Raw genomic sequence first — 46,967 nt, 5'->3', positions numbered from 1 at the left:
GCGGGGGGGGGGGGGGGGGGGGGGGGTGGGGGGGGGGAGGCCCCGCCCCCCCCCCCCCCCCCCCCCTGCCGCCAGCCGCGCAGGCTACCACGCCCGGATGCCGGACTGAAGCCGCTATCCAACGAAAAAGAGAAAGAACGAAAAAGCCGCCTTCGCCCTACTCCAGACCGAAGAAGCGGCGGGCATTGTCGCCGCAGAGCTGCCAGAGCTCTTCCGGGGACACGCCGCGCGCCTCGGCCATCTGGCGCACGGTAAAGACGGTGAAGGCCGGTTCGTTGCGCTTGCCGCGCCACGGCACCGGGGAAAGATAAGGACTGTCGGTCTCCAGCAGCAGGCGGTCGTCGGGGATGACGGCCACGGCCTCGCGCAGGGCCGCATTGGCCGGATAGCTCACCGGACCGGGGATGGAGATGTGCCAGCCGTTGCGCACGATGCGCCGCGCCAGTGCCGGAGCGCCGCCGAAGCAGTGCCAGAGCAGGGGATAGTCCACAAAGCCGCGCCCTTCCAGCAGGGCAAGCGTCTCCTCTTCGGCGTTGCGGCAATGGATGACCACGGGTCTTTCCAGCTCGCGGGCCAGATCGAGCTGCTGGAGGAAGGCCTGATACTGCAATTCCTTCGGGCAGTCGTCCCAATAAAAATCAAGACCGATCTCCCCCACGGCGCGCAGGCGCGGCTCGTCGGCAAAGGCCCGCCGCATGAGCTCCAGCGCGGCCTTGTCGCACGTCTGTCCTTCGCAGGGATGGATGCCCAGCACGAAAAAGACTTCGGGATGGGCGTCGAACACGCGCTTCTGTTCGGCAAAGGCCGCCGGTTCCAGGAAGATGTTGCCGATGCGGGCCACCCCGCAGGCGGCCGCCCGCGCGAGCACTTCCTCGCGGTCGGCGTCGAACTCGCCGCCGGCAAGGTGGGCATGGCTGTCCACGCCCACGCGCGGCAGGCTCAGGGTCAACGGGTCCGTGCGCTGTACTTTCTTGTGAGACATTCTTTCCTCTCCCTCGGCTTGTGCTGCCCAGTGGTAGCAGGGCGCGGCACGACTGGCAAGCGGGACCGCGACCGCCGGAAAAACAGCGCCGGACGGACATTGCATACGGTGGATATTCGGCGTATGGTGTGCGCGCCGTATGCAGGGCGCGCAACAGGGACATCCTGACCGCGCTCCCGAGACGGCATGGCGTTCCCGGCCCGGCGCTTTTGCCGCGGGCGGACGGGAAACGCACGCGCGGCGGACGGGCCCGGCCCCGTCGTCGTTCGGCATCGGCCGGGAAAAGATTTTGGGAAAGGGTAAGGGGGAAAGGCGGCCCGTTTGCCAAAGGGCCCCTCCCCCGCCCGGACGCCGCGACGGCGGGCCGTCGGCGGCATGGACCTCTCCGCGGAGTGTGGGCATGTCCTTGTTTGTTCTGGCAATAGGTCTTTTGGGCGTTGCGGCCGTCGCGCTCCTGGTGCTGGCCGGATTGCCGCCTTCGATGCGCGTGACGCGACTGGCCAATGTGCTGGGACCGGGCTGCGTCGTGGCGGCCTGTGGTCTGGGGCTGGCCGGCGTCTTCAGCGGGCCGTGGGAACTGATCCTCCAGTTCAGCCTGACCTGGGGGCTGCCGCTGGGCGAGTTCTCCCTCGGGCTTGATCCCCTCACCCGCCTGTTCCTGCTGCCGGTGTTCGGGCTGGGAGCCGTCTGCGCCCTTTCCGGCGGCCTCTCCTTGCGCAAGACCCGGCCGGAGGAGCACAATCTGGCGGCGCACTGGTTCTTCTATGTGCTGCTGGTGGCGGGCATGGCCGTGGTGCTGGCCGCGCGGGATGCGGTGCTTTTCCTCATCGCCTGGGAAGTGATGTCCCTCGCGCCCTTCTTCCTCATCGACTTTGACGACAGCGACCGCAAGGTGCGGGACGCCGCCTGGATCTATCTGGTGGCGGCGCATCTGGGGGCCGTGCTGCTCATCGCCTATTTCGCCCTGCTCTGGCAGGTGGGCGGCAGCACGGATTTCGCGGTGCTGGCCGCGCAGGAACATTCCAGTTACACGTCCGCCCTCTTCCTGCTGGGACTGCTGGGCTTCGGGGCCAAATCCGGCATCGCGCCCATGCATGTCTGGATGCCGGAAGCCTATCCGGCGGCCCCCGGCCATGTGGCGGGCCTCCAGTCCGGGGCCATGATCAACGCGGGCCTCTACGGCATCCTGCGGGGATTCGATTTCCTGGGCCAGCCGGTGGACGCGCCCCTCTGGTGGGGCTGGTGCATCCTGGTGCTGGGGCTGGCCACGGCGCTCATGGGCATCCTCAAGGCGCTGGCGCAGAGTAACCTCAAGCGCCTGCTGGCCTATTCCAGCGTGGAGAATGTGGGAATCATGCTGGTGGGCATCGGCGCGGGCGTGCTGGGCGCGGCCAGCGGTCATCCGTGGATCGCCACGCTGGGCTTTGCGGGTATGCTCTTCCACATGCTCAACCATTCCGCCTTCAAGGGCCTGCTCTTCCTCTGCGCCGGAGAGGTGCAACAGGCCACGGGCACCGTGGCCATGAACCGTCTGGGCGGCCTGCAGAAGCGCCTGCCGCTGGTGGGCGGGCTATTCCTGCTGGGCGCGGCCTCCATCGCCTGCCTGCCCCCCTTCAACGGTTTTGCCGGGGAATTCGTGCTGGCGCTCTCCCTGCTGGACGGCGCGAGCCTGCCCACGGTGGAGCTGCAGCTCGGCCTGCTGCTCTCGCTGGTCATCCTGGGTCTGGTGAGCGGCTTGGCGCTGGCCGCCTACACCAAGGCTTACGGCATCACCTTCCTGGGTGACGCGCGCAGCGAGGCGGCACAACATCCCCATGTGGCGGGCTGGCGCTCGCTCTGGCCGCTCCTCTTCCCGGCGGCGGCCTGCGTGGGCGGCGGCCTGCTGGCCGGACGCTGCTTCGAGCTGGTGGCCCCCACGGCCCAGATCGCGGCCCATCTGCCGCCGCTGGCCGAACTTTCCGGAGCGCGCGCCGTCAATGAGGTGGGGCACATCCTGGACATCATCGCCGCCGTCGGCGGCGCGGTCGTCCTGCTGACGGCCATTCTGCTGCTCGTCCGCTGCCGTCTGCTGCGGCGGCGGCCCGTGGAGTGCCGTGAGACCTGGGGCTGCGGCTACCAGTTCGGCACGCCGCGCATCCAGTATACCGAGGCCTCCTATTCCGAGCCGCTGGGTCGCCTGTTCGGCTCGGTCATGGGCCTCAAGATCACGGAAAAGGGCGGGGGCGGCCTCTTCCCCGGCAGGGCCTCGCTGACCATCTCCGCGCCGGATCGCGTGCGCACCAGCCTGTTCACGCCGCTTTTCGAGGCCGTCGAACGCCTGTGCAATGCGTTGAAGATCGTGCAGCACGGCAAGATCTATCTTTACATCCTGTATATCCTCGTCACCCTTGTGGCCCTGCTCATCTGGGGGATGCACGCATGAGTCCGCTCGTCGCCTACCTTGTCCAGTTCGTGCTGGCGCTGCTGCTGGCTCCGCTGCTGCCGGGCATCATCAACCGCGTCAAGGCCAAGTTCGCCGGACGGCACGGCAAGCCCCTGCTCCAGCTTTATTTCGACATCTTCAAGCTGTTGCGCAAGGGCGAGGTCATCAGCCGCAGCGCCAGCTTCGTGCTCTCGCTCGGCCCGGCGGTCTCCCTGGCCACGGCGCTCTGCGCGCTGGCCCTGCTGCCGCTGGGCGGCGTCACCTCGCCGCTGGCCTTTCAGGGGGATTTCCTGCTGGCCGCCTACCTGCTGGGGCTGGGACGCTTTGCCGTCATCCTCGCGGCGCTGGATACGGGTTCCTCCTTTGAAGGTATGGGCGCGAGCCGCGAGGCCACCTTTTCCGCGCTGGCCGAACCTGTGCTCTTCTGCTGTCTGCTGGCCCTGGCCTGCGTGGGCGGGGCGCTGCATCTGGAAAACCACCTGTCCCTCTCCGGTATGCTGGGCGGACGCCCCGGCACGGAATGGCTGCTGGGCCGCTCCGAACTGCTCTTCGTGCCGGTGGTGCTCTTTGTGCTGCTGCTGGTGGAAAACTGCCGCATCCCGGTGGACGACCCCAACACGCATCTTGAGCTGACCATGATCCACGAAGTCATGATCCTGGATCATTCCGGGCCGAATCTTGCCTTCATCCTGTACGGTTCCGCGCTCAAGCTCTGGTTCTTCGCGGCCCTGCCCGCAGGCATACTGATACCCGACCTCTCTCCCTGGTGGGCGCAGGCCCTCTGCTGGCTGGCGACCATCCTGCTCATGGCCGTGCTGGTGGGCGTGGTGGAGTCGGTCATGGCCCGCCTGCGCATGTATTCCGTCCCCCGCCTGCTGGGCGGCGCGGGCGTGCTGGCCGCTCTGGCCCTGATCCTGACCCAGATCCGCTGACGAGGTTGCCATGACCGGTCTCCTGCAACTGCTGCTCCTTGTGCTGACGTTGAACAACCTCGCTCTGCTGGGCGTGGACCGCCTGCGCAGCCTCATCCGGCTCATCACTCTCCAGGGCGTGCTGCTGGCCGGCGTGCTGCTGGCGCTGGACCACATCCTGCTCGCGCCCGCCGTGCTGATCATCAAGGGGGGCATCCTGCCCTATCTGCTCAACCGCACCCGGCGGCGCATCGGGGCGGAACCGCACCTGCGGCCCCGCTTCGGCTACGGCTGGGCCGTGCTGGCGGGCATGGGGGGACTGCTCTTCTCCTTCTGGCTGGAAGGCCGCCTGCCCATGCCGCCCGGCCTCTTTCCTCCGCTGCTGCTGCCCGCGGCCCTGACCACGCTTTTCTGCGGACTGGTGCTGGTGGTGGGGCGCGTCACCGCGCTTTCGCAGGTCATGGGCTATCTGGTGGCGGAAAACGGCATCTTCCTGCTGGGCATCCCGCTCATGAGCGCCGGGGCCATCTGGTTCGAGCTGACCCTGCTGCTGGACATCTTTGTGGCGGTATTCGTGATGGGCATCGCCATCAATCACATCAGCGACACCTTTGAGTCCATCGACGTCAACCGCTTCCACAATCTCCGGGACTAGTGCCGCCGGACGGAGACTGCCATGCTAGAGGTTCTCTTTCTTTTTCCGCTGTGCGCGGGCCTGCTGACCCTGCTGCTGCCGTCCCGCACCGTACGGCGCGGCCTGCTCCTGCTGGTGGCCGTCACGCATCTTGTCCTGAGCCTGCTCACCCTGCTGGCCGTGGGACGCGGACAGACGCCCTCCGCCTTCTTCGGCCTGATGGAGCCGGACGCCGTGGGCGTGCTCTTCCTGACGCTGGCCAGCACGCTGTTCTGCGCGGCGAGCTGGTACGGCGTGGGCTATCTGCGCGACGAGGCCCTCAAGGGCGAACGTACGGGCTTTCAGGACGGCCATCCCTTCACCAATGCCCCGGAACGCCGCTTCACCGCCTGTCTCTGCTTCTTTCTGGCGGCCATGACGCTGGTCACCACCACCCGCCATCTGGGCGCGCTCTGGATGGGCATAGAAGGCACGACCCTGGCCAGCGCGCCGCTCATCTATTTCCACCGGCATCAGCAATCGCTGGAAGCCACCTGGAAATACCTCATCATCTGCTCCGTGGGCATCGCGCTGGCCCTGATCGGCAACCTGCTGCTGTCCATCGGTTTCTACCGGCCCGGCCTCGTCATGGAAGAGGGACTGGATCAGGTGGGCATCTTCGTGGATATGGCGCGGGAAGTGCGGGCGAGCGGCTTCTACGGCGTGCAGTCGCCCTGGCTCCAGGCGGCCTTCGTCTTTCTGCTGGTGGGCTACGGCACGAAAATGGGGCTCGCTCCCCTGCACAACTGGTTGCCGGACGCCCACAGTCAGGCCCCGTCCCTCGTGTCCGGCCTGCTGTCCGGGGCCCTGCTCAACTGCGCCCTTCTGGGCATCCTGCGCGGCCATCAGATCATGCTGGCGGCTGGGTTGGGCGACTTCAGCGGCGGCCTGCTGGTCTTTTTCGGCATCGTCTCCCTGTTCACGGCGGCCACCTTCATCGTGGGACAGGGGCACTACAAGCGTCTGCTGGCCTATTCCAGCGTGGAGCACATGGGCATCCTTGCCCTCGGCATCGGGCTGGGCGGCTCGGCGGTCTTCGGGGCCATGTTCCATGCGGTGGGACATTCGCTGACCAAGTGTATGCTCTTCCTGCTGGCCGGCAACATCCTGACCCGCTACCATACCCTGTCCAGCTACGACGTACGCGGCCTGCGCTGGACCATGCCCATGACCGGCGCGCTCTGGACGGCGGGCTTCCTGGCTATCGTGGGTTCGCCGCCGTTCGGCCTGTTCGTCAGTGAATTCCTCATCCTCAAGGGCATTCTCAGTCAGGGCCGCTGGCTGGTGGCCACCTGCTATCTGCTGGCGCTGGCCGTCATCTTTGTGGGCATGTCCATCCCGGTGCTGCGTATGGTGCAGGGCACACGCCCGCGCGACATGCAGCGCGCCGAACCGGAAAGCGCTTGCAGCGTCCTGCCGCCGCTCTGCCTGGGCGTGCTGGTGCTCTGCCTCGGCGTCTATACGCCCGTCTGGCTTGAAAACATCCTGCGCCGCGCGGCCGCGCTCATAGGAGGCTAGAACCATGGTCCTTGACTACGAGCAATCCGTTGCCCTGGCCGACGTGCCCGTCATGCCCGTGGAGGGCCTGCGGCGGGAAGTGCTGGAACAGGTCCGCGACGGCGGACGGCTGCTGGCCTTGTTCGGTCTGCCCGACGACGGAGGGACGGGCCTCTGCGCCATCGTCGCCCACAGCGGGGAACGCTCCCTGCGGGTGATGCGCACCGCTCCGCTGACGCGGTACGCCTCCCTGACGCCCGACTGTCCGCAGGCGCATCTTTTCGAGCGCGAACTCTGGGAACAGTGGGACATCCACCCGGAGGGGCATCCGTGGCTCAAGCCCGTGCGCTTCGTGCCGCACGGCTGCCTGACCGCCACGCCCGGCGAGCGGCCCGGCCCGGCCCAGCTCACCCATTACCGCGTGGACGGCGAGGAAGTGCACGAGGTGGCCGTGGGCCCGGTACATGCCGGGGTCATCGAGCCGGGGCATTTCCGTTTCCAGTGTTACGGCGAGAACGTCATGCACCTCGAGATCAGTCTCGGTTTCCAGCACCGGGACGTGGAGCGCCGCCTGCTGGGCGGTCCGCATCCCGCTCATGCGCGCCTCATGGAATGCGTGGCCGGCGATACCAGTATCGGACACGCCACGGCCTTTGCCACCCTGCTGGAACGGCTGGCGGGCGTCACCGTACCGGAGCGCGCCAACCGACTGCGGCGTCTGGGACTGGAGCTGGAACGGCTGGCCAACCATACCGGCGATCTGGGAGCCATCGCCGGGGATACAGGCTTTTTGCCCACCTCGGCCTGGAACGGACGCATACGCGGAGATTTCCTCAATCTGACGGCGGAGATCTGCGGCAATCGCTTCGGGCGCAACTGGGTCTGCCCCGGCGGCGTATCGGCGGATGTGGATGCCGACCTGTGCGCCCGCCTTTTCGATCGTCTGCGCCACTGCTGGCGGGACGTACGGGAAGCGGTGAAGGTCATGTTCGCGTCGGCCAGCGTCATGGACAGGCTGGAGGAGACCGGCGAGATCAGCGCCGATACAGCCCGCACGCTGGGTCTTGTGGGCGTGGCGGCACGAGCCTGCGGTCTGGCCCGCGACGCGCGTTTCGACGCGCCCCTTTCCTGCCTGCCGCTCTGCGAGACGCAGATCCGGGTGGAAAAGGGCGGTGACGTGCTTTCCCGCGCCCGCGTCCGCAGCCGGGAACTGGCCGATTCGGTGGATCTGGCCTGTACCGACATACAAGCGCTTTCCCATTCCGAGGGAGCCATTTGCCAGCCGTTGCCGGACCGCCTGCCCGCCGGGCGGCTGGCCGTGGCGCAGGTGGAAGGCTGGCGCGGGGAGATCTGCCATGTGGGGATCACCGATGCACAGGGGCGGCTGGCCTGCTACAAGATCTACGATCCTTCGTTCCACAATTGGGCCGGACTGGAAGCGGCCCTGCGCGGCCAGCAGATCTCGGACTTCCCCCTGTGCAACAAGAGTTTCAACCTCTCCTACTGCGGCCATGACCTGTAGGAGCTGTCAGGGGGAATGCAGGCTATTTTGGGGGGAAGGTGAACCCCTCGCTCCGCTGTCGATGCCTGTAAGGCTCCTGCGTCGCGCCGGGCATATTACCATAAATTTTACAACTAGTTTACTAAAATAAGAAAAGTCATCCGTACAAACTCCCCTTGCCCTTGAGACGGGCTTGCCTCGCTCCCTGTGCCTTTTCTTGATAAAAGCGCGCTGGGGAAGGGATGGGGCTTGGGGGGAAGGGGAATACGGCTCCGCCGCTTTTGTACAACCTTTTTCAACCCTCACGTTCTTCAAGGCGGTACGCCAATGCTGCATATCATCAAAGAACGCCTGCACCAGAAATACCGCACGCTGGACTACCCCCGCGTGCAGCCGGGATTGCCCGCCCGCTATCCGGGACGCCCGGAGATCCTTGCCGTGTCCTGCGGCGACTGTCACGCCTGCGCGGACGCCTGCCCCACCGGGGCCATCCGCCTGCTCTCGCCGGATGCCCCCGGCCCCGGCGGCGCGGACAGCGGCCCGGCGCTGGACATGGGACGCTGCCTTTTCTGCGGGGCCTGCGCACGGGCCTGCCCGCAGGGAGGCATCCGCTTTACCGGCGACCATCATCTGGCGACCTTTTGCCGGGAGGATCTTATCCTGACCCGCGTGCCCCGTCCGCTGACGCCGCCACGCCGCTCCGGCCGTCTCTTTGCCCGCTCGCTCAAGCTGCGTCAGGTCAGCGCCGGGGGCTGCAATGCCTGTGAGGCGGACATCAACGTGCTGGGCACTCTCGTGTATGACCTCGGCAAGTTCGGCATCGACATGGTGGCCTCGCCCCGCCACGCCGACGGGCTTGCCGTGACCGGGCCGGTCAGCCGCAACATGCGGGAAGGGTTGCTGGCGACCTTCGGCGCGACGCCGCAACCGAGACTGGTGGTGGCCGTGGGCAGTTGCGCCATCTCCGGCGGTCTGTTCCGGGACAATGAGGAATGCGGCAACGGTCTGGAAGAGCTGCTGCCGGTGGATGTCTTCGTGCCGGGCTGTCCGCCCCACCCGTGGAGCATCCTGGACGGCCTTTTGCGGGCCAGGACGGATACGGCCAGCTGGACGGCCTGAACTCCCCGGATGTCGGGAGACTGACACCGCTAAAAGACACGGCGAAATCCGCCCCGAGCTTCCGTCGATCACGGCGTCAGACAAACGTCGGACGAGTCCGACGAAAAACGGCAGGCGCTTTTCGCCGTTGAAAACGGCATGATGCGAGCCGGCGGGCCCAGACCCAGCGGGAATACCACGTTTTTCCCGCGAAACGTCAGGCCGTATGGCTTGGATGGCGCAGCGCTTCTAGAGCGGATTCGCATTGAAATCGTGTCCTATTTCCATGCTGGCGCTGCCCTCACACTACGGAAAAAGCGAGGTTTTTCCGTGTGTTCGGTTACGGGTAGTCGCTCTCGCGACTACCAGAGCAATCCACATTTTCAATGTGGAATTGCTCTAACAGAAAATGCTCTCCTGGATACGAAAAAAGGCTGTGGAGGAAACCTCCGCAGCCTTTTTCTCAGCGAAACCTGTCAGGGCATTCTGAAAAAGCCGTTCTCCCCACGTCTCTATCCGACTCCATCCCGCCGTCATGCGGCATCCTCTCCCTTACGGGGAAAACCTGCCGCCAAGGATGGCTTCGGCAAGGAACGCCCTGCTTAGACGAGGTAATCGCCTCGGTTGAACTTGATCTTTTCCGTGGTGGTCAAGATCTCCAGCTCGTTGAGCAGGGAATCGAAACCGGGATTCTGGCCGCGCAGACTCGACGTGTCCTTACGCAGGTTGGAGACCGTCGTGTCTATGCCCTCGAGCAGGGCATAGGCATCACGCAGGGACGACTCGGCACGGGAGGAACCGAGCGCCTGAGTGTAGGAATCCCAGAGATCCAGCGCGCCGGAAGCCTGGGAAAAAGCTTCCTCGAAAACGGCTTCATCCGGCGTCGACGCGGAAGTTTCTTCCGTGTCGCCCAGCAGCATCCGGCTGATGAGACCGGCACGATTGGCTCCCGGCATGGGGGGCATGGCCGCCGTGCCGGCAGTTTCGCTCATGCCCAGTTCCTGAGCCAAAGCCGCTTCAAATGCGCCATTGTCGCCGCCGGTGCGGCGGATCGCCGCCTGCTCCTGCTGCTGCAGCAACGCTTCGACTGATGTGTTGTTAACCTTCATGGTCGCCTCCAGGGTTGGCGTTCGCCCAAGTTTTCTGCAATAAGCGTTCCAGAGGGAAAAGCGGCGTTTTTTTCCCAGTGCCGGACCGGCAGACGGCAGGACTTGTCTAACGCCGGAAAAGACTCTACTATAAAACCACAAGAAGATGAAGCCGTCACGGCCGGTTCCGGCACGGCCGGGACAGCTCTCCCACGAAAGAGCCGGAATGGGCACTGGAGCATATCATGAAGGAAATCAAGAAGATTCTCTGCGCTGTCGACCTTTCCGACCACAGCAGGTCCGTGGCCGAATACGCCACCATGCTTGCCAAGGGCCTTGGCGCCAGCATCATCGTCGTGTACACGGCCCCCTCGCTGAGCCAGTATGTGGGTTTCCATGTGCCGCCGAATACTATCGAGAACTTCGTGGGCGAGATTGTTTCCGGGGCCGAAAAGTCCATGGAAGCCTTCGTGGCGGAAAATTTCGTGGGTGTGGAAGCCAAGGGCCATGTGCTCATCGGTTATGCCGCTGAAGAGATCCTGAGCCGCGCCGAAGAGGAAAAGGTGGACCTCATCGTCATGGGCACCCACGGCCGCAAGGGCATCGACCGCATCCTGTTCGGCTCCGTGGCCGAAAAGGTGGTCAAGAACGCCTCCATGCCGGTGCTGACCATCCGCCCGACCGACGAAGAAGAATAGTTCTTGCCTTCATGGGCGCGACCTCACGGTCGCGCCCTTTTTTTGTCCGCTTTTTCCGGCTGCATGGGAGCCAAGATGTATACATCCCCCGTTCGAGAGGCCATTCTGGGCCTGAAGGCCTACGTCCCCGGCAAATCCATTGCCGAAATCAAGGAAAAATACGGTCTGACGCAAGTCATCAAGATGGCCAGCAACGAGAACCCGCTGGGGACCTCCCCGCTGGTCTGCGAGGCCGTGCAGCGTGCCGCCGCGTCGAGCTTCCGCTACCCGCAGGGCGGCAACCCGCGCCTGACGGCCGCTCTCGGTCGCTGGCACAAGGTTGCGCCGGAGCGCATCGTGGTCGGGAACGGTTCGGATGAGATCATCGACCTGCTGCTGCGTGTGCTGCTCGTGCCGGGCAAGCATTCGCTGGCCTGCTTCTCGCCGTGTTTCTCCATCTATCCCATACAGGGGCACATCTGCGGGGTCGAGGTGCGCCGTCAGCCGCTGCGCGAGGATTTCAGCTTCGATTTCGAGGCCCTGCTCTCCCTTGTGGACGACAGCACCCGCCTCGTATTCGTGACCACGCCGGACAATCCCTCCGGCTACTGTCCCCCGCGCGCGGAGGTGGAGCATCTGGCCGCCGAACTGGCCCGGCGCGCCCCGGACTGCCTGCTGGTGGTGGACGAGGCGTACATGGACTTCGTGGAGGACGGCGAGGCGGACGAACGCCAGTCCTCCCTGCTGGCCGGGGGCTGCCTGCCGGACAACGTCGCCATCCTGCGCACCTTCTCCAAGAGCTGGGGACTGGCCGGGCTGCGGCTGGGCTATGCCGTCCTGCCCGAAGCGCTGGCCCAGTACTGCTGGCGGGCCAGGCTGCCGTTCTCCGTCAATCTGCTGGCCGAAGAGGCCGGTCTGGCCGCCCTTGAGGACATGGCCTTTCGGGAGGCCACCCTGCGCACGGTACGGGAAGGACGGCAGTACCTCAGCCGTGAGCTTGCCGCTGCAGGCTGCACCGTCTGGCCCAGCGCGGCCAATTTCGTCATGTTCCGCCTGCCGGAAGGAGCGGAAGCCTCGGCCTGCGTGGACGCGCTGCTGCGCGGCGGCCTGATCATCCGCCCGCTCAACAGCTATGACCTGCCGCAACATCTGCGCGTCAGCGTCGGCACGCCCGAAGAGAATGCCCGCTTCATCTCTCTGCTGCGCGACTTTTTGGGAGAGAGCCGATGACCTCCGCTCCGCTGCCCGTGGTGACGCTGGACGGCCCGGCGGGCGTCGGCAAGACGACGCTGGCCCGCCGCATGGCCGAGAGCCTCGGTATCGCCTATCTGGATACCGGGGCCATGTTCCGCTGCCTGGCCCTGCGGCTGGGGGACGGAGCCGACGCGTGGGAAGAGGATCGCCTGCAAACCGCCTGCGCCGCTCACGTCTTTTCGCTGGAAGGCAACGGCTCCGCCACGCGCATCTGCTGCAACGGCGTGCCGGTGCGCGGCGAGATCCGCACCGAGGAGGTCGGTATGCTGGCCGCCCGGCTGGGACAGGTGCCGCTGGTGCGCGCCTACCTGCGCGACGCGCAGCGCCGCCTGGCCGGACAACGGCCGCTGGTGGTGGAAGGGCGCGACATGGGGACGGTGGTCTTTCCCACGGCCCGCTTCAAGTTCTTTCTGGACGCCAGCCCCGAAGTCCGGGCCCTGCGCCGCCTGCGTGATCTGGAAGCGCGCGGACAGTCGGCGGATCTGGCCGAGCTGACGGAGCAGATCCGCAAGCGGGACGCCATGGACAGGAACCGCCCCATTGCCCCGCTGCGAGCCGCGCCGGATGCCGTGGTGGTGGACACCTCCACGCTGGACATCGAAGGCGTGCTGGGGGCCTTGCTGCACGTCGTGAGCGTGCACGGCGGCGCCGCCCTGCTGCACGCCGACGGCGATGGGCAGTAACGCCGTCCGCAAGGTATCGCGTCCGGCCTTCCGTTTGGAACGCTTGGCGTTACAATCCGCACGGCCTGTCGTTTCGCGGGAAAAGCGCGTTTTTTTCCGCTTGTTTTTTGCTGGGCGGCGCTGTGCCGCCGCCTCGACTTTTGCCGTTTTCACAGGCAAAATGTTTTAGAGCAATCCACATTGAAAATGTGGATTGCTCTGGTAGTCGCGGGAGCGACTACCCGCAACCGAACACACGGAAAAACCACGCTTTTTCCGTAGTGTGAGTGAAGCGCCAGCATTGAAATTGGACACGATTTCAATGCGACTCCGCTCTAGCGTCCGACCAGAGGGGGCCCCGGCCATGCCGGGGCCCCCTTTTTCGTGCCAGAAGATCTCGCATGGCAGACCGGGCGAAGCTCTCCCGCCACTGGGCAGAAGGTGCCGGTCCGTCTGGAGCCGGGGCTGTCCCCGTCGTGAGATCCTTCCTCTTTTTTGAAAAAATTCAGCAGGTTCCTATCGGAAAATTTTGCCTCGCGGAAAAAAATGCCCAACAAGAACCCCTCCCAAAACCGCCAAGTGTCAAAAAAATGGACGGCATTTTTTTCCCAAAAAATGACTGTGTTTTTCAGTCCCCCCGGAATAGCGGGATAATTTTCTTTTGGCACGAGACATGCATTTAAAGGGCGTTCGTAGCGAATCAGACGCAATCAGCCTTTTCAGGACGAGGAGCACATGGAAAATCAGCTTGATTACGAGATCAACAAAGAACTGGGCGAATGCTACCTGTTCATGGGAAACTATGACGAAGCGGAGAAATACTACCGCAAGGCGCTGACCGAAAATCCGCAGATTTCCGCTCCTTTCATGGGTCTGGCGACCATCGCCGTGCAGCGCGGCGAACTGGACAACGCGCTGGTGCTCTACAAAAAGGCGGCTTCCGTCGAGCCGGACAGCAAAGCCTACTGCGGCATGGGCCTCGTGCTCATGGAGCAGGGCAAGGCGCAGGAAGCCTTTGACGCCTTCGCCAAATCGCTGGACATGGCCAAGGACGGCATCGTGGCCCTCAACGGCATGGTGCGCACGGCCTATGCCGCCGGTTGCGTGGAAAAGGCTGTCCCCTATCTCCAGGCGGCCATCGAAGCCGATATGCAGGCTGAAGCCATGCGCGTCACGCTGGCCGGCTGCTTCATCTCCCTCGATCGCAAGGATGAAGCGCGCGAGCTCCTGCAGAAAGTGCTGACCGACAACCCCGAAAACGAGAGCGCCCGCTCCCTTCTCGAGACACTGAGCGCCTAGCATCCTCGTGATGCCGAGCGCCGTACATACTCCCCTCCCCACACGATTTCCCGGCCTTTGGATTGGCTGAAGGCCGGGAAATCTCTTTTTTTTTCGGCAGACGGCCCTGCCGCCCCGCGGCTGTCGCCGCCTCCTGCCCAAATCCGCGCTGCGTAGAGAGCGCCCAGACGGCACGGCCGCAGCGCGCAAAGGATCTCCCATGCCCCGCAAAGCCTTTGCCCTGGGGAACCGCTGGCTCATTTTCTATCTTGCCTTTCTCAGCGCCTTTGCTCCCCTTTCCACAGACATGTACCTCCCGGCCCTGCCCAGCATGGCGGCCTCGCTCCATACGACGGACGCTCTGTCCAGCCTGAGCATCAGCTGCTTCCTCCTGCTCTTCGCCCTTTCCATGCTGTTCTGGGGGCCATACAGCGACAAGGCCGGACGGCGGCGCGTGCTGCTGCTCGGGGCCGCGCTCTATGTCGTCTCCAGCGTGGCCATCGCCCTGTCGTCCTCCATCGAGAGCCTGTTGTTCTGGCGGGGCGTACAGGCTGTGGGCAGCGGCGGCATCAGCGCCATGTCCCTGGCCATCGTCAAGGACGTGCTGCGCGGGCCGGTCATGGCGCGGGTCATCACCTGGATACAGACCATCACCATCCTGGCTCCCATGCTGGCGCCGGTCATCGGCGGCCTGTTGCTGACCTTCACCTCCTGGCGCGGCATATTCGTCTGCCTGACGGCCTGCGGCCTGCTGGCCGGGGGCGGCGCGCTGCTGCTGCGGGAAACGCTCCTCGTGCGGACGGAGGGCGGTCTGGGTCGGATGATGGGACGTATCGGCTATGTGCTGCGCCAACGCGGTTTCCGCAGCCTGCTGCTGATCTTTTCCGCCGTCTGTATGCCCTTCATGGCCTTTCTGGCGGTCTCCTCCTACATCTATCAGGGGCTCTTCGGCCTGTCGCCCCAGACCTACAGCCTCTTTTTCGCCATCAATGCCGGCATGAGCCTGCTGGGCCCCCTGTGCTATGGGCGCTGGTTCGCGGACTGGCCCCTGCGCCGTCTCTTCACCGTCTTTCTGGGCCTCATTGTCCTCTCCGGCCTGGGCCTGCTGTGCATGGGCCGCTGGCATCCCGTCATCTTCGCGCTCTGGTGCGCGCCCATCAGCTTCTGCTCCAGCGCCACCCGGCCGCCCTCCACCGTGCTCATGCTCAACCAGCTTTCCACGGATACCGGCACCATGACGGCGCTCATCAACAGCGGCGGCCTGCTCTTCGGCAGCGCCTCCATGTTCCTCTGCGGCCTGTCCTTCTGGCCGGACAGCGTGGCGGCCATGGGCGGCATGGCCTGTCTGGCCGGGCTGGGCACGCTGCTCGGCTGGCTCTGGGTGGACAGCCGCGGCCTTTACCGCAAACATGCCTGATGTCGGATCAGAAAAACATGTGCCGTCCGAAAAAACATTTTTCGGACGGCACACGATGGAGCTTTCTCAGTTGGGAGCGCTTCACGCCTCAAACCTTGCGGTCTGACGTTACGCGGGAAGCGTGGTTTTCCCGCTCGATCTGGGCCGGGCGGCGCTGTGACGCCGCCTCGCCTTTTGCTTTTCAACGGCAAAAGGCTCTAAATATCCACAGGCGCGGGCTTATCCTGCGCGGCCGGCTTCTGCGTCTTGCCGGAAGGAGCGGCGGCCTTGCCCAGCGCATACTTGCGGGCCGTATCCTCCAGAACGGCCTGCCCCACCACCTGCCAGTTCTCGCCCTGCTTGCGCAGCGCCAGCCAGGAGGTCATGCCCGTGGGCGTGGTGACGGAAGCCACGGCGGCCGTCTCGTCGATCTTCACCATCTTCGCCTTCTTGAGCGATTCCGGCACCCACGGACAGTCCGGCGTCTCGGCCTGCCGACAGTCGGCCATAAGTTCGCCCGTGCTGACGCCCCGGTTGAAATGCTGGCGCAGATCGTTCTCCACATCCACGATGCTGTTGAGCATCTTGTCCACTCCGCCGATGCCGAGACGGCGTCCCAGAGAGTCCAGCATGTTGAGTCCCCGGCTTTCCTGCGTCATGTTGCTGATCTCATTGGCGGAAAAGCTTTTCAGATCCACATTGGCCATGAAGGCGGCGCTGTCGTTGGCGCTCAGGGCATCCGCCAGCGCGCCGAGCGTCTTTTCCGGACCGGAGGTCATGCAGGCAGCCAGCACCAGGGCGCTCAGCGCCGGGACCAGGACCCTGGCGCGACGATGAAAGAAGGACATAAGGCACTCCTTGGGTATGCTCCCCTCGTCATGAGGGGAGACGGCTTGTGTGCAGGCTAGCACAGGCCGCAGGGATTGCAAGGCCCGGCAGGGCGCCCGTCCCCGACGGTCCCGGCGGCGGGCGGGGACGGGCGGGGCTTTTTTTCCCCGCCGCTCTCTGCTACAAGGGGGACATGCCGACAGTCCGCCTGTCGCGGACATGGGACGGCACTCAACGGAGGCACAATGAAAGTCATCATCATGTGCGGCGGCAAGGGAACGCGCCTGCGCGAAGAAACGGCCATCAAACCCAAACCCATGGTGGAGATCGGCGGACGCCCGGTGCTCTGGCACATCATGTCCATTTATGCCCGCTTCGGCTACAAGGACTTCATCCTGCCGCTCGGCTACAAGGGCGAAGTCATCAAGCAGTATTTCCATGATTACAATATCCGCAACACGGATTTTACCGTGGACCTCAAGAACGGCGACATCACGGCCCATCCCACGGAGATCGTGGACTGGCGCGTGACCCTCTGCGACACCGGGCAGGAGACCCTCAAGGGCGGACGCCTCAAACGCGTGGCCCGGCATATCGACGGCGACCGTTTCATGGTGACCTACGGGGACGGCGTGGCGGATATCGACCTTGACAAGCTCGTGGAATTCCACAAGCAGTCCGGCACCATCGGCACCTTCACCGGCGTGCGTATGCCTTCCCGTTTCGGCACGGTCCGTACGGACGAGAACGGCAAGATCCTCTCCTGGGAAGAAAAGCCCGTCCTCGACGAATACATCAACTGCGGCTTCTTCGTCTTCAAGCGGGAGTTCCTCGACTACCTCAGCGAGGACGAATCCTGCGACCTGGAAAAGGAGCCTCTGCAACGGCTGGCGGCCGAAGGGCAGCTCTCCATGTATCCGCACCCCGGACAGTGGCAGTGCATGGATACCTTGCGGGATTCCCTCAAGCTCAATGAACTCTGGGATTCGGGCAAGGCGTTCTGGATCTGACGCCGCAGGCGGCCCTGCCGTCCTGTCCCTTCCCCGGACATCTACCGGCCTGCCGTGTGCCACCGCGTGCGGCAGGCCGTCGCGTACGACGCAAAGGATCGACATGTTTGCCAATTGCTACAAGGGGCGCCGGGTCTTCATAACCGGCCACACCGGCTTCAAGGGTTCCTGGCTTGCCGCCTGGCTGATCAGTCTCGGCGCGGAAGTGGCGGGCTTTGCCGATGGCGTGCCCACCACCCCCTCCCACTTTGAAGCCGCCCGCCTTGCCGAACACATGCGGGACTATCGCGGCGACATCCGCGATAGGGACGCCGTCAGCCGCGCCCTGCAAGAATTCCGGCCGGAGGTGGTCTTCCATCTGGCGGCTCAGCCGCTGGTGCGCCTCTCCTACGACAAACCGGCGCTGACCTTTGAAGCCAACATGATGGGCACGCTCAACGTGCTGGAAGGTCTGCGGCAATGTCCGTCCGTGGCCGCCGCGGTCTTCATCACCTCGGACAAATGCTACCGCAATGACGAATGGGTCTGGGGCTATCGCGAGACCGACCACCTCGGCGGCTACGATCCCTATTCCGCCTCCAAGGGCTGCGCGGAGATCATCGCCCATTCCTACTTCCAGAGCTTTTTCGGCAGCGAAGGCCCGGCCTGCGCCACCACACGGGCGGGCAACGTCATCGGCGGCGGGGACTGGGCGCTGGACCGCATCGTGCCGGACTGCGCCCGCGCCTGGGCGGACGGACGGGCGGTGCGCATCCGCAGCCCCTGGGCCACGCGCCCGTGGCAGCTCGTGCTGGAACCGCTTTCCGGTTATCTGTGGCTGGGGGCCCATCTGCTGGGCCTGCGCGAAGGCCCCTTTGCCGTACGCGGTCAGGCCTACAACTTCGGCCCCGCCGCGGATGTCAACAATACCGTGGCCGAAGTGGTGGCGGCCCTCGCGACCCACTGGCCCGGCTTCGTGAGCGAGACCGATCCGCAGGCGCAGGCGGGCGTCAAGGAATGCACCCTGCTCAAGCTCTGCTGCGACAAGGCCCTCGCTCATCTGGGCTGGAAAGCCACCCTTGATTTTGAGGAGACCATCCGCTTCACCGCTGAATGGTACCATCGCTTCTATCGCGGCGAGGGCGGCAAGCAGGCCGGGGCCTCCCTGCTCGACTTCAGCCTCGGACAGATCGCGGCCTATTGCAATGCCGCCGAGCAGCGGCAGCAACTCTGGGCAAGGTAGGTCGGCCATGCCTCCGGTCATCACGCTTTCCACCTCCGCACCGGCCGACGATACCCCGCGCGGCATCGGCATCGACGGCGCCTGGCTGCTGCCGCTGCGCATCATCGATACGCCGGGCGGCGCTGTGCTGCACATGCTCAAGGCGGCTGCGCCCCTGCGCCCCGGCTGTCCCTGCCCGGATGCTCCGGCAGCCGACGAGCGTCTGCATCTGGGAGAAGTCTACTTCTCCGAAGTGCTCCCCGGCCACATCAAGGGATGGAAACGCCACAGCCGCCAGACCCAGCACTTTGCCGTACCCAGTGGACGCATGGCCCTGACGCTCTATGACGACCGGGCCCAGTCGCCCACGCAGGGCGTGCTTTGCCGTCTGGAGCTGGGGCGCCCCGATGCCTATGCCCTGCTGCGCATACCTCCGGGCGTCTGGTACGCCTTTGCCGCCGTGGGGGATGCGCCCGCCCTGCTCTGCAACGGAGCGGACATGCCGCACGACCCTGCCGAAAGCGAGACCGCGCCGCTGGACTCGCCGCACATCCCTTATACCTGGAAATGAAGCCGCCTGCGGCCCTTCCTCAGCCGCAGACTGAGCACTGACGCGGATAAAGCAGAGGGCGGCACAGAGCCGCCCCAAAATGAGCGGAATGACCGCATTTTTTCCGCGAAACACCAGGCCGGATAGTTTGGACCGCAAAGCGTTTCAAACTGAAAATGCTCAAAAAGAACGCCCGTACCGCTGAGGGACGGGCGTTCAACTATATTTGTGCGGAGAGCAGGCGACGCGGTGGCCCGTCAACGCGGTCGTATGGTCTTCTCCGTGGCCGTGACGCCGTTCCCCGCCAGCTTATGGTCATTGCGTACCAGCAAGTAGCGAGCATTCTCCCAGATGACGGGGCCTACTTCCGCTTCCAGGCGCGCACGGTCCTGCGGGCGTTCGCTCAGGAGATAGTCCGGATCCGTGGACAGGGCCACGTCGATATAGGCCGTCGGTGAGGTTTTGAGCGCGGCCTCGATGCGTTCCCACTGATGCAGCGGAGCGATGCCCTTGGCATAATACAACAGGCAGGCATCCTTCCAGCCGTATGTCAGGGGGCGCAACGCATTATAGCGGATGGCCTGATCCTCACCCGGGAAGAAAAGGCTCTCGCCGGGCCGGGTATGCTCGCTGACGGCCTTTACCATCTCCGCCCGCCGCAGCAATGGGCCGTACGCCGCCTCATAGCGCTCCGCATCGAGCCGGTTCCAGTACCAGGCAAGGGCGCTGCGCGCCAGATCCTGCTGGCCGCCGCAGAAAAAGCCGATCACCAGCCCGAGGCAGCACAGACACGCGGCCGTCCGCTGCCAGAAAGGACGTCCCGCCTGCATGGCCACCCGTCGCCACAGGATGTTGGCCCCCAGAAAGATGAGGCACATGGCAAAAAACGGCAGGAAGCGGTGGACCCGCACGAGGTCGAACTCCAGATGCATACGGCCCAGCGCCCGGGAGAGCTCCTGATCCAGCACGAACAGGAGGATCACCACATAGACGCCCGCTACCCAGAGCCAGATATGCTTGCCGAAAAGCTTCTCGCGCGGCGTGCCGTGGCGAAAGATCAGCCATGTGGCCCCCAGCGCCAGAGGGATGACCGGCAACAGGGTGTACTGACGCAGGAACTTGCCCATGCCGTAAAGATATTCGGCATATTCGATGTCAAAACGCGTCCTCAGGATATGATCCATGAACGCCACATCTTCCGGGCCGAGCCTGACGCCCGAGGCGTGCGTGTAGGTCAGGGCATAGGGCGTCATGACGGCAAGGAAGCAGCCGCCCGTGGCCAGCAGACGCGCCAGATGGCGCCAGAGGGGACAGCCCTGCGGACGACTGGCGGCAAAGCCCAGCCACAGGCCCGCCGCCACCGGTAACGCGCTGATGGAATGCACATAGACGAGCCCGCCCAGCGCGGCCATGAAGAGCGGCCACCAGCGCGGCTTGTCCAGGATGGGGAAATAGACGCAAAGGAGCAGAGCATACAGGGCATTGAACAGGCTGCGCGGCGTATAATCGACGTAGCCCGCGCCCCAGTAGGTCCCCCAGGGCGTCCAGTAACACAGGCCCATGAGTATGGTGAAGATGAGCGCCTTCCAGCGTTCCCGGAAAAAGAGGATGCCCAGGAGATAGAAGGCGATGTAATGCAGGAATACGCTCAGGCCGGTCACCTGCAGATAGGCGATGCCGTAATTGCCGTCATCCGACGCCAGCCAGTCCACGAGCTGCACCAGCGGCGTCACATGGGTGAGGTACTGGCTTTCCACGCCGTAGACGAAGTCATGCGCGAATTTTTCGGGATGGCCGTAGGCAGCGGCGATGGAAGCGTACATGGCCGAATCGGTGGAGAGCCATACGCCGTCGATGGAAGCGCCCATCCTGCCGTAATGCAGCAGCACGGCAAAGAGCAGGATCCCCAGCGCCACCGCGAGATCACATCGTGTCGTCTTGTTCATATATCCTCCGCCGCTCTCGCCGGCCGGGCCGTTTCCGTCCAGAAGCCCCGGCTGCTGTTGAGCAGGAGCGCCGCCAGCGCGGCGGGGAGGAAGTGCAGAGCATGTGTATACAACGCGATCCCCAGCGCGGCGCTTTGCTCCACGCCGAACCAGGAAAGACTGAGCACCATGGCCCCTTCAAAGACCCCCAGGCCGCCCGGCGAGGAAGGGATGGCCATGCCCAGACACGTCACGGCAAAGACCGTGAGCATCTGTGCACCGTCGAGGGGCAGCCCCGCCACCAGACGGAGCGATATGACGAAGCTGGCGAAATAACAGCTCCAGATGCACAGGGAAAGCAGGAAACCGCCCACCAGGCGGGGAAGCGAGATGCCGTCTATGAGCTGATCATGCAGACGGGCGCAGAGCGTGGCCATGCGGCCCGGAAAGAAACGGGCATACGCGGCATGGAACCATGCCGACCAGCAGCGAAGGCAGAAAAAGAGACAGCCGCCGCCCAGCACGAGCAGCAGCGGCAGGAGCAGACGCTGTCCTGTGCCCAGCAGCGTATAGGCCAGCAAGGCCACGCAAAGCAGGGACAGGACATCGAGCAGCCGCTCCCAGAGCACGATGGAGCTGATGTCGAGCAGGGGCCTGCCGGTCTTTCGGGCAAGGAAAAAGACCTTCATGGCGTCCCCGGCCTTGGCGGGCAGGATGTTGTTATAGCCCACGCACAGCAGCACGGCCTTGAGACTCAGGCCGTACGGGACGCTCCCCGGCAGCAGGTTGTGCAGGCGCAGCCCCATGCAGGCATAGTCCAGCGCCACCGCACACAGGGAAAGCCCCACGGCCCAGAGCGCATAGCCGCGCAGCGCGGCCCAGAGCAGCGGCAGGTCCACCCCCGCCAGAGCATAGATCAGGGCTGCCAGACTGACGGATGTCTGCAGAAGGAAAAATAGTCCGCGACGGGAAAGGAGCGTCGTCAGGATCTTTGGTCTACTCATGGCGTCTCGCGTCATCCGGCCTCGCTGATGCATCTCCTGGAACGGCCCGCGAGCGCACGAGAGCTTTCACGGATACAGCCGCTCGCCGCGGCTGCGGCAGCCGCACGTCCCCGCGGGGAGCCTTCCGTCAGCGCTGTGCCCGGCGCAGCACGCTTTCCGTGCTGGGGGTATGCCGTACTTCGAGCAGCACCTGATAGGCGAACAGCCCCGGCAATACTTTGGCCAGCAGACGGTTCACGGCCATGAGCCCCCGGGAAAGCAGGTTATTGCCCAAGGCGCGCGGATAAGGAGCCGCCATGATCCGCTTGCGGACGACCCTGTATCCGGCATAGCGCATGAGCCGGGCCAGCGAAGCGATGGTAAAGAGGCGCTTGTGCGACAGCGCGAGGATGCCGCGCCGTCCGTAATTGAACTGGCCGAACAGCAGCATGAGGCGCGTGATGAAAAATCCCACGTTGGCGCTGCCCGCGATGAGGATGGCCCCCGGGTTGTCCGTCAGACGCTCCCGCAATCTGGCCAGGAAGTCTTCCGCCGAATCGCGCTGTTCCAGCACGTCCAGCGCCACCACATAATCCAGCTTTTCCCACGGCGCATCGGGCAGTTCCCTGTCCAGATCCACGGTAGCCGGACAACTGATGACCGTGCAGCCCTTTTCCTGACGCAGATGTGCCGACAACTCCATGTCCGAACAGCCCAGATCGAGCACGAGACTGCCGGGCCGGATGCTGTCGGCCACGGCTTTCCCGGTGGACGGGAAGGAAAAGGTGCTCACCTTGCGGGCCACTTCCGTTTGCGGGAAGAAAAATTTGGGATCGTAGAACAGGCCCATGCGGATGAGACGCCCCTTGAGACTGGTCAGCATGACATCCCAGGCGTAGCGCAGGCCGTTCACATGGCAGACTTCGTCCCCGTAATGCGTCGGGATGGGCAGCTCCACGATATTGCCGCCGGAAAAGACCACCTGCATGATGATCTCCGTATCGAAATCAAAATCATTGGTGTCCAGTTCCAGCGGCAGGGCCGCCAACATGCTCACACGGTAGACGCGATACCCCGTATGGAACTCCGAGAGCCGTGTGCCGAGCAGTCGGTTCTGCAAGGTCGTCAGCACCATGTTGCCCACAAACTTGTAATAGGGCATCCCCCCCTTGAGGGCATCCCGCTTGTGCAGCATACGCGACCCGAATACCGCGTCCACCTGCGCTTCCTTGCGGGTGAAGGGTTCCAGCAGCTGCGGCAGACATTCCGGCGCGTACTGCCCGTCGCCGTGCACCATGGCCACCACGTCAAAGCCCTGCTCCGCCGCGTAGCGGTAGCCGACCTTCTGATTGCCGCCGTATCCCTGATTCACCGGATTGCGCAGGGCCTCCCCCGGACACCAGAACGTCTCCAGACGTTCCCTGGCGCGCTGCCAGGTGGCGTCGCGGCCGCAGTCGTCGATGACCAGCACCCGCACATCATAGGTATGCTCCAGCTCGCGCGGGATACGATCAAGCACGCTGGCGATCGTTTTTTCCGCATTGTAGGCCAGGATGAAAATAAGGACTCGGAGACGCTCTTGCATATCGATATTCGGGGCTGACCTTGCCAAGGCCAGCGTGTTGACTGCTTTACCCAATGCTCTGTTCCATTGGACGCTTCGTATGGATATCTCCCGGAGCGTCATGCGATCTCTTCAGGCCCCGGGAAAACTATTCAGGCCTGTGCCGGAAAGCCCTGGAAGCAGCTGTATGTCTGATGCCAAAATCCTTCTGCCGTACGACCACGAGCTTCTCCTTCGGCAACTACCCGAAAGGCTCGCTCCGCCCCAAAACAGCCGTATTCCCGGCCATGCGAGTGCGACGCCAGCTCCACGGGATATGCTCACCCTTGCCAACTGCATGATATTTAACTAAACTGCACGGACATCAGCTATCATAACGCATTTTTTCCGGACAGAACAGCCCCGACACTCATCAGGGATACGCGCATGTCCTACGTCCAGCCCCTTCCTCGCGCATCACGCCGTCATCCGTCATCGTGCCGTCGGTCCGGCTTTACGGGTACGCCATCCAGAGGAAACTGCCGCGAAAAGACATTGCGGGCAGTCTGCACGCTTTTCTGATCCCGCTTCGTAACATATTGTTGCAGCGTGGCGACAAAACAAATTTTTTAGCAACTTTCTGCCAGCAAGACAAGTCGTCCCCCTGCTCCGCCCGTGAAAGGTCGTGGGGGGGACTCAAGCACGCCGGGACAGCACAGCCAGCCGGGCAGCCCGCACCGAACCGTAGCGCAGCCGCCACCAACGCCGCCGCAAACGCAGACGCAGTCTGTCCAGACAGAGGTAGACCACCGGCGTGGTGTAGAGCGTCAGCACCTGACTGACCATCAGCCCGCCCACGATGGTGATGCCCAGCGGCTGGCGGATCTCCGCCCCGTCGCCCTGCCCCAGCGCCAGGGGCACGGCCCCCAGGGCCGCGGCCATGGTCGTCATCATGATGGGGCGGAAGCGCAGACGGCAGGCCTCGTAAATGGCTTCCTGCGGCGGCAGCTTGCGGGTACGGGCGGCATCCAGCGCAAAGTCGATCATCATGATGGCGTTTTTCTTGACGATGCCGCACAACAGCAGCACGCCGATGAGCGCGATGACGCTGAATTCCATGCCCACGGCCATGAGCGCCAGCAAGGCTCCTCCGCCTGCCGACGGCAACGTGGAGAGGATGGTGATGGGGTGGATGAGACTTTCATACAGCACGCCCAGCACGATGTAGAGCGCCACCAGCGCCGCGAAGATCAACACGATCTGGTTGCGGATGGTCTCGTTGAAGAGCTTGGCCGTGCCCTGGAAACTACCCACGATGGTCGAGGGCATACCGATGCTGACCCGCACGCGGTCGATGGCCTCTTGCGCCTGCGAGAGCGACGCGCCCTCGGCCAGGTTGAAGGAGAGGGTCACGGCCGCGAACTGTCCCTGATGCGCCACCGAGAGCGGCGCGAAGCCCGGCCCCACCTCGGCCACGCTCAGGAGCGGCACGAGCCCGCCGCTGCCCGGCAGGTAGACCTTTTGCAAGGCGTCCTGCCCTTCCAGCCAGTCGGGCAGGAATTCCAGCACGACGCGATACTGATTCTTGTCCTGATAGATGGTAGACACCTGCCGCTGGCCGAAAGCGTTGTTCAGAGCGCTGTCCACGTCGTCCATGGTCAAGCCCAGACGCGCCAGCGCGTCGCGGTCCACGCTGAGCAGGGTCTGCAGGCCGCGCTCCTCGATGTCGCTGTCCACATCCTTGAGGATGGGGATGGTCGCGAAGGCATCCCGCAGCTTCCTTCCCCAGATGCGCAGGGCATCCAGGTCGTCGGCCTGCAGGGTGTACTGATACTGGGCATTGGAGCTGCGGCCGCCCATGCGCAGGTCCTGCGCGGGCTGGAGAAAGATCTGCATCCCCGGCTCGGAAGACAATTTCCCCCGCAGGCGGCCGATGACCTGCATGGCGGAGATGCCGCGCTCTTCCAGCGGTTTCAGGGCGATGAACACGCCCCCGCCCCCGCGCGAGCCGGACATATGCCCGGAGACCTGCTCCACGGCCGGGTCTTCCTGGATGATCCGCATGAGGCGCGGCATCTTTTCCTGCAGGCTTTGGAAGGACGCGCTCTGGTCGGCCCTCATGCCGCCCATGATCACGCCCGTGTCCTGCGTGGGGAAGAAGCCCTTGGGCACCACCATGTACAGCCAGACATTGCCCGCCATGACCAGCAGGAGCGACAACATGGTCAGGCGCGGATGCCGCAGCACCACGGCCAGACTGCGCTCGTAGCCGCGCTGCATACCGCCCAGCAGCCCACCCCACCACGCCCCAAGACGCGCGAACAGACGGACGACGATGCCGCGCCGCGGCCCTCCCTGCCGTGGAGCCTCCTCATCGTAGGGCCGCAGGTAACGAGCGCACATCATGGGCGTGGTGGTCAGGGAGACCACCATGGAAACCAGCACCGCCGTGGCCAGCACCACGGAGAACTCCCGGAACAGCCGCCCCACGATGCCGCCCATGAAGAGGATGGGGATGAAGACCGCCACCAGAGAGAGCGAGATGGAGATGACCGTGAAGCCCACTTCCCGCGCGCCGCGCAGGGCGGCCCGGAGCGGCGTCTCCCCCAGCTCCATGCGGCGGACGATGTTCTCCAGCACCACGATGGCGTCGTCCACCACAAAGCCCGTGGCCACGGTGAGCGCCATGAGCGAAAGATTGTCCAGCGTGTAGCCGCACAGGTACATGACCCCGAAGGTGCCGATGAGCGACACCGGGGCCGCCACCGCCGGGATGGCCGTGGCCCGCCCGTTGCGCAGGAAGAGGAAGACCACCAGCACCACCAGCGCCACGGAGAGGAGCAGGCTCTTCTCCACTTCGGCCAGTGAGGCGCGGATGGTGATGGAGCGGTCCATGCGCACGGTCAGATCAGCGCTTTCCGGCAGCCAGGCCCGCAACTGCGGCAGCATGGACTTCACCCTGTCCACGGTCTCGATGATATTGGCCCCGGTGGCCCGGAACACCATGAGCAGGATAGCCTGCCTGCCGTTGGACAGCGCCATGTTGCGCACGTCCTGTGAACTCATCTCCACCGTGGCCACGTCGCCAAGGCGGATGACGGCGTCCCCCTTGCGGGCCACGATGAGCCGCCGGTAGTCGGCCACGTCGGAGAGCTGGTCCGCCGCGTCCACCAGCCAGAACGTCTGGTCGCTCTCCACCATGCCCTTGGGCAGGTAGGCATTGGCCCCGCTGATGGCCCGCCGCACGTCCTCGCTGCTGACGCCCGCCCGGCTCAGGGCATCGGGGATGAGGCGCACGCGCACCGCGGGCAGCGCGCCGCCGCCCAGCGTCACCTCGCCCACACCGGGTATCTGGGCGATCTTCTGGGCCAGCACCGTGGAGGCCGCATCATAGAGCTGGGAACTGGTCAGCACCTCCGAAGTCACGGAAAGGATCATGATGGGCGCACCCGACGGATTGACCTTGCGGTAGGTGGGATTGGACGGCATGGTCGGCAGGGTCGAGCGCGCGGCATTGATGGCCGCCTGCACGTCACGGGCCGCGCCGTTGATGTCGCGATCAAGGTCGAACTGCAGGATGACGCTGGTGGAGCCGAGGCTGCTGCTGGAGGTCATCTCCGTGACCCCGGCGATGCGGCCCAGCGCGCGTTCCAGCGGCGTGGCCACGGTGGCGGCCATGGTCTCCGGGCTGGCGCCGGGCATGGAGGCCCGAACCACCACCACGGGCAGGTCCACCTCCGGCAGCGGGGCCACAGGCAGCAGACGAAAAGCGATGATCCCCGCCAGCGCGATGGCCAGCGTCAGCAGCGTGGTGGCCACCGGCCGCCGGATGAAGGGCGCGGAAAAATTGACCGGCAGGAACTCCGGCCCGAAGCGATGCCGCCGGGCCGCGCCTTCGTTGTCGAAGTCCTGCGGGGTCATGCCCGTCCCTCCGCGTCCGCCTCCTCCGCGAGCATGGCGGAGCGGCGACGCCTGAAGCTGATGGCCAGCCGGTCGAACCAGAGATAGATGACCGGCGTGGTGAAGAGGGTCAGCACCTGACTGAAGATGAGACCGCCCACCATGGTGACCCCCAGAGGCCGCCGCAACTCCGCGCCCATGCCCCAGCCGATCATGAGCGGCAGCGCGCCCAGCAGGGCCGCCATGGTGGTCATGAGGATGGGCCGCAGACGCAGCAGGCAGGCCTGCCGGATGGCCTCTTCAGGACTCTTGCCCTCGTTGCGCTCGGCGTCGAGGGCGAAGTCGATCATCATGATGGCGTTCTTCTTGACGATGCCGATGAGCAGGATGATGCCGATGATGCCCACCACGCCGAGCTCCATGCCGCCCAGCATGAGCGCCAGCAGCGCCCCCACCCCGGCCGACGGCAGCGTGGACAGGATGGTGACCGGATGCACATAGCTCTCGTAAAGCACGCCCAGCACGATGTACATGGTGATGATGGCCGCCAGCACCAGCCAGACCTGATTGGTGGTGGAGGACTGGAAGGCCTGCGCCGCCCCCTGGAAATGGCAACGCAGAGAGGCAGGCAGGCCCAGCTCCCGCTCGGCGGCCAGCACGGCGTCCACCGCCGCGCTCAGAGACGAGCCTTCGGCCACGTTGAACGAGATGGTGGCCACGGGGAACTGTCCCTGCCGGGCGATGGAAAGGCGGGCGGCGCGCTCCTCCATCCTGACCAGAGCGCTCAATGGCACGGGCTGTCCGTCCGAGCTCTTCACATAGATATTCTCCAGCGCCCCCGGCCCGTTCCGGAAACGGGGGGCCGTCTCCAGCACCACCTTGTACTGATTGGTCTGGGTGAAGATGGTCGATATGAGCCGCTGCCCCAGCGCATCGTACAGCGCATTGTCGATGTCGCTCATGGTGAGCCCGTAGCGGCCCGCGCTGTCTCTGTCGATGTCCAGCCAGAGCACGCGCCCGTAGCCCTGCAGATCGCTGGTCACATGGTCGAGTTCCGGCAGTCCGGCCAGCGCGTCCATGATCTTCGGCGTCCACTCCTGGAGCTGGTCGCGGTCCAGCGCCTCCACCGTGAACTGATACTGGGTACGGGACACCCTGTCCTCGATGGTCAGGTCCTGCACGGGCTGCATGTAGAGTTTCAGGCCCGGCTGGGCGTCGGCCCGCGCCATGATGCGCCGGGCGATCTCCGGCGCGCGGGCGTCGCGGTCGGCCAGCGGTTTGAGGTTCACCGTCAGCCGGGACGTCCCCAGACTGGGATTGACCCCGTCCACTCCCACCAGAAAGACCACGCTGTCCACGGCCGGATCAGCCAGGATGAGGTCGGAAAGCTCCTTCTGGCGACGGGTCATGGCGGAAAAGGACGAATCCTGCGGCGCTTCGGCTATCCCCTGGATGACGCCCGTATCCTGCGTGGGGAAGAAGCCCTTGGGCACCACGATATAGAGGAAGACCGTCAGCACCAGCGTGCCCAGCGCCACCAGCAGGGTCAGGCCCTGATGCGCCAGCACCCAGTCCAGCTTGCGGGCATACCAGCGCAGCAGCCCGGCGAAGAAGCCGCCCTCCGTCTGCCGCTTCTCATGCCGCATGGCCTGAGGATGGAGCATGGTGGCGCAAAGCATGGGCGTGAGGCTCAGGGAGATGCCCGCGGAGATGAGGATGGTCACGGCCAGCGTGACCGCGAATTCCCGGAACAGCCGCCCGGCCACGTCGCCCATGAAGAGCAGCGGGATGAGCACCGCCACCAGCGAGAGCGTCAGGGAGATGATGGTGAAACCGATCTGCCCCGCGCCGCGCAGGGCGGCCGGGACGGGCTTCATGCCCATTTCCAGATAACGGGAGATGTTCTCGATGACCACGATGGCGTCGTCCACCACGAAGCCTGTGGCGATGACCAGCGCCATGAGGGTCAGGTTGTTGAGCGAATAGCCCGCCAGATACATGACCCCCAGCGACCCCACCAGCGAGAGCGGCACGGCCAGCGCCGGGATGATCGTGGCCGAGGCGTTGCGCAGGAAGAGCCAGATCACCCAGATGACCAGCGCGATGGAGAGCAGCAGTTCCAGCTGCACGTCATGCACCGTGGCGCGGATGGTGGTGGTGCGGTCGGTCACCACGCGCACCTCCACATTGCCGGGCAGGGTCTTCTGCAATTCCGGCAGCAGGCCGATCACGCTGTCCGCCACCTTGATGACGTTGGCTCCCGGCTGCCGCTGCACCGACAGCACGATGGCCTGCCGGAAGGCCTGCCCGTCGCCCGCGGCATAGGCCGAGAGCCGGGCGTTCTCCGCGCCCTCCACCACGTCGGCCACGTCCTTGAGGCGCAGGGGAGCGCCGTCCTTGTAGCCGATGATGGTCTGGGCGTATTCCGCGGCCGAGGTCAGCTGATCGTTGGCGTCGATGGTGCTGGCGCGCTCCGGCCCGTCAAAGCTGCCCTTGGCGCCGTTGACGTTGGCCGAACTGATGGCCGAACGGATGTCGGCCAGGGTCAGCCCCGCCGACGCCAGCGCCTTGGGATTGACCTGCACCCGGACCGCGGGGCGCTCGCCGCCGGAGAGCGTCACCAGCCCCACGCCGGAGACCTGGGAGATCTTTTGCGCCAGCCGGGTATCCACCAGATCTTCCAGCCGGGTCATGGGCATGGCGTCGCTCATGACCGCCAGAGTGATGATGGCCGGGTCCGCCGGATTGACCTTGTTGTAGACCGGCGGATTGGGCAGATCCGAGGGCAGGAGGTTGTCCGCCGAGTTGATGGCCGCCTGCACCTCCTGCTCCGCCACGTCCAGCGGCACGGAAAGGTCGAATTGCAGGGTGATGACCGACGAGCCCGCCGAGGACAGGGAGGTCATCTGCACAAGGCCCGACATGCTGCCGAACTGCCGTTCCAGCGGCGCGGTGACCACGGCCGAGGTCACTTCCGGCGATGCCCCGGGATAGAAGGTCTGCACCTGGATGGTGGGATAGTCGATCTGCGGCAGGGCCGAAATGGGCAGATAGCTGTAGGCCAGCAGGCCCGACAGCAGGAGCGCCGCCATGAGCAGCGAGGTGGCTATGGGCCGGAGGATGAATATACGGGAAAGATTCATGGCTGATCACGGGGTTCGGGTCAGCGCCGTCCCGTCCGGCGGGAGACGGTGCGCCCTTGCCGCGCGCCGCCCGGAACGGCGGACGCGGCCAGCGGCGGACGGGGACGGCGGAAAGGCGCAGGGAGGCGGGCCGGAACCAGGCGCTATTGCAAGGGTTCGGCGCGGGGGGTATCCATGCGGGCGGCCACATTGACGGTGATGCCGTCACGCAAGCGGTCCAGACCGTCCACCACGACCACCTCGCCGGGCTCAAGCCCCTTGTCGATGACCGCGAGCTGGTTGGTGCTCACGCCCGGCGTCACGTCGCGCACATGGGCCACATTGTCCGCATCCACCACATAGACATAGGAGCCGCGACTGCCCAGCTGCACGGCCGCGGCGGGCACGGTGACGGCATCCTTGAGCAGCTTGACCATGACCCGGGCATTGACGAACTGCTGCGCATACAGCAGGCCGCCGTCATTGGGGAAAAGGGCCTTGAGCTTCACCGTGCCGGTGGTGGAGTCGATCTGATTGTCCATGGAGAGCAGCTCGCCCACGGCGATGAGCCCCTTCTGTTCCCGGTCCCAGGCCTGCACGAGCGGCCGCCCGGCCTCTCCCTTGCGCGCCGCGCGCAGGGCCTCACGCACCAGCGGCACGCGGTTCTCCGGCAGGGTGAACAGCACATGACAGGGCCGCGTCTCGGTGATGCGGACGATGCCCTCACTGTCCGAGCTCTTGATCATGTTGCCCTCGTCCACCTTCTTCAGGCCGAGGATGCCGCCCACGGGCGCGGTGATGCGGCTGTAGGTCAGTTGCAGGGCCGCGGCTTCCACGGCGGCCTTGTCCGCCGCCACCACGCCCTCGTACTGCCGCACCAGCGCGCGCTGGGTCTCGTACTGCTGGGCCGAGACGTAATCGTTCTTCACCAGCTTGGCGTAACGCTCCAGGTCGCTGCGGGCATTGGCGAGCTGGGCCTGATCGCGCAGCAGGTTGCCCTTGGCCTGCGCCAACTCGGCCTCAAAGGGACGGGGATCGATCTCGGCCAGCAGGTCGCCCGCGGCCACGCGACGTCCTTCCGCAAAATGCAGCTTGACGAGCTGGCCGTCCACCCGGCTGGTGACCAGCACGTCGCTGGACGGCTCCACCGTGCCGAGACCGTTGAGGAAATAGGGCATGTCCTGCGCCAGCGCCGTGGCCACGCGCACGGGCGGCGCATCGGCGGCCATGCGGGGGCCGCCCGGCCCGGAGGCAAAGAAGAAACGGTAGACCGCCAGCAGGACGGCACAAATGAGGACAAGGCGGATCAGTCTGCCCCGTGCGGGAAGTTTCATATGGCGTGCTCCGGCTGCTCACTGGGAAAGCGCACCGTAAAGACGGCTTCCCTGTCAGCGACGTTTTCCTGTCGGATAATCCAGCCCATCTGCTCGCAGGCGCGCAATGCCAGCGACAGACCCAGCCCGCTCCCCACGGGTGTCGGCGCACCGATGGGATGCGGTGCGCGGACGCCTCTCGCGAAGACGTCCAGATGTTCCGGGATATGGCCCTTGTTGCGGATGCGGAAAAGGCCATCCTCCACACTCACCAGAACCTTTCCATCTTCGGCGTATTTTCGTGCGTTGTCCAGCAAATTCTTGAAGATGATGCGCGCAAGCCCTTCATCCCCCACCGTCATGACCGACGCGGCGCCTTCCTGCCGGATGTTCTCGTCCCCGCCGCACAGCTCGCGCACCAGCGCCGCCACATCGAGGCTTTCGGGCACGATGTCTTCCGGACGGCGGGCCAGCAGCAGCAGGCTGCGCACCATGTCGCTCATATCCAGCACCGTGCGCTGCAGGCGTTGCAGCACCGGCATCAGCGCCTCGCCCCCCTCCAGCGCGGCAAGGCGCAGCTCCAGCACCTCCAGCCCACCCTGCAGGACGGTGAGCGGCGTACGCAGCTCATGGCTCACGTCGCCGGTGAAGAAGCTTTCCCGCTGCATGTAGCGCACAAGGTCCCGCTCGCGGGCGGCGATGGCGCGGGCCAGCACGCCCACCTCGTCATTGAGGGCCTCCTGCGGCAGGACGGGCAGGCTGCCGGGCTGCTCGCCGCGTTCCACGGCATGTGTAAGCTCGGTCAGCGAACCGGAAAGGCGTCGGGAGAGCACGATGCCCAGCAAGGAGGCCGCCACAAGGCCCACTCCCACGCACAGCAGGAAGATGCGGATGGTCTCGGCCCGCAGGGAACGGAAGGCCCCCGTGCTGCCGCTGAGGGAGTAGCGCAGCCCATCCCGCGTGGCCAGCAGGACGAAACTCGCCCCGTTGTCCAGCAGGTGCAGGCCGTCCGACAACGCCTGCCAGGCCGACGGCACCTGCTTGCCCACCAGGAAATCGAGGTCCATGCCCTCGGCAAGATCCGATCCCCAGTAGAGCACGCGCCGCCCGTGATCCTCGGCGTAAAAGGCACGCTCCTCGGCGTCCATGAGCAGGCGCATGACCGGACGGGCATTGACTTCCAGCAGATGGCGGCCCAGTCGCTCATACGCGACGAGTCCCGCTCCGATCATCACGCCGCCCATGCCCACGGTCAGCAGGATGAAGGCCAGCAGCAGCCGCCGCCGTATGCCGAACCGCCGAGAGGACGGCGGCGTCATGCGTCCTCTCCGCCGCCCAGCCGGTAGCCCACATGGGAGACCGTCTGGAGCAGGGGCACGTCAAAGGGTTTGTCCAGCGCCTGCCGGAGCTCGTGGATATGGGTACGCAGGGCGCTGCCGCCGGGCGGGTCGTCCCCCCAGAGCATCTGCTCCAGCTCCTCACGCGCCACCAGCGCCGGGGCCGCCCGCATGAGCTCGCAGAGGATGCGGAAGCCTGTGGGGCTGATACGCAATTCCCGTCCCTGCCGGGTGACGCGATGCCCGGCCACGTCCACCACCACGTCGGCATGGCGCAGCTCGCCGCTGCTGCCGCCGCCCGTCCCCTGCTGGCCGCGCCCGCGCGCCCGGATGAGCGCCCGGATGCGGGCCTCCAGTTCCTTGAGCGCAAAGGGCTTGATCAGGTAGTCGTCCGCGCCGGACTCCAGTCCCAGCACCCGGTCAGGCACGGTATCCCGGGCCGTCAGCATGATGATGGGCGTCCGGTAGTCGTGTTTCTCCCGCAGGGTGCGGCACAGCGTGATGCCGTCCATGCCGGGCAGCATCACGTCCAGCACCAGACAGTCGAAACGCCCGGCGAGCGCCTGCTCGAGTCCGGCGCATCCGTTGCGGGCACAGTCCAGCTCATAGCCCAGCGGTTCAAAGAAGGCATAGAGCATGGCAAGGATATCTTCATTGTCTTCCACCAGAAGCAGTGCAGGCATACGGGCCTCCCGCGGCATGATCGCTGCCGCCTCCCCACGGCGGGAAGGCGGCAGCGGCACAGCCGGTCATGTCGGGAACAGTAGTTTACCGGAACGTCCCGCCTCGCCCGCGCGGCGGCAAGACGACCTCCGGCGCTCGGGGACGAGGGATCACGGCGCGGTCGTGGCTTCCGCCCCGCTCGGGGACGGAGGCGTATCGTCCAGGATGGCCAATCCTTCCACTTCCACTTCGTTGGGACGCTTGGAACTCCACTCCACCTGTCCCACGATGCGGATACGGGTCTGCGGCGTCACCGTCAGATGCCCGAAGGTCTCATCCTCTATCTCCACCACCACGCTGCCGCTGTCGTCCCGAAAGACGTAGCGGTCCTTGCGCTGGGGCAATTTTTCCACGATATGGCCTTCGAGCACGCACGGCACGTCGTCATAGGCGTTGGCCACATCGGCAGCCCGGGTCACCACGCCGGCGGCCGAGCCCACGCCCGGCCCCTCGAACCCCGCGGCCATGACGGATGTCGCCCCGCCGAGGCAGAGAAAAAGCAGCAAGATGGCGATTCGCATGGGGGCTCCTGTAAAAAGCTGAAAGATCTCCGTTTCATGTCGAGGGCGGATCGCCTGCCTCCCGCGGGACGCCCCGTCCCTGCGGGAAGCCGCCGGCCGTCACATGCCGGACAGCCGGCGGCGAGAGTACGGCAGGCCGGGCCTGCCGCCGTCAGGAGGTCACTTGAGGATTTCCAGCACCTTCACGTCCACCTTGGCCGGTTCCATCATGCCGTCCTTGTCCATCTTGCCGGACAGGCGCACCTTGGTGTCCGGGGTGACCGTGCGTCCGGCAAAGACGCCGAAGTCGATATCCACGATGATCTCGCCGGTGGCGTCCTTGAAAAGATATTTGTCGTCGCTGCCCGCATAGCGCTGCACGATGTTCCCGGTCAGGATGACCGGCGCGTCATCCCAGCATTTGAGCGCCTTGGCCACGGTATCGGCCTGGATGCCCGCCGTCGGCCCCTGGAAACCGCCGCCCTGACCGGCCCCCGGCCCCTGGAAGCCCGGCTGGGCAAACACGGGAGCGGCCAGAGCCAGCACCAGCAGGGAAGAAAGCAGAATCTTCATGACAAAACTCCTTTTTGATTCCCGTTCCTGAGACGGTTACTTTATGACTTCCAAAAACTTGACGTCGATCTTGGTGGCCTCGAACATCTCCTTGTCCACCTCTCCGGCGATGCGCACGGTATTGGCGGGCGTCACGGTCTTGCCCCAGAACAGCTCATGGTCGATGTCCACGATGATCTGACCGGTCGCGTCGCGGAACATGTATTTGTCGTCACTGCCGGCCAGCCGTTCCACGATATTGCCGGTGAGCAGCACGGGCGATTCGTCCCAGGCCTTGAGCGCCTTGGCCACGGTATCGTTGTCCGTCCCGCCGGTGGGCCCCTGGAAGCCGCCGTAGGAGGCTGCCGGGCCCTGATAGCCCCCCGCATCCGCCGGACCGGGGACGCCGTCCGGCGCGGCAAGGGCGGGAACGCTCAGCGACATCGCCAGCAGGAGAAGGGAGAAGATCTTCATACAGGCCACCTCTTTCATTTTTTTGGCATATTACTTCAAAATTTCCAGGAACTTGACGTCGATCTTGGTGGGATCGAACATATCCTTGTCCACATCGCCGGAAATGCGCACGGTGTTGGCGGGCGTCACGGTCTTGCCCCAGAACAGCTCATGGTCGATGTCCACGACGATCTGACCGGTGCTGTCCCGAAAAACGTACTTGTCGTCGCTGCCGGCCATGCGCTGCACGATATTGCCGGTGAGCACCACCGGGGCATCGTCCCAGGCCTTGAGCGCCTTGGCCACCGTGGTGACCCCTACCGAAGAGGTCGGCCCCTGGAAGCCGCCATAACCGCTGGTCGGCCCATCGTACGCGGCAAGGGCGGGAGAGGAAAGACCAAGGACGAGAGCAAGAGCGGGAAGGAAACGACGCATGATAAGCCTCCATGATGGGTTGCGGCAATATTGCCTTGTGTTCATGGAGGCAAGCTAGCGCAGCCGCCGTCAGCAAGGCGTCAGGACAAAAAAATTTTTTTGCGTCGCAAAAAGATAAAAATTTCCGGCCAGTGAGGGCATTTCCCGCTTGCCCCTCCCGCGCCCGGCTGATACAGTCCCCTGCATGAAAGAACTGGACCCCCATACCATACGTCCCTGCCTGGCTTGCGGCGGTGTCGATGTCCATCTGGAATCCATGCGTCCGCCGGGACGGCGGGACGACGTGTGGCGCGTCGTCTGCTCCTGCGGGCAGACCTCCCAGCAGTGGTCCGTCTCTCAGGGGGCGGCCATACGCGCCTGGAACCGCAATCTCGGCAGCGAGCACTGCGACGGCGGCACGGCAAGTCGGCGCTGACAGGACGGATATAGCCATTTTTTTGCGGGGCGCTTCCCTTCGGAAGCGCCCCAAATTCTTTCCAGCGCATCTCCAGCTTGAAACGCTTCGCGATCCCAACCATACGGCCTCTGGCGTTTCGCGGAAAGGCAGCGTTTTGCCGCCTGGATTGGGCCTGGGCCGCGCGGCGCTGTGCCGCCGCCTCGCGTCATGCCTTTTTCAATGGCTAAGCGCCCTCTCCCGCCTCTTTCGCCAGGAGCCGATCCGACAACATCCCCCCGACAGATACGGCGGGGATGCCCGCCTCCGCCGGGACGGCCGGTCCTTCCGGCTCGCCCGCAGACGGACCGCCTGACGGATCTCGACGGGCGACGCCGCCGAAGCCCGCCGGAGGGCATCCCGCACGGCGGCATCACGCGGGAGAGGAAGCGCTCTCCCGCTCAAACGACCGCCAAGCGACCACCTCAGGCCCGCCGGGGCAGGTTTTTCTGTCTACCGCGGGCAATGCCCATCTCCCCGTCCGGGATATCCTTGGTGATGACCGAACCCGCGCCGATGAGCGTATCCGCCCCCACGCGCACCGGCGCCACCAGCGCCGTATTGCTGCCGATGAAGGCGCGTTCCCCGATGCGGGTCTGGAACTTGTTTTTGCCGTCATAATTGCAGGTGATGGTCCCCGCGCCGATATTGCTGCCCGCGCCGATCTCCGCATCGCCCAGATAGGTCAGGTGGTTGGCCTTGGCCCCCCTGCCGAGCCGCGCCTTTTTCAACTCCACGAAGTTGCCCACATGCGACTCCGCCTCCAGCACGGCCCCGGGACGCAGCCGGGCATACGGCCCCACCTGCGTGTCCGGCCCCACTTCCGCCCGTTCCAGATGGCAGAAGGAACGGATCTCGGCCCCGGCCGCCACTTCGCTTTCCCGGATGACGCAATGCGAGGCGATGCTCGCGCCGCCGCGGATGACGGATCTGCCGTAGATCTCGCACGGACCGGTGATCTCCACGCCCGGCTCCACGCTGGCCAGCGGACTGATGCGCACGCTCTCCGGCGCATGGAGCATGACCCCGGCGGTCAGCAGTCCCGTATTGACGCGCCGCCGCAGGATCTCCTCGCAGTGGCTCAGTTCCAGCGGAGAGTTGATGCCCAGCAGGCTGGTGTCGCTGCCGCACTGTACGCCCATGACCGTCATGCCTTCGGCTACGGCCAGTCCCACCAGGTCGGTGATGTAATATTCTCCGCTCTTGTTGGCGTTGGTCAGGCGCGGCAGCAGCCGGGCGACCTGTTCCCGCCCCAGGGAATACATGCCCGCGTTGACCTCGCCGGTGGCCGCACCGAATGTCTCCAGACAATAATCCTTGGCCTCAACGATGGCCCGGACGCTGCCGTCGTCATTGCGCACGACCCGCCCGTACGCGCCGGGCTCGTCCAGCACGATGGTGGCAAAGGCCACATCCGCCCCGGCCGCGCCTTCCCAGAAGTGGCGCACCAGTTCGGCGGTGATCAGCGGCGTGTCCCCGTTGACCACCAGCAGACGCTCCACGCCCGCGGCCTCCAGCTGCGGCATGGCCGTCCGCAGAGCGTGCCCCGTGCCGAGCTGCTGCTCCTGCGCCACAAAACGCTCGTCGGGGAACGCCGCGCGCACCATGTCGCTGCCGTGTCCCACGACGATCCAGACATCGTCTCCGAAGACGGGACGCAGCGCCTCCCGCACATGACAGAGCATGGATTCCCCCAGCAGGGTCTGCAACACCTTGGGCTTGCGGGAATGCATACGGGTCCCCTTGCCTGCCGCCAAAATCAGGGCTGCCTCTTTCGGCATGGCCACTCTCCTTTTTTACCTGCGGTTTCGTTGCGGGGAAGATAGCCCCCGCCCGACGGCATGGCAAGTGCCGCCCGGCCCACGTCCACGACAAAACGGAGACGTTCCGGCGACGATTTCCCGTTTCCAGCCGGGCATCCCCGGCGGATGCCGGGGATGCCGCGCGCCGCCGCCCGTCCCGGCGGCGGCGCATCATGCCCGCGGCCTAGACCGTGCCCGACCCGTGGCACACGGGACAGGGCACATTATTGCCGCAGCGGGCGCAGCTGCCCGGCAGGATGGTCTTCTTGCCCTGGCAGCGGGGGCAGGTCTGCTCCCCGGCAGCGGTTTTCACGACGCCGGAACCAAGGCAGTCGGGACAGACGATGCGCAGCTGATGGTTCCAGCAGGCGCCGCACGTTACGCGACCGATACCGTCGCACTGAGGACAGGTACTCATAAGGGCCTCCTCGGCAGGTCCGTAGCCTGCCGGCAGATGGAGCATCCGGCCAGAGCCGCCCGCCGGATGCGGGATGCGGGGCGGTCACGCACAACACTAGGCCCTGCTTTTCACGGCGTCAACCACCGCTTGCCGAATATCCTGTCCCGCTGCCGCGTCCGCATACTGCCTCCCTCGTTTCGCCATATACATATATCGCCTGTTGACAGCTGATTATTTTGCGGACAAAATAAATAAAAAATTTCGATTGAAAACTTTTTGTTTATTCATGGAGACAAAAATGAGCGACAACTCCACCTGCGACACTATGCTTGCCCGGCTCATGAAGGCATTGTCCGCCGGCTCGGATGCCGAACTGGCCCGCGCGCTGGGCATCAGCCCCCAGTCGGTGAGCGGCGCACGCCGCCGGGGTGAAGTCCCCCCGGCCTGGGTGCAGCTCTGCGCGGAAAAGACGGGATGCAATGCGCACTGGCTGTTCTTCGGGCAGGGTCCCATGTTCCTCCCCCCGCATCTGAGCGGCGACGACGGCGAGGTGGCGACAAGACCGGAGGTGGACATGATCACCATCCCGCTGGTGGAGGCGCGTCTCTCCGCCGGGACCGGCAGCCTTGAGGTCGATGGCGGCACGGAAGGCGGACATGCCTTTCGCGGCGACTTCCTCCGCCGCAAGGGCAATCCCCGCCGCATGGTGCTCATGCGCGTCTCCGGCGACAGCATGGTCCCGGAGATCTTCGATAACGACCTCGTCCTGCTGGATCAGGGCCAGACGGAGATCACGCCCGGCCGCCTGTACGCCGTCGGTTTCGAGGACGCCATCTACATCAAGCGCATCGATATGTTGCCCGGCAAGATCATCCTCCGCAGCGTCAATCCGGCCTATGCGCCCGTGACGCTCGATCTGCGGGGAGACTGCGCGGAGCAGTTCCGCGTCATCGGTCGCGTGCTCTGGTCCGGACGGGAATACCGGTAGAGCGTTTTGTCATTGGAAAAGGGAGTCGCCATGCGGCGCATGGCGACTCCCCTTCTTCCTGTCCGGCAGGCTGGCGCGTCAGCGCAGCGCGGCCACGATGTCGGCAGGCGAAGCCGAAGCCGCGATGGCCCGACCATCAGCGATGAGGGCGGGCAGGCCGGAGAGATTGTAGAAGCGGGTGAGCTGGACGGCCTGATACATGTTCACGCTGCCGGCGTCATAGCAATAGCTCGTGACGTCCATCTCCTGACTGGCGGGAACGGGCGGGTTCAGCCGCTGCAGATAGGCATAGTGGATGGGGAAGTCCGTGGACTGCACCGTGGCGTCATATTCGTTGGTGAAGGGGATGGCCTTGCCGCGCGTCTTCTTCTGACCGGCCTTCACCTCGTTCCAGCGGTCGAGGGCGTAGGTCAGATAGGACATGGCCTGCCCCTTGCGCTCGTAAGAGATCCAGATGGCCAGACCCATGAGGTCCGTGCCGTAATTCTCGCGGCTGTTGGCAAAGACGACGATCTTGGTCCGCGCCGGATCGAGCGAACGCGAAGCCTCGACCACCCTGTCCCAGAGCGCCGCGCTGGCCGGATTGGCAAAATCCAGCAGCACCATGAGCTCGTGCGGGGCCTTCTTGTCCCCGAAGACCACGGGATAGATCTCCTCGCGCCAATGCGCGCGATAGGCGGCCTCCTTTTCGATACGCTGGGCGCTGCCGCCCATCTGGGGCAGCATGGCCTGTCCGGCGTCGCTCAGTTCGCGCGTATTGGGCAGTTTCTCCTGCATCCACGGATTGAACAGATTGGCGCCGCCGGCAGGCGCGGCGCCCGTGGCGGCCACCGCATCGCCAGGCGCGGCGACCTGCGTGGCCGGCGGCGTGTCGGCCGTGTCCGACGACCCCATGAAGCCGCAGCCCGCCAGCAGACCGCCCGAGAGCAGGACACTCAGCACAAGCCCCGTCCGCAAACAATGTCGCAACATGACAACCCTTCTCCTGTTTATAAAGTGCAACGCGCCACAGCCTGCGTCAGATGACGCAGCCAGATGGCGGCAAAACCGGGATACTCCGCCATGCCGTGCAGGATCGGGCAACAGTCGTGCCCGGCCCTTTCCAGCCGCGAACGCCAGGAATGTTCCTGCTCGCCCGCCATATCCTCAAGGGCATGTCTGCCGACCACCGAGAGCAGCGGCATGAGCCAGACCCGTCGGGACGTGAGACGGGGCAACAGCGTCTCCAGCTCCAGCGGACCGCTCATGGCCCCCACATGGATGTGCGCATCCAGCCCGCTCACGGCACGGGCAAGATCGCCATAACGCGACATGGCCGGATGCCGTGCGCCATGCCCCATGAGCACCACGTCCTCCTCCGGACGACGTTCCGGCGGCAGATGGGTCAGCACGGCGCGCGCCGCCTCCTCGATGTCCGCGGCGTCATTGAGCAGAGGAGCCCCCAGCTGTACGCGCAGAGCGGACGTGGCCGCCACTTCGTCCAGAACGGCCCGCACCTCGCCGTGCTCGTCACCGGGGATACTGTGGAGGGCTTGCACGGCCACCTGCCGGAAACCTTCGAATTGCAGCCGCCGCAACGCCTTGAGGACAGAGTCGCTTTTCTGCCGGGCCTGAGCCAGCCGTTCGCGCAGGAGCAGCGACGTATAGGCCCAGCGCACGGGCTTGTCGGGAAAGGCCGCCCGCACCTGCGCGTCAAAATCACGCAGCGCGCCCTGGGCCTGTTGTCCCGTCGCCCCGAAAGCCACCAGCAGGATAGCGCATTTCATTTTTCCAGTATAGGGCACTTGCCGCGGGGAAGCAAGGCGCGAGCATATGGAGTTGACCGCCGTAATGCGCGGGAGTAACATGAAAAGAGGAGGTTGTCATGGCCAAAGCGCTGGTTCTAGGAGGGGCCACCGGGTTGCTGGGGCAGACCCTTGTGCGGGTATTGTCCCATCGAGGATGGCAGGTGGAAACGCTGGGTCGCTGCGACGGTAATCTGCAGGACATGAATTTCCTGCAGCAGCGTCTGGAGCAGGCCGAAGCGGACGTGGTCTTCAATACCGTCGCCTGGACGCAGGTGGACGATGCGGAAGATCATCCCGAGGAGGCTCTGCTCATCAATCGTACGCTGCCCGATGCTCTGGCCCGGCTGTTGCGCAACATCGGTTCCGGCCTGCTGGTGCATTACGGCACGGACTTCGTGTTCGGCGGCAACAGCAGCAGGGCCCTTACTGAAGAGGATACGCCCTGCCCGGTCTCCGTCTACGGCAAGACCAAGCTGGCCGGAGAGCAGGCCGTGCGCAACGAGCTGCCGGATCGCTCCCTCGTGTTGCGGACGGCCTGGCTGTTCGGCCCGGGGCGGCGCAACTTCGTACAGACCATCCTCGACGCCTGCCGACGGCGCGACGTCATCAGCGTGGTGCACGACCAGCACGGTTCGCCCACCTACACGCTGGATCTCGCTCTCTGGAGCGCCCGCCTGGCCGAAGCCGGACAGACCGGGCTCTGGCACGCCGCCAACAGCGGCCGCGCCAGCTGGTGCGAACTGGCCTGCGAAGCCGTGTCCCTGACCGGCAGCCCCTGCCGGGTGGAACCCATCCCCAGTTCCGCCTGGCCGCAAAAGGCCCGCCGTCCCGCCTATTCCGTGCTCAACTGCGACAAGCTGGCGCAGTTTCTTGGGGAAACCCCGCGTCCGTGGCCGCAAGCCCTGCGAGACTATCTTTTCCGTGAAGGGGGCTCCCAATGCTGAACCTGATGAGGAGCGGCCGCCTGAGCCGCCGCATCCTGCCGTTGCTGCTGTTCGGCTGCCTGCTGACGGGCGGAACAGCCCAGGCCCGTCCGCAGAACCTGCAGGAACTGGCCAACATCAACAAAAAACTGACGGAAAGCGGCATCGAGTACGGGCAGATCCCTTCGCTCTACCGGCCCCGCTTCGACCGGATGCAGGATGCCGGCCTCAGCATGAACGCCGATGATGTGGTCTTTGTGGTCATGTTGCCCGACGGGCCGCGCATCTATCCGCAAAAATACCTTGTCTGGCATCAGGTCATCAATGAGGTGGTGGACGACCACGCCTACGCCATCACGTACAGCCCCATCACCGGCGGCTTTGCCGCCTATGACGCCTCCATGGGCGGGCTCAACCTCATCTTCGACGCCGAAGGTCGCCTGTACGACGGCAATTCCGTACTCATCGACCGCAATTCCGGCAGTCTCTGGCTCCAGGAGCTGGGCATGGCCTTTGACGGCAGCCTGCTCGGACGCGGTATGCCCCTCGTGCCCTGTTACTGGACGACCTGGGGACCGGCCAGGCGCACCTTCCCCGGCGCCAAGGTGCTCTCCCGCCCGCCGGGACGCCGCCCCTACGGCCGCGACCCCTACGGCGACTACCGCAAGGACGACACCTACTATACCAATGACGAGCTGGTCTATCCCGTCGAACGTGTGGATCGTCGCTTCCCCCGCAAGACGCCCATGTTCTGCCTTGAGCATCAGGGCTCGCTGATCGCGCTGGATATCAACTACGTCAAGGAAAAGGGCGCGGTGAACTTCTTCGTGGGGCCGTCGGCCCTGGTCGCCGTGCACGACAAGAAGCTGGACGTGGTCCGCGTCTTCAACCGTCAGGTCTGGGCGGAACCGTTCCTCTTCGTCTATTCCGGCAATCAGCTCATCGACATCTCCACCCGCAGCATCTGGGACCCCGCCACCGGCATCTGTCTGGCGGGCAACCTCAAGGGCGCGAACATGCCCCAGTATTACGGCAGCTACTCCATGTGGTTCGCCTGGGCCAGCATGAACCCGGAAACGCTCTTCATCCCCGGCCCCGGAGAAGTCCCCGAAGAGCTGCTCCAGATCACTCCGCTGGGGCCAAGCCCGGAAGCCGCGCAGGCCACCGCGCCGCTCCCCGGCCAGCCGGGCGGCGGACAGGCTGCCGTACCGGCTGGGACAGCGGCATCGCAGGCCGTCCCCGCCGGCGCCATGCCCCAAAGTCTGCCGCAGGGCAGACTGCCGAACGTGCCCTATCCCGGGCAGGCCATGCCGCAAGGCGCCGATCAGCCCCCCACGACAGGCCGACCGGCGATGCAGCCCGGTACGCTCCAGCAGGCGCCCGCCGCGGGCGGGACCATGCCCGGCTACGGCGTTGCCCCCGGAGGCTATGCCCAGCAGCCCGCGGGAGGCGCTCCGGCAGGCTACGCGCCGACGGCTCCCACGCCCGCCGGAGGCTTGCCCGCTCAGGCCGGCAGCAGCACCGGCGTCGGTCCTGTGACGCCGCCGGGAGCGGCGCTGGCCCCCCTCCCCATGCCTGCCGCGCCCACAGCCGCCACGACAGGACGAAACTGAATCCCCCAGGGCGATCATACGCCGTCTGCACCGCTTCCTGCGGGTCACGGGAGCCAAATGGCCGCCCGCGACTTGCAGGAAGCTTGTTTTATCCGTATACTTGAGAAAAATCCGTTCTCCCGTCCCGGGAGACTGTAAAGGGAGCTGCTCGCATGATTGCCATTATTCTGGGCGCGGGACGTGGCGCCAGTCTCAAGGAACTCACCGAGGACAAACCCACCAGTCTCATCGAGCTGGGCGGAAAGACGCTGGTCCGCTGGCAGTGCGAGGCGCTGGAAGCCGCCAAAGCACGCCGCATCTGCGTAGTGCGCGGCTATCGATCCGAGCAGCTCACGCCCGAAGCTGCCGGGCTGCCCCCCAACACCTTCGAGACCGTGGAGAACACGGACTGGCTGCACGGCAGTCTGCTGTCCGGCCTGCGTTGCGTGGCCCCGTGGATCGACATGGCGCTGGCCGAGGACGAGGACGGCATCATCGTCAGCCATGCTGACGCCCTGTATCCGGCCAACCATATCCTGGCGCTTGCCAACGCCGTGGAGCCTGTCGCCATCACCTACGACACCCGCTGGCAGACCTTGTGGATGCAGCGTTTCGGCGATCCGCTCATGAACGCCGAGACCTTCATCCATCAGGACGGCCGCCTGCTGGAAGTCGGCTTCCGGCCGGAGGACCCCGACGACATCCAGGGCCAGTACATGGGGCTTATCCGCTTTTCCCCCAAGGGCTGGAGCTACGCCAAAAAACACCTCGACCAGCTGGGCAGCGCCTGTGACCATACGGACATGACCTCCTTCATCCAGCGACTGGTGGACGACGACGTGCTGGTACAGGCCGTACCCGTGGTCGGGCACTGGGTGGAAGTGGACAGCCGCGAGGACTATTACATCTACAAGCGGGCCCTGGAACGCGACGGCTGGTCGCATGACTGGCGCGTCACCTCACCCAACGGTTAAGCCACGACGACACGAGATCCCGGTCTCTTTGGGGGGGAAGGGAATCCTTCCCTTCCATGGGACCGTCTGTAGTGTACCGGATGCTGACGGACACGGTCCTGCGATCGGTATTTCGATCACCCCGACGTGAGCGCTCAGCCCTTTCATCGCAGAGCGAGGAATAACGCTTTCGTCATCTCTCCCCCTGCCCTGCCCCTTCCTCAGCACGTCTTTGTCAGAAGGGACGGACGACGAATCGTCCAGGGCCATGACTGTGATCATTCGTAAAAGGTATATGAACAGGCACTGAGGCCGCCTCGTATCCGCCCGTTCGTTCCGACGCGCCGTATCCCGGCTGGCGGAAAAGCCGCGGTATGCAGACAGCCCTGACGGCGAAGATCGACACACGCCGTCAATGGTCGATTTTTTTGGCCCCGCGGCACGAAAGGAGCGCGGCGGGCAGCGAGCCTATCCGTATCGCTTTCGTGCGCCGGACGGCAGGAAGGAAAACACGCATGAGCCAATTGACGGAAGCCCAGGCCTGGATCGACAGCCATGCCTCCCAGCGGCCTGTCCTCTGTTTCTGCATCCACTGGGAGAACCGCATCCCCGATGAATACTTTCGGGAGATCTATCGACATGTGGAAAAGGATTTCGCCCTCTGCACCCTGACCACGCTGGAACCTGGAAGTTTTTCCATGCCCGGCCCCATCTTCCAGGTGCCGCGGCAGGAGCTGAAGGATCTGCGGGACGTCAGCATCTTCCTCTGTACCGATCAGTACGAGAACGACTTTCCGGACAGATCCTTCGTGGCGGCCTTCCCCCACTCCTTCCTCGGCTATGATACGCCGATGGCCTTTCCGGGCTGGCAGCGGCGGATGTACCATCAGGATGCCTACTTCACCACCACGCCGCAGACGCTCAGGGATGCCGCGCTGATCCGTCAGGAACTGGAAGGCAGTTGCAACCCCGCCCATGTCCGCCGCAAACGTCCGTTCTACACCTTCTTTCCCGTGGGTTGCCCGCGCATCGCCACCGTTCAGGCGCACCTGCGCGAAATGGCGTGCGAGCAGGATTCCATCCTCTATGCGCCTACCGGCTACTGGGCCAATCCCAACGATCCGCGCAACCGCATGATCTGCGATTTTGCCCCGTCCATGATCGATGCCCTGCTCCTGCATTTTCCCCAATACCGCATCTGCTTCCGCCCCTGCGTCACGTCGTGGGATCATCCTGACGTCAAGAAGCTCATTTCCCTTTTTGAAGGGCATCCCCGCTTTGCCGTCAGCCGCGATTTCGACCATCTGCCGGAATTCGCCCGCGCCGTCACGCTCATCACTGAATATTCCAATATCGGGGAAGTCTTTGCGCTGTCCGCCCTGCGCCCGGAGATCCGCCGTACACTCGAAGCCCCGCGAAAACGGCTGATCATCACTCCCACGGGCATCAATGTCAGCGTGTTCGATGACGTCTGCAAAGCTGTTTCCGTCGCTCTGGATACGCCAGCCGATCGCTGGGAGCAGCATATCCGCTCCTGTTATGGTCGGTATATTTTCGATCCCGCCCAGACCATGCCGCTGATCCGGCGGGCGCTGCTGTCCGTCGTTTACCGGCGGGACTTGCGGGAATCCGTCGCCGTCCGGCGGGTGGAAGAAGGAAAAACGGTTTGGAGCCGGGGCGACTTCATGCGGAGGATCCTGAGCCCGGAAAGGATCGAGTACAGATGCGCGCGCGATTTCTGGCAGACCTACCCTGACGAACCGGCGGCGCTGGCGGTCTACCTGCTGACCATGCACCACAACTTTCCCCCGTACAACATCCGCAACGATCTTTGCGGCGGCAAGCGCGATGTGACAGCGCTGGAACGGCTGCTCGGTTTTCCCATCCCCGAGGAGATGGCCTTTGGCGACCTGACCCCTGACTTGCTCAGGCCCCCGTTGCTGCGCTCGCTCCAGATGGCGCGCCAGCGGGGCGACACGCTGTTCATGCTCACGCTGGGGCCGCTCCTCGGAGAGCTCGACGCCATCATGGCCCAGCCGGCCGTCCCCTATCTAAAAAATTAGAGTATTTTGCCATTGGAAAAGGCACGTTGCGAGGCGGCGGCACAGCGCCGCCCGGCCCAAAGTGAGCGGAAAAACCGCGTTTTTTCCGTGAAACGCCAGGCCGTATGGTTTGGAACGCGAAGCGTTTCAAACGGAAAATGCTCTAGGGTCAGGACTCATTATTTCCATACGCTTCAAAAAAGAGTAGGTATGGAGACGGAGGTTACCATGTC

At 64.9% G+C, this 46,967-nt stretch carries 39 protein-coding genes; 20 read left to right on the top strand and 19 right to left on the bottom strand.

Annotation, left to right across the window (positions count from 1 at the left end):
• Positions 1-157 precede the first annotated feature (157 nt).
• Positions 158-982 carry a TatD family hydrolase gene (locus tag Q0K00_RS03020; RefSeq protein WP_297227275.1) on the bottom strand — a complete coding sequence of 275 codons (825 nt, stop codon included), beginning with the start codon at positions 980-982 and terminating at the stop codon, positions 158-160.
• A 400-nt stretch (positions 983-1,382) separates the two neighbouring features.
• Here Q0K00_RS03020 and Q0K00_RS03015 point away from each other — a divergent pair, with 400 nt between their 5' ends.
• The 6 genes from Q0K00_RS03015 (at position 1,383) to Q0K00_RS02990 (ending at position 9,105) form a co-directional block, all read left to right on the top strand.
• Positions 1,383-3,404 (top strand): proton-conducting transporter membrane subunit, encoded by a 2,022-nt coding sequence (locus Q0K00_RS03015; RefSeq protein ID WP_297227273.1) that lies wholly within the window; start codon positions 1,383-1,385, stop codon positions 3,402-3,404.
• Positions 3,401-4,336 (top strand): NADH-quinone oxidoreductase subunit H, encoded by a 936-nt coding sequence (locus tag Q0K00_RS03010; protein ID WP_297227271.1) that lies wholly within the window; start codon positions 3,401-3,403, stop codon positions 4,334-4,336. Before Q0K00_RS03015 ends, Q0K00_RS03010 begins: the two co-directional genes overlap by 4 nt.
• A 10-nt stretch (positions 4,337-4,346) precedes the next feature.
• Positions 4,347-4,970: a hydrogenase-4 component E gene (locus tag Q0K00_RS03005; protein ID WP_297227269.1), complete on the top strand. Its 624-nt coding sequence runs from the start codon at positions 4,347-4,349 to the stop codon at positions 4,968-4,970.
• A gap of 21 nt (positions 4,971-4,991) precedes the next feature.
• A complete protein-coding gene (locus Q0K00_RS03000; protein WP_297227267.1) occupies positions 4,992-6,506 on the top strand; it encodes a proton-conducting transporter membrane subunit in 1,515 nt (504 codons plus the stop codon).
• A gap of 4 nt (positions 6,507-6,510) precedes the next feature.
• The gene (locus Q0K00_RS02995; protein ID WP_297227265.1) at positions 6,511-8,007 is read left to right on the top strand and encodes an NADH-quinone oxidoreductase subunit C; all 1,497 of its coding nucleotides are present in this window, start codon (positions 6,511-6,513) and stop codon (positions 8,005-8,007) included.
• A gap of 306 nt (positions 8,008-8,313) precedes the next feature.
• Complete coding sequence (locus Q0K00_RS02990) at positions 8,314-9,105, top strand: 4Fe-4S dicluster domain-containing protein (RefSeq protein ID WP_297227263.1); 792 nt, start codon at positions 8,314-8,316, stop codon at positions 9,103-9,105.
• A 581-nt stretch (positions 9,106-9,686) separates the two neighbouring features.
• Here the strand turns inward: Q0K00_RS02990 and Q0K00_RS02985 are convergent.
• On the bottom strand, positions 9,687-10,193 hold the full coding sequence (locus Q0K00_RS02985; protein ID WP_297227261.1) for a hypothetical protein: 507 nt from the start codon (positions 10,191-10,193) through the stop codon (positions 9,687-9,689).
• Positions 10,194-10,417: 224 nt separating this feature from the next.
• Here Q0K00_RS02985 and Q0K00_RS02980 point away from each other — a divergent pair, with 224 nt between their 5' ends.
• The 5 genes from Q0K00_RS02980 (at position 10,418) to Q0K00_RS02960 (ending at position 15,460) form a co-directional block, all read left to right on the top strand.
• Positions 10,418-10,870, top strand: coding sequence for a universal stress protein (locus Q0K00_RS02980; protein WP_297227259.1), 453 nt, complete (start codon positions 10,418-10,420; stop codon positions 10,868-10,870).
• Positions 10,871-10,945: 75 nt separating this feature from the next.
• Positions 10,946-12,079 carry a histidinol-phosphate transaminase gene (gene hisC / locus Q0K00_RS02975; protein ID WP_297227257.1) on the top strand — a complete coding sequence of 378 codons (1,134 nt, stop codon included), beginning with the start codon at positions 10,946-10,948 and terminating at the stop codon, positions 12,077-12,079.
• On the top strand, positions 12,076-12,786 hold the full coding sequence (gene cmk, locus Q0K00_RS02970) for a (d)CMP kinase (protein WP_297227255.1): 711 nt from the start codon (positions 12,076-12,078) through the stop codon (positions 12,784-12,786). Before hisC ends, cmk begins: the two co-directional genes overlap by 4 nt.
• A gap of 714 nt (positions 12,787-13,500) precedes the next feature.
• Positions 13,501-14,064, top strand: coding sequence for a tetratricopeptide repeat protein (locus Q0K00_RS02965; protein WP_297227253.1), 564 nt, complete (start codon positions 13,501-13,503; stop codon positions 14,062-14,064).
• Positions 14,065-14,263: 199 nt separating this feature from the next.
• Complete coding sequence (locus Q0K00_RS02960) at positions 14,264-15,460, top strand: MFS transporter (protein WP_297227251.1); 1,197 nt, start codon at positions 14,264-14,266, stop codon at positions 15,458-15,460.
• Positions 15,461-15,657: 197 nt separating this feature from the next.
• Here Q0K00_RS02960 and Q0K00_RS02955 read toward each other — a convergent pair whose 3' ends face one another.
• Entirely contained in the window at positions 15,658-16,287 is a 630-nt protein-coding gene (locus Q0K00_RS02955) for a hypothetical protein (protein ID WP_297227249.1), read from the bottom strand.
• A 225-nt stretch (positions 16,288-16,512) separates the two neighbouring features.
• Here Q0K00_RS02955 and rfbF point away from each other — a divergent pair, with 225 nt between their 5' ends.
• The 3 genes from rfbF (at position 16,513) to Q0K00_RS02940 (ending at position 19,049) form a co-directional block, all read left to right on the top strand.
• The gene (gene rfbF / locus Q0K00_RS02950; RefSeq protein ID WP_297227247.1) at positions 16,513-17,277 is read left to right on the top strand and encodes a glucose-1-phosphate cytidylyltransferase; all 765 of its coding nucleotides are present in this window, start codon (positions 16,513-16,515) and stop codon (positions 17,275-17,277) included.
• A gap of 103 nt (positions 17,278-17,380) precedes the next feature.
• A complete protein-coding gene (gene rfbG / locus Q0K00_RS02945) occupies positions 17,381-18,499 on the top strand; it encodes a CDP-glucose 4,6-dehydratase (RefSeq protein WP_297227245.1) in 1,119 nt (372 codons plus the stop codon).
• Positions 18,500-18,506: 7 nt separating this feature from the next.
• The gene (locus Q0K00_RS02940; RefSeq protein ID WP_297227243.1) at positions 18,507-19,049 is read left to right on the top strand and encodes a dTDP-4-dehydrorhamnose 3,5-epimerase; all 543 of its coding nucleotides are present in this window, start codon (positions 18,507-18,509) and stop codon (positions 19,047-19,049) included.
• A 236-nt stretch (positions 19,050-19,285) separates the two neighbouring features.
• Here the strand turns inward: Q0K00_RS02940 and Q0K00_RS02935 are convergent, their stop codons facing one another.
• The 12 genes from Q0K00_RS02935 to Q0K00_RS02880 form a co-directional block, all read right to left on the bottom strand.
• Positions 19,286-20,974, bottom strand: coding sequence for a hypothetical protein (locus Q0K00_RS02935; RefSeq protein WP_297227241.1), 1,689 nt, complete (start codon positions 20,972-20,974; stop codon positions 19,286-19,288).
• Positions 20,971-21,957, bottom strand: coding sequence for a lysylphosphatidylglycerol synthase transmembrane domain-containing protein (locus Q0K00_RS02930; RefSeq protein ID WP_297227239.1), 987 nt, complete (start codon positions 21,955-21,957; stop codon positions 20,971-20,973). The genes Q0K00_RS02935 and Q0K00_RS02930 overlap by 4 nt, the downstream gene beginning before the upstream one ends.
• A 127-nt stretch (positions 21,958-22,084) precedes the next feature.
• Positions 22,085-23,521 carry a glycosyltransferase gene (locus tag Q0K00_RS02925; RefSeq protein ID WP_297227237.1) on the bottom strand — a complete coding sequence of 479 codons (1,437 nt, stop codon included), beginning with the start codon at positions 23,519-23,521 and terminating at the stop codon, positions 22,085-22,087.
• 654 nt (positions 23,522-24,175) lie between these two features.
• Positions 24,176-27,400, bottom strand: a complete 3,225-nt coding sequence (locus Q0K00_RS02920) for an efflux RND transporter permease subunit (RefSeq protein WP_297227236.1) — start codon at positions 27,398-27,400, stop codon at positions 24,176-24,178.
• Positions 27,397-30,522 (bottom strand): MdtB/MuxB family multidrug efflux RND transporter permease subunit, encoded by a 3,126-nt coding sequence (locus Q0K00_RS02915; RefSeq protein ID WP_297227235.1) that lies wholly within the window; start codon positions 30,520-30,522, stop codon positions 27,397-27,399. Before Q0K00_RS02915 ends, Q0K00_RS02920 begins: the two co-directional genes overlap by 4 nt.
• Positions 30,523-30,665: 143 nt before the next feature.
• Positions 30,666-31,835, bottom strand: a complete 1,170-nt coding sequence (locus Q0K00_RS02910; protein ID WP_297227234.1) for an MdtA/MuxA family multidrug efflux RND transporter periplasmic adaptor subunit — start codon at positions 31,833-31,835, stop codon at positions 30,666-30,668.
• Positions 31,832-33,133, bottom strand: a complete 1,302-nt coding sequence (locus Q0K00_RS02905; protein ID WP_297227233.1) for a HAMP domain-containing sensor histidine kinase — start codon at positions 33,131-33,133, stop codon at positions 31,832-31,834. Before Q0K00_RS02905 ends, Q0K00_RS02910 begins: the two co-directional genes overlap by 4 nt.
• On the bottom strand, positions 33,130-33,834 hold the full coding sequence (locus Q0K00_RS02900; RefSeq protein ID WP_297227232.1) for a response regulator transcription factor: 705 nt from the start codon (positions 33,832-33,834) through the stop codon (positions 33,130-33,132). Before Q0K00_RS02900 ends, Q0K00_RS02905 begins: the two co-directional genes overlap by 4 nt.
• 150 nt (positions 33,835-33,984) lie before the next feature.
• Positions 33,985-34,395 (bottom strand): NirD/YgiW/YdeI family stress tolerance protein, encoded by a 411-nt coding sequence (locus tag Q0K00_RS02895; RefSeq protein WP_297227231.1) that lies wholly within the window; start codon positions 34,393-34,395, stop codon positions 33,985-33,987.
• Between the two features lie 159 nt (positions 34,396-34,554).
• Complete coding sequence (locus Q0K00_RS02890; protein WP_297227229.1) at positions 34,555-34,947, bottom strand: NirD/YgiW/YdeI family stress tolerance protein; 393 nt, start codon at positions 34,945-34,947, stop codon at positions 34,555-34,557.
• A 36-nt stretch (positions 34,948-34,983) separates the two neighbouring features.
• Complete coding sequence (locus Q0K00_RS02885; protein WP_297227228.1) at positions 34,984-35,400, bottom strand: NirD/YgiW/YdeI family stress tolerance protein; 417 nt, start codon at positions 35,398-35,400, stop codon at positions 34,984-34,986.
• A gap of 30 nt (positions 35,401-35,430) precedes the next feature.
• Positions 35,431-35,814 carry a NirD/YgiW/YdeI family stress tolerance protein gene (locus Q0K00_RS02880; protein ID WP_297227227.1) on the bottom strand — a complete coding sequence of 128 codons (384 nt, stop codon included), beginning with the start codon at positions 35,812-35,814 and terminating at the stop codon, positions 35,431-35,433.
• Between the two features lie 184 nt (positions 35,815-35,998).
• Here Q0K00_RS02880 and Q0K00_RS02875 point away from each other — a divergent pair, with 184 nt between their 5' ends.
• Complete coding sequence (locus tag Q0K00_RS02875) at positions 35,999-36,229, top strand: hypothetical protein (protein ID WP_296304945.1); 231 nt, start codon at positions 35,999-36,001, stop codon at positions 36,227-36,229.
• A 443-nt stretch (positions 36,230-36,672) separates the two neighbouring features.
• Here the strand turns inward: Q0K00_RS02875 and glmU are convergent, their stop codons facing one another.
• Positions 36,673-38,028: a bifunctional UDP-N-acetylglucosamine diphosphorylase/glucosamine-1-phosphate N-acetyltransferase GlmU gene (glmU, locus tag Q0K00_RS02870; RefSeq protein WP_297227225.1), complete on the bottom strand. Its 1,356-nt coding sequence runs from the start codon at positions 38,026-38,028 to the stop codon at positions 36,673-36,675.
• Positions 38,029-38,233: 205 nt separating this feature from the next.
• Positions 38,234-38,467: a molecular chaperone DnaJ gene (locus Q0K00_RS02865; RefSeq protein ID WP_297227224.1), complete on the bottom strand. Its 234-nt coding sequence runs from the start codon at positions 38,465-38,467 to the stop codon at positions 38,234-38,236.
• Positions 38,468-38,747: 280 nt separating this feature from the next.
• Here Q0K00_RS02865 and Q0K00_RS02860 point away from each other — a divergent pair, with 280 nt between their 5' ends.
• The gene (locus Q0K00_RS02860; protein ID WP_297227222.1) at positions 38,748-39,437 is read left to right on the top strand and encodes a S24 family peptidase; all 690 of its coding nucleotides are present in this window, start codon (positions 38,748-38,750) and stop codon (positions 39,435-39,437) included.
• A 78-nt stretch (positions 39,438-39,515) separates the two neighbouring features.
• On the opposite strand, the gene Q0K00_RS02855 is transcribed toward Q0K00_RS02860, so the two are convergent.
• Both Q0K00_RS02855 and Q0K00_RS02850 read right to left on the bottom strand, forming a co-directional pair.
• Positions 39,516-40,409, bottom strand: coding sequence for a hypothetical protein (locus tag Q0K00_RS02855; RefSeq protein WP_297227221.1), 894 nt, complete (start codon positions 40,407-40,409; stop codon positions 39,516-39,518).
• Between the two features lie 17 nt (positions 40,410-40,426).
• Positions 40,427-41,203 (bottom strand): sirohydrochlorin cobaltochelatase, encoded by a 777-nt coding sequence (locus Q0K00_RS02850; protein WP_297227220.1) that lies wholly within the window; start codon positions 41,201-41,203, stop codon positions 40,427-40,429.
• 98 nt (positions 41,204-41,301) lie between these two features.
• Here Q0K00_RS02850 and rfbD point away from each other — a divergent pair, with 98 nt between their 5' ends.
• The 4 genes from rfbD (at position 41,302) to Q0K00_RS02830 (ending at position 46,755) form a co-directional block, all read left to right on the top strand.
• The gene (rfbD, locus tag Q0K00_RS02845) at positions 41,302-42,168 is read left to right on the top strand and encodes a dTDP-4-dehydrorhamnose reductase (protein WP_297227219.1); all 867 of its coding nucleotides are present in this window, start codon (positions 41,302-41,304) and stop codon (positions 42,166-42,168) included.
• Positions 42,162-43,760 carry a DUF3179 domain-containing (seleno)protein gene (locus tag Q0K00_RS02840; protein ID WP_297227218.1) on the top strand — a complete coding sequence of 533 codons (1,599 nt, stop codon included), beginning with the start codon at positions 42,162-42,164 and terminating at the stop codon, positions 43,758-43,760. Before rfbD ends, Q0K00_RS02840 begins: the two co-directional genes overlap by 7 nt.
• Positions 43,761-43,912: 152 nt before the next feature.
• Positions 43,913-44,713 carry an NTP transferase domain-containing protein gene (locus tag Q0K00_RS02835; protein WP_297227217.1) on the top strand — a complete coding sequence of 267 codons (801 nt, stop codon included), beginning with the start codon at positions 43,913-43,915 and terminating at the stop codon, positions 44,711-44,713.
• Between the two features lie 494 nt (positions 44,714-45,207).
• Positions 45,208-46,755, top strand: coding sequence for a hypothetical protein (locus tag Q0K00_RS02830; protein ID WP_297227216.1), 1,548 nt, complete (start codon positions 45,208-45,210; stop codon positions 46,753-46,755).
• Positions 46,756-46,967 lie beyond the last annotated feature (212 nt).

Source organism: uncultured Desulfovibrio sp. (assembly GCF_944327235.1).
Taxonomy (GTDB): Bacteria; Desulfobacterota; Desulfovibrionia; order Desulfovibrionales; family Desulfovibrionaceae; genus Desulfovibrio.
Note: the sequence above shows the minus strand (reverse complement) of the source record. Positions and strands in the feature narration are given on the sequence as shown.

Bases quoted from the DNA above. Each gene is read 5' to 3' on its own strand.
- Q0K00_RS03020 (WP_297227275.1), bottom strand. From the start codon at position 982: ATGTCTCACAAGAAAGTACAGCGCACGGACCCGTTGACCCTGAGCCTG.
- Q0K00_RS03015 (WP_297227273.1), top strand. From the start codon at position 1,383: ATGTCCTTGTTTGTTCTGGCAATAGGTCTTTTGGGCGTTGCGGCCGTC.
- Q0K00_RS03010 (WP_297227271.1), top strand. From the start codon at position 3,401: ATGAGTCCGCTCGTCGCCTACCTTGTCCAGTTCGTGCTGGCGCTGCTG.
- Q0K00_RS03005 (WP_297227269.1), top strand. From the start codon at position 4,347: ATGACCGGTCTCCTGCAACTGCTGCTCCTTGTGCTGACGTTGAACAAC.
- Q0K00_RS03000 (WP_297227267.1), top strand. From the start codon at position 4,992: ATGCTAGAGGTTCTCTTTCTTTTTCCGCTGTGCGCGGGCCTGCTGACC.
- Q0K00_RS02995 (WP_297227265.1), top strand. From the start codon at position 6,511: ATGGTCCTTGACTACGAGCAATCCGTTGCCCTGGCCGACGTGCCCGTC.
- Q0K00_RS02990 (WP_297227263.1), top strand. From the start codon at position 8,314: ATGCTGCATATCATCAAAGAACGCCTGCACCAGAAATACCGCACGCTG.
- Q0K00_RS02985 (WP_297227261.1), bottom strand. From the start codon at position 10,193: ATGAAGGTTAACAACACATCAGTCGAAGCGTTGCTGCAGCAGCAGGAG.
- Q0K00_RS02980 (WP_297227259.1), top strand. From the start codon at position 10,418: ATGAAGGAAATCAAGAAGATTCTCTGCGCTGTCGACCTTTCCGACCAC.
- hisC (WP_297227257.1), top strand. From the start codon at position 10,946: ATGTATACATCCCCCGTTCGAGAGGCCATTCTGGGCCTGAAGGCCTAC.
- cmk (WP_297227255.1), top strand. From the start codon at position 12,076: ATGACCTCCGCTCCGCTGCCCGTGGTGACGCTGGACGGCCCGGCGGGC.
- Q0K00_RS02965 (WP_297227253.1), top strand. From the start codon at position 13,501: ATGGAAAATCAGCTTGATTACGAGATCAACAAAGAACTGGGCGAATGC.
- Q0K00_RS02960 (WP_297227251.1), top strand. From the start codon at position 14,264: ATGCCCCGCAAAGCCTTTGCCCTGGGGAACCGCTGGCTCATTTTCTAT.
- Q0K00_RS02955 (WP_297227249.1), bottom strand. From the start codon at position 16,287: ATGTCCTTCTTTCATCGTCGCGCCAGGGTCCTGGTCCCGGCGCTGAGC.
- rfbF (WP_297227247.1), top strand. From the start codon at position 16,513: ATGAAAGTCATCATCATGTGCGGCGGCAAGGGAACGCGCCTGCGCGAA.
- rfbG (WP_297227245.1), top strand. From the start codon at position 17,381: ATGTTTGCCAATTGCTACAAGGGGCGCCGGGTCTTCATAACCGGCCAC.
- Q0K00_RS02940 (WP_297227243.1), top strand. From the start codon at position 18,507: ATGCCTCCGGTCATCACGCTTTCCACCTCCGCACCGGCCGACGATACC.
- Q0K00_RS02935 (WP_297227241.1), bottom strand. From the start codon at position 20,974: ATGAACAAGACGACACGATGTGATCTCGCGGTGGCGCTGGGGATCCTG.
- Q0K00_RS02930 (WP_297227239.1), bottom strand. From the start codon at position 21,957: ATGAGTAGACCAAAGATCCTGACGACGCTCCTTTCCCGTCGCGGACTA.
- Q0K00_RS02925 (WP_297227237.1), bottom strand. From the start codon at position 23,521: ATGCAAGAGCGTCTCCGAGTCCTTATTTTCATCCTGGCCTACAATGCG.
- Q0K00_RS02920 (WP_297227236.1), bottom strand. From the start codon at position 27,400: ATGACCCCGCAGGACTTCGACAACGAAGGCGCGGCCCGGCGGCATCGC.
- Q0K00_RS02915 (WP_297227235.1), bottom strand. From the start codon at position 30,522: ATGAATCTTTCCCGTATATTCATCCTCCGGCCCATAGCCACCTCGCTG.
- Q0K00_RS02910 (WP_297227234.1), bottom strand. From the start codon at position 31,835: ATGAAACTTCCCGCACGGGGCAGACTGATCCGCCTTGTCCTCATTTGT.
- Q0K00_RS02905 (WP_297227233.1), bottom strand. From the start codon at position 33,133: ATGACGCCGCCGTCCTCTCGGCGGTTCGGCATACGGCGGCGGCTGCTG.
- Q0K00_RS02900 (WP_297227232.1), bottom strand. From the start codon at position 33,834: ATGCCTGCACTGCTTCTGGTGGAAGACAATGAAGATATCCTTGCCATG.
- Q0K00_RS02895 (WP_297227231.1), bottom strand. From the start codon at position 34,395: ATGCGAATCGCCATCTTGCTGCTTTTTCTCTGCCTCGGCGGGGCGACA.
- Q0K00_RS02890 (WP_297227229.1), bottom strand. From the start codon at position 34,947: ATGAAGATTCTGCTTTCTTCCCTGCTGGTGCTGGCTCTGGCCGCTCCC.
- Q0K00_RS02885 (WP_297227228.1), bottom strand. From the start codon at position 35,400: ATGAAGATCTTCTCCCTTCTCCTGCTGGCGATGTCGCTGAGCGTTCCC.
- Q0K00_RS02880 (WP_297227227.1), bottom strand. From the start codon at position 35,814: ATGCGTCGTTTCCTTCCCGCTCTTGCTCTCGTCCTTGGTCTTTCCTCT.
- Q0K00_RS02875 (WP_296304945.1), top strand. From the start codon at position 35,999: ATGAAAGAACTGGACCCCCATACCATACGTCCCTGCCTGGCTTGCGGC.
- glmU (WP_297227225.1), bottom strand. From the start codon at position 38,028: ATGCCGAAAGAGGCAGCCCTGATTTTGGCGGCAGGCAAGGGGACCCGT.
- Q0K00_RS02865 (WP_297227224.1), bottom strand. From the start codon at position 38,467: ATGAGTACCTGTCCTCAGTGCGACGGTATCGGTCGCGTAACGTGCGGC.
- Q0K00_RS02860 (WP_297227222.1), top strand. From the start codon at position 38,748: ATGAGCGACAACTCCACCTGCGACACTATGCTTGCCCGGCTCATGAAG.
- Q0K00_RS02855 (WP_297227221.1), bottom strand. From the start codon at position 40,409: ATGTTGCGACATTGTTTGCGGACGGGGCTTGTGCTGAGTGTCCTGCTC.
- Q0K00_RS02850 (WP_297227220.1), bottom strand. From the start codon at position 41,203: ATGAAATGCGCTATCCTGCTGGTGGCTTTCGGGGCGACGGGACAACAG.
- rfbD (WP_297227219.1), top strand. From the start codon at position 41,302: ATGGCCAAAGCGCTGGTTCTAGGAGGGGCCACCGGGTTGCTGGGGCAG.
- Q0K00_RS02840 (WP_297227218.1), top strand. From the start codon at position 42,162: ATGCTGAACCTGATGAGGAGCGGCCGCCTGAGCCGCCGCATCCTGCCG.
- Q0K00_RS02835 (WP_297227217.1), top strand. From the start codon at position 43,913: ATGATTGCCATTATTCTGGGCGCGGGACGTGGCGCCAGTCTCAAGGAA.
- Q0K00_RS02830 (WP_297227216.1), top strand. From the start codon at position 45,208: ATGAGCCAATTGACGGAAGCCCAGGCCTGGATCGACAGCCATGCCTCC.